Raw genomic sequence first — 41,449 nt, 5'->3', positions numbered from 1 at the left:
GGGGGGTGCCCCCACCCCACCTCGTTGCCCGGCCCCTGCCGCTCCTGCGCCGCCCCCCCCCCCCTTCGTTTTTTCGTGCCCCCCCCGGGGGGGGGCCCCCCCCCCCCCCCCCACCACAAGCTGCCGTTCTCAGCGCCTACGCTGACCTCCATGAAGAAATGGGAGTACCTCACCGCGCCGGTGCTGATCCACAACACCAAGATGATCCTGGACAACTTCGGCGCCGACGGCTGGGAGCTGGTCCAGATCGTGCAGGGTGCCTCGCCGGAGCAGCTCGTCGCCTACTTCAAGAGGGAGAAGCAGTGACCCCGGAGCAGAAGATCGTCGATCTCGGGCTGACGTTGCCCGAGGTGGTGCCGCCGCTGGCCGCGTACGTGCCGGCCGTGCGCACCGGTGACCTCGTCTACACCTCGGGTCAGGTGCCCATGGTCGAGGGCAAGCTGGCGCGCACCGGCAAGCTGGGCGCGGAGCTGACCGTGGACGAGGGCCGGGAGATGGCCCGCATCTGCGCGCTCAACGCGCTGGCCGCGCTGAAGTCCGAGGTGGGCGAGCTGGCGTCGGTCGTCCGCGTCGTGAAGGCGGTCGTGTTCGTGGCCAGCGACCCGGGGTTCACCGAGCAGCCGCAGGTGGCCAACGGCGCGAGCGAGCTGCTGGCCGAGGTGCTCGGCGACGCGGGCAGGCACGCGCGCAGCGCTGTGGGTGTGGCGTCGCTGCCGCTGGACGCGCCGGTCGAGGTGGAGCTGATCGCCGAGGTCTCCTGACACCCGTGGATCGCCACAGGCCTCCCGAATACGGATATGTCACGATGACCGAGTGATGTTCTGAAGGAGGTCATGTGACTGGTCTTCCGCTTCCGAGCGACCTCGCCGCCCGTGCCAGGGACGTCCTGTCGGGTCGCGTCGCCCCCGCGCCGGCGCGCGACTCGGCCACCGTGGTCGTCCTGCGCGAGGGACGGGAGGGCATCGAGGTCTACCTGCTGCGGCGGAAGTCCACGATGGCCTTCGCGGCGGGCGCGCACGTCTTCCCCGGCGGCACCGTCGACCCGCGCGACACCGACCAGGCCGTCGCCTGGGCCGGGCCGTCCACCGCGGAGTGGGGGCGGCTGCTCGGGGCGGACGAGGCGGTCGCGCGGGGGCTGGTGTGCGCGGCCGTACGGGAGACGTTCGAGGAGTGCGGGGTGCTGCTGGCCGGGCCCGACGAGGGCTCCGTGGTCGCCGACACCACCGGCGACGACTGGGAGGCCGACCGGCTCGCGCTCGTGGACCGGAGTCTGGCCTTCGCCGATTTCCTGGCCCGGCGCGGCCTGGTGCTCCGGTCCGACCTGCTCAAGCCGTGGGCGCACTGGATCACCCCGGAGATCGAGCCGCGGCGCTTCGACACCCGGTTCTTCGTCGCCGTGCTCCCCGAGGGGCAGCGCGCCCGCGACGTGGGCGGCGAGGCGGACCACGCCACGTGGCGGCGCCCGGACGAGGCCCTCGACCTGGCCCGCAGCGGGGCGATCTTCCTCATGCCGCCCACGTACCGCACGCTGGGCGAGCTGGCCGCCCACGACGGCGTCGACGCCGTGCTGGCCGCCCCGCGCGAGATCGTCCCGATCATGCCGCGGGTCGTGGACGTCGGCGGCGAGCTGCGGCTGGTGGTCGCGTGAGCGGCCTGCGGCTGGTGATCGCGTGAGCGGCCTGCGCATCCCGATCGGCACGCCCGACGGCTCCCGCACCGAGCACGCCCAGAACCTGCTCGCGCCCAACCCGTCGGCCATGACCCTCGACGGCACCAACACGTGGGTCGTCGGCGGCCCCGACGAGGTGATCGTCGTGGACCCGGGCCCGGACGACGAAGGGCACCTGAGCCGGGTCCGGGAAAGCCTGGGGGAGCGCCGGGTCAGCGAGATCCTGCTCACCCACGGCCACGTCGACCACAGCGGCGGCGCCAGGAGCTTCGCCGCCATGGTGGGCGCCCCCGTACGGGCCCTGGACCCGCGGCACCGGCTGGGCGGCGAGGGGCTGGCCGACGGCGACGTGGTGAGCGCGGGGGGCGTGGAGCTCCACGTGTACGGCACGCCGGGGCACTCGTTCGACTCGCTCTGCTTCTGGCTGCCGGCCGACCGGGCGATGCTGACCGGCGACACCGTGCTCGGAAGGGGCACCACCGTCATCGCCCAGGACGGCGGCCTGGCCGACTACCTGCGCAGCCTCGACCGGCTCAGGGCGGCCGCCGAGAGCCTGGAGGCACAAGCGCTGCTGCCCGGCCACGGCCCGGTGCTGCCCGACCCGATCGCGGCGCTCGACGGCTACCTCGCGCATCGGCGGCAGCGGCTCGACCAGATCAGGGCGGCGATGGCGCAGGGCGCGCGCACGCCGCGCGACATCGTCACGATCGTGTACGCGGACGTGGACCGGTCGCTCTGGCCCGCCGCCGAGATGTCGGTACGGGCCCAGCTCGACTACCTGGAGCGGTTGTAGAGCCGGTCCATGTCGAGGATGACCACGGCCTTGGCCTCGATGCGCAGCCAGCCGCGCTGCGCGAAGTCGGCCAGGGCCTTGTTGACGGTCTCGCGGGAGGCGCCGACGAGCTGGGCCAGCTCCTCCTGGGTGAGGTCGTGGTGGACGCGCAGGCCGTCCTCGGCCTTGGTGCCGAACCGCTCGGCGAGGTCGAGCAGCTGCTTGGCCACCCGGCCGGGCACATCGGTGAACACCAGGTCGGCCAGCACGTCGTTGGTACGGCGCAGCCGCTGGGCCAGGGCGCGCAGCAGGTGCAGCGCCACCTCCGGCCGGCCGGTCAGCCAGGGCCGCAGGTCGTCGTGGCCGAGCCCGGCCAGCCGCACGTCGGTCAGGGCCGTGGCGCTGGCCGTACGCGGTCGGGGGTCGAACAGCGACAGCTCCCCGAACATCTCGCTGGGGCCGAGCACGCTCAGCAGGTTCTCGCGGCCGTCCGGGGACTGACGCGAGAGCTTGATCTTGCCTTCGAGCACGACGTAGAGCCGGTCACCCGTCTCGCCCTCGTGGAAGAGCGTCTGTCCCTTCGACAGCTGGACTTCGGTGATGCTCGTCCGCAGCGCCGCTGCGCTCTCGCGGTCGAGCGCGGCGAACAGGGGGGCCTTGCCCAGCACATCTTCGGTGTTCACTCTGCCTCCTCTGCTGCCATTGTGACGCACCCCACTGAAGGCGCCGCACATAGGCTAGGGGAATGCCCCAAGAGTCAAGGCTCGCCCTTGTCCGTCGCGCCCGCAGGATGAATCGCGTCCTTGCGGAAACCTATCCCGACGCACACTGCGAGCTCGACTTCGGTACCCCGCTCGAGCTGCTGGTAGCGACGATCCTGTCCGCTCAGTGCACGGACAAACGGGTCAACATGGTGACTCCCATCCTCTTTGCGAAGTATCCCACTGTGGAGGACTACGCCGCAGCGGACCCGTCCGAGATGGAGGAGATCATCCGCTCGACCGGGTTCTTCCGGGCCAAGACCAACAGCATCATCGGCATGGCCCGCACCGTGTCCGAGCGTTACGGCGGCGAGGTTCCCGGCAAGCTCAAGGACCTCGTCACGCTGCCCGGCGTCGGCCGCAAGACCGCCAACGTGGTGCTCGGCAACGCGTTCGGGGTCCCCGGCCTGACCGTGGACACCCACTTCCAGCGGCTCGTGCGCCGCTTCGGGTGGACCGACGAGACCGACCCGGTCAAGATCGAGCACTTCGTGGGGGAGCTGATCCCCAAGCGGGAGTGGACGGTGTTCTCCCACCGGCTGATCTGGCACGGGCGCCGCATCTGCCATGCCCGCCGGCCCGCCTGCGGCGTGTGCCCGCTCGCCACGCTCTGCCCGTCGTACGGCACCGGCCCGACCGACGCCGGACAGGCCGCCAAGCTCGTCCGCCCCGGCCCCTTCTCGTGACCGGCTCCTCCGCCGGGAAGCCCCGCGGCGGCCGGCGTGTTGGAGATGGCGTGATCGTGGTCCCCGACTGGCTCGACAGACTGGCCGCGCAGGCCGTACGGATTCCCGTGCCCGAAGGGCTGCGCCCGCCTGAGCGGGGCGGTCGTCGTGCCGCGGTGCTGCTGCTCTTCGGCGAGGGCCCGCTCGGCCCCGACGTGCTGCTCATCCAGCGCAGCACGCGTGGCCGCAGGCACGCGGGCCAGCCCGCCTTCCCCGGCGGCGGCGTCGACCCCGACGACGGCGGGCCGGTCCGGGCGGCCCTGCGCGAGGCCGCCGAGGAGACCGGCCTCGATCCCGCCGGCGTCACCGTGCTGTGCTCCATGCCCGAGCTGTACGTGTGGCGCAGCGACAACCGCGTCACCCCCGTCGTCGGCTGGTGGCACGAGCCCTCGGCCGTCCACGCGGCCTCGCCCGACGAGGTGGACTCCGTGGAGCGGGTGCCGATCGCCGAGCTGGTCGACGCGGACAACCGGTTAACGCTGCGGCATCCGAGCGGGTTCGCCGGGCCGGCGTTCCGGGTGCGCGGGATGCTGGTGTGGGGGTTCACCGCGATGGTGCTGGACGCGGTGCTGCGCGAGGCCGGGCTGGAGCGGCCGTGGGACCGCGACCGAGTGGAGCCCATGCCCCCGGACGTCCTCGCGCGCGGCTGACCCGTCCGGGTTCGTCTGGGTTCGTCCGGGTGGTTACGGCTCGTCGCCGCTCGCGAGGGCCAGGCCCAGCTCGGCCCAGGCCGCCACGTCGGCGTCGCCGTCCGCCGCGAGCATCCGCAGCGCGTCCAGCCCCGCCTGGTCCGGCGGCTCGCCCAGGACGTGCTGGAGCGCGTACGCCGCGCCGTACCGCACCCTGGCGTCGGGGTGAGCGGCGAGGTCGATCACCGACGGCAGCGAGCGCGGGTCGGCGAGGTGGCCGAAGGCGATGAGCACCGAGTAGAGCAGCATCGGGTCGTCCTCGCCGGCCGCCAGGCGGCGCAGCACCGGCAGGGCCCGGTCCACGAACGGCCGCAGCATGCCCATGACGTCGACGCCCAGCAGGCGCTCCTTCAGCGTGCCGGACTCGCACAGCCGCCTGGCCTCGACGAACGACTCCAGATCGCTCCGCTGCCACAGCTCCGAGATCACGTGCCAGCGCAGCGGCCCGTCGGGATCGGCGTCACGGAGAGCCGTCTCGACCAGGCTGCGGACGGTCCCGTCCAGCGGCGGCATAGCGCTCAAGGTAGTCAGGACGGGACGCTGCGCTCCGGCAAGACGTGCACACTTGACCCTGTCGCTGGTTACCTTTGAAGCGTGCGCGGTGATCTGCTCGACCTCATCCTGATCGGCCTTGTGATCGCCTTTGGCGTGTCGGGTTACCGGCAGGGGTTCATCATCGGCGTCATGAGCTTCGTGGGGTTCATCGGCGGGGCCGTGCTCGGGGTGTTCATCGCGCCTCCCGTCTCCAAGGCCGTGGTCGACGGCGACACCCCGCAGGCGCTGCTCGCGATCGTGATCGTGTTCCTGTCCGCGACGATCGGCCAGTTCGCCTCCTCCACGATCGGCGCCGTCGTGCGCAGCCACGTCACCTGGGAGCCCGCCAAGGTGGCCGACGCGGTCGGCGGCACGTTCGCCAGCGCCCTGTCGGTGCTGGTGATCGCCTGGCTGATCGGGTCGCTGGTCGTCTCCACGTCGTTCCCGGTGCTGGTCGAGCAGGTCAAGCAGTCGATGCTGCTGAGCACCGTGGACGAGGCCATCCCGCAGGCCGCGCGCAACTGGCAGCAGCCGTTCAAGAAGTTCATCGACCGCTCGGAGTTCCCGCCCGTCTTCGACGCGATCGGCGCCGGCCAGATCATCGACGTGCCGCCCGCGCCGCGCAGCATCCTCAAGGGCGCCGCGCTCGGCCGGGCGCAGCGGGCCATCGTCAAGGTGCAGGGCAACGCCGAGAGCTGCAACAAGCACATCGAGGGCACCGGCTTCGTCTACGCCAGGGACCGGATCATGACCAACGCGCACGTCGTGGCCGGCGTGACGCGGGACCTGACCGTCATCGACTCCGCCAACCAGCGCCACGACGCGACCGTGGTGCGCTACAACCCGAAGCGCGACATCGCCATCCTGTACGTGCCCGGCCTCGGCCTGCCGCAGCTCACCTTCGAGGGCGAGGCCGACAAGGGCGACAACGCCATCATCGCCGGATTCCCCAAGGGGCAGGGGTTCACCGCCGAGCCGGCCCGCATCCGCAGCCGCCTCGAAGCCGAGGGGCCCGACATCTACCGTGCCAGCAACGTCAACCGGCAGGTCTACGCGATCCGCGGCAAGGTGCTGCCGGGCAACTCCGGCGGGCCGCTGCTCACGGTCGACGGCAAGGTGTACGGCGTGATCTTCGCCGCCGCGGTCAGCCAGGAGGACACCGGCTACGTGCTGACCGCCGGCGAGGTCCGGCCCGACGCCGACCAGGGCCGCAACGACACCTCGCCCGCCGGCACCCAGGAGTGCGACTGAGGCGTCAGTGCGCCGCGGGCAGCTCGCCCAGGATGAGCCTGATCGCCTGCTCGGGGTCGCTGTCCGGGCTCAGGGCGGAGGCGCCGCGGCCCACCGCGTCGTACGGCTCGCCGTACGACTGCACCCGGGCCGCGCCCCGCTCGAACAGGGTCAGGGCGCCGCGGCCGTTGCCGCGCTGGAGGTGCGTCAGGCCCACGCAGATCTGCGCCAGCCCCTGCCACAGCTCCCGCTCCTCCTCGGGGGCGCACTTCCAGCGGCCCTCGAACACCTCGTGGGCGTTGAACGGCAGGCCCTCGCGCAGGAAGCGGCGGCCGTCGGCCAGCGCCTGCTCGGTCGTGGGGGCGTAGTCGTCGGGCACGCGCGGCATGCCGCCGGACGAGCCGTGCGGCAGCGGCCTGCCGTAGGCGTCGCGCGGCCGGGCGTTGCGCGGCCTGCCCTCGGGATCGCGATCTCTCATCGGTCGGGCTCCGGATCCGACAGCCAGCCGGTCAGCTCGGTGTCGAACAGATCGGGGGTTTCCTCGTGCGGGAAGTGGCCGGCGCCTTCGAGCAGCCTCCACCGGTAGGGGGCGGCCACGTAGCGGCTCGATCCCTGGGCGGTGCGCGGGAGGAGGCACGTGTCGAGCGCGCCGTGGATCTGCAGGGTGGGCGCCTCGATCTCGGTGCGCATCACCCGGGCGTAGCGCCGCCCGTCGGGGCGCAGCTGGGAGCGGCCGAACCACCGGTGATACTCCAGCGCGCAGTGGGCGACGGTCGGGATGCCGAACGCCTCGCGGTAGACGCGGGCCGTCTCGGCGTCGGGCCAGCCCGGCCGGGACCACTCGTCGAGCAGCCGCCCGACCATGGCCCCGCCGTTGCGGGTCAGCCGGTGCTCCGGCAGGAACGGCAGCTGGAAGCCGAGGCGCTGGCTGCTCGCCCGGAGCTGGCCGAGCGGGTCGGTGAGCAGGGCGCCGCGCAGCCGTACGGGATGGGGGGCGGAGACGGTCACCAGGCGGCGCACGGACTTGGCGTCGAGCACGGCCATCGTCCACGCGAGCAGCCCGCCCCAGTCGTGGCCGACCACGATCGCGCCCGTCTCGCCCAGCGCCCGGATCAGGCCTGTCGCGTCGGCCGCCAGCGTCGGCAGGTCGTAGCCGCGCGGCGGCTTGTCGCTGCCGCCGTAGCCGCGCAGGTCCACCGCGACCGCCCGGTAGCCGGCCGCCGGCAGCGACCGGAGCTGGTGCCGCCACGTCCACCAGAACTGCGGGAACCCGTGCAGCAACAGCACCAGAGGCCCTTCGCCCGCCTCCACGACGTGGAAGCGCGTGCCGCCCGCGTGGACCTGCCGGTGCTTCCAGGGACCGTCGATGTGGACGGCCGACTCGTCAGGTGCCATCGCGGCTCACCGGCTCCCGGTGCAGCCCCACCTGGCCCGCCGACGGCCCCGTCGCGACCGCCGGTGCGGTCGCCTCCTCCGGCGAGGCGATCTCCTTGAGGCCCTTGATCGAGCGGGCGGTGCGCTTCATCCCGGCCAGCCCCTTGAGCCGGCGGATGCCGATGAAGACCAGCAATGCCGCGACCAGCAGGTAGAAGACGGTCACGATGAGGAAGGACAGCCAGTCGGGCAGCCAGTGGGACAGCGCGTACGCGATCGTGAACGAGGCGAGGATCAGGCACAGGTGCGCCATGAACGCGGCGGCGGCGAACAGCCCACCGGCCGTGCCCACCCGCTTGGCGTCGAACCTGAACTCGGCCTTGGCCAGTTCGATCTCGGATCGGACCAGGGTCGAGATGTGATTGCTCGCCTGGGCGACCAGCGAGCCCAGGGATTCTTCCTCGGGAGTCTGCGGCATGAACGTCTCCTATCGAGGCCTGGTGGCCGTGTCAAACATCATCCAGCGCTTTGCGCCGGTTGCGTACCCATACGTGCCGCATGCCGGTCCGTACGGGAAGCGCCGCTTGCATACCTTTGTCTGCCCGGCGGTGGCGCCGCCCGGCCGGTGCCGCCGGCCGGGTGAACCCGCTGGTGACGGTTCTTACCCAATCGGAGAAGATAACGCCGCGGGCGGGGAGGGGCTTGGGCGGGGCTCTTCCCGGGGGCGGATCGGGCTCGTCCCGGGGGCTGCCGGGCTCGTTCCCGGGGCCGGCCGGGACACGGCGAGGGCCGCCGATCGCACGAAATTTCGGGATCAGCGGCCCTTTGGGGTGTTTGTGGCCGTGTGCGGCCTCTTGGGCTAGTCCTCGGCCTTGGCGCTGGGCAGCTTCTCGGAGATGAGGTTCATCACCGTGCTGTCGGCCAGGGTGGTGACGTCGCCGATGCTGCGGTTCTCGGCCACGTCACGCAGCAGCCGCCGCATGATCTTGCCGGAGCGGGTCTTCGGCAGCTCCGGCACGACCAGGATCTGACGCGGCTTCGCGATCGGGCCGAGCGTCTTCGCCACGTGGGCGCGCAGGTCGGCGGCGATGTCGTCGCCCTCCTCGGCGCCGCCCCGCAGGATCACGAACGACACGATGGCCTGCCCCGTCACCGGGTCGGTCGCGCCCACCACCGCGGCCTCGGCCACCTTCGGGTGACTGACCAGCGCGCTCTCCACCTCGGTGGTGGAGATGTTGTGGCCGGAGACGAGCATGACGTCGTCGACGCGGCCGAGCAGCCACAGGTCGCCGTCCTCGTCCTTCTTCGCGCCGTCGCCGGGGAAGTACATGCCCTCGAACCGACTCCAGTACGTGTCGATGTAGCGCTGGTCGTCGCCCCAGATCGTGCGCAGCATCGCCGGCCACGGCTCACGGACGACGAGGAACCCGCCGCCGCCGTTCGGGACGCTGTTGCCCTGATCGTCGACCACGTCCGCGACGATGCCCGGCAGCGGGCGCATGGCGGCTCCCGGCTTGCCGTGGGTCACGCCGGGCAGCGGGCTGATCATGATGGCGCCGGTCTCGGTCTGCCACCAGGTGTCGACCACGGGGCAACGCTCGTGGCCGATGTGCTCGCGGTACCAGACGTACGCCTCGGGGTTGATCGGCTCACCGACCGAGCCGAGGATGCGCAGGCTGGACATGTCGAACTTGGCGGGGATGTCGTCCCCCCACTTCATGAACGTCCGGATGGCCGTCGGCGCGGTGTAGAGCAGAGTGACCTTGTACTTCTGGACGATCTCCCAGAACCGGCCGCGGTGCGGGGTGTCGGGAGTGCCCTCGTAGATCACGCTCGTGGCGCCGTTGGCCAGCGGGCCGTACACGATGTAGGAGTGGCCGGTCACCCAGCCGATGTCGGCGGTGCACCAGTAGATGTCGCTCTCGGGCTTGAGGTCGAACACCGCGTGGTGCGTCCAGGCCGTCTGCGTCAGGTATCCGCCCGTGGTGTGCAGGATGCCCTTCGGCCGCCCGGTCGTGCCGCTGGTGTAGAGGATGTAGAGCGGGTGCTCGGAGTCGTGCGCCTCCGGCGTGTGCTGCTCGCTCTGCCGCTCCACCACGTCGTGCCACCACACGTCGCGCTCGTTGACGGCGACGTCCTGCCCGGTACGCCGTACCACCAGAACGTGCTCGACCTGCGGGCACGCGGCGACGGCCTCGTCCACGGTCGGCTTCAGCGCGCTCGGCGCGCCACGGCGGTAACCGCCGTCGGAGGTGATGACCAGCTTGGCGTCGGCGTCGTCGATGCGGCTCTTCAGCGCGGTGGCGGAGAAGCCGCCGAACACCACCGAGTGGATCGCCCCGATCCGCGCGCACGCGAGCATCGCGATCGGCAGCTCGGGGATCATCGGCATGTAGATGGCCACCCGGTCGCCCTTGCCCACGCCCAGCTCCAGCAGCGCGTTGGCCGCCTTGGAGACCTCCCGCTGGAGGTCGGCGTAGGTCAGGACCCGGGTGTCGCCCTCGGGCTCGCCCTCCCAGTAGTAGGCGACCTTGTCGCCGCGGCCCTCCTCGACGTGACGGTCCACGCAGTTGTAGGCGACGTTCAGCTCACCGCCGATGAACCACTTGGCGAAAGGCGGGTTCCACTCCAGTGTGGTGTCCCAGCGCTTGGCCCAGGCCAGCCTGCCGGCGGCACCCTCCCAGAAGGCAAGACGGTCGGCGGCGGCCTCGCCGTAGGCCGCCTCGGTCACGTTCGCGGCGGCCGCGAGCTCGGCTGGGGGCGCGAACCGGCGATTCTCCTGCAGGAGGTTCGACAGCGCCTGCGGCTCGGTGCCAGGGGTCTCCGGGGCCACCTCGTGCTCCTTCTATGGCCAGGTTGTTAGGTCGTGTCCCACTTCACCAGCTCATAGGGGGCGCACACAAGAGGTCTAGACAGGTCTGTACCTCATGGCCCGACCGGCCGGCCTTTTATCCAGATTGGCCGGACAAAAGCTATTGAAATGTTGCCGCATTGAAATCGAGCAAAGCTGGAACGGGCCAAATGGCGGTGTCGGGCAGGGCTTTATGGGCCCCGGAGCGGGGTCGTACGGTCCGGCGCCATGCTGTGCGCCGGCCGGGGCGCGCCGGTCCGGCGGTCACTCCGCGCTGACGTTTCCCTGGCTCCTCGAAACAGGTCGGATGGCCGGTCGGACCAGTAGTACTCACGGGTAAGGTCGGGTTCCGTGAGTGACCCACTGGCCGTCATCGCGCGGCTCCCCGGCGTCCCCGAGGCGGTGGAGGAGGCTCGGCGGGCCGTCGACCTGCTGTACCGGCACCGTGTCCTGCGACGCGCCGGCCCGGCGGTCTCCGCGGAGTCGTCGCTGCGCGGCGCGCGGGCGTCGGCGGCCATCGAGGGCGTGGACGTTCCGCTCGACGCGCTCCGGCGCGACGAGGTGCACGACCCGGTCGTCCAGGGGGCGCTGCGCGCGTCGGCCGAGATGGGCCGCCTCGGCCCCACCTGGCGCAAGGCTCCGCGACAGGTCCTGGCCCGGCTCCACACGGCGGCCGCCGCCGGCCTGGCCGACCCTGCGCACCTCGGCCGCCCGCGCACGGACTCCCCGGATCAGGAAGCGGAGGTCCCCGACCCCCTCGGCCTGGGCCCCGCGCCGGGCGCCAAGGAGACCGGCGCGCGGATGGAGGCCCTGTTCGAGCTGCTGGGGACGCCGACGAAGGCGCCCGCGCTCGTGCTGGCCGCCGTGGTGCACGCCGAGCTCGCGGTCCTGCGGCCGTTCGGTGTCGCGGACGGCGTGGTGGCCCGAGCGGCCGAACGCCTCACGCTGGTGGAGTACGGGCTGGACCCGAAGTCGCTGGCGGCCGTCGAGGTGGGGCACCTGGAGCTGCCGTACACGGACGGGCTGCGCGCCTACCTGACGGGCACGGGCGAGGGTGTGGCGGAGTGGGTACGGCAGTCTGCCTCCGCGGTGACCCTCGGGGTGCGGGAAGCGACCGCCATCTGCGAGGCGCTCCAGCGCGGCTGAGCGCGACCGGTGTCACTGCGCACATAGCGGACGGCGTCCCGATATGAGACGCCGTCTGCCGGTGCGTCACACAGGGTTACCAAGCGCGCATCTCTGTTCGCCGGACGGGTCAAGCCCGTCTCGACGCGCCTCCCGCGGCTGGTCGCGCGTGGGTGCCCTGCTGACGCACCCGGACAAGTGGTCCGTGTCACCTTTGTACGTCGGATCCGCCCTGATGGGAACCCCTTGGAACAAGACCTTTGCCGAGTCGGGGAAGACCTCCCCATGGAGGGGCGCACACCGTTCGATTGCCGGCCGGTGACCATCACTTAGGGTGACGTCCTTTATGTGATCGTTATGCTTGGCGGAAAAAACTTGGCGAAAATGCGAGTTTGCTCCTCGACGTAACTCGAGTTGATCGGGCAGCATACGGTGGTATCCCAGAAACTGGAGTGACTGCGCACGGGATTGCTTTGCGACTCCCTTGCCATGCTCCGGTCATGTGATGAAAGCTTTCTTCTGAAACGGGACCGGCTCTACCCCCCCGGAGCCGGACCGATCAGGCGACCCCCGCTCTCCCCCCCGGCGGGGGTCGCCCCTTTTCTCTCGTCTGCCCTCGTCGCCCTCCATCGGCAGCCCGCCTCAACCGTCCGGCTGCCCGCTCACGGAGCGCCCCGGGACACCTGATCACCTTGCTCCGCCTCTGCCGATCGGCGGCTACGGCGAAAGTTGTCCACAGCTACGAGCCGGCAACCCATCCTCATCCACAGAATGCCGTTCGCTCCAACCCGGCACCTGCTCACGTCGGCAAGGTGGACCTCCCGATCCCAGGGAGGCCCAGATGCACCGCCCGCTGGTCATCACCGAGGACCACGACCTCCTCGACGACCTCGTCCGCATAGCAGCCGCTGCCGGCGCACAACTGGACGTCGCTCACACCCCCACCCATGCCAGGCCGTTGTGGAGCCTCGCCTCGCTGGTGGCCGTCGGAGACGACGTGGCCGACTCGGTGGCCGCCGCCGCGCCCCCCGCCAGAGATCGCGTCCTGCTGGTCGTCCGAGAGCCTGACGACCCGGACAACTGGCGCAAGTGCGTCGCGGTGGGAGCTCAGGCTGTCGTGGCGCTGCCGTCGGGGGAGCGCCGGCTGGTGGAGGAGTTCGCCGACGCCATGGAGCCGGAGCCGCGTGCCGGCGTCGTGCTGTGCGTGATCGGCGGCCGGGGAGGCGCCGGTGCGAGTGTCCTGTCCTCCTGCCTGGCGCTCAAGGCCTCCCAGGAGCGGTTGCGCACGCTCCTGATCGACGCCGACCCGCTGGGCGGCGGCATAGACGCCCTGCTCGGCCACGAGGAGTCGGGAGGCGCCCGTTGGGGGGACCTGGTCGCCCGTGAAGGCCGGGTCAGCTCGACGGCACTCCAGACGGCCCTACCGGCGTTCGGAGAGCTCAGTGTGCTCTCGTTCCCGCGTCGCGAGGTGCAGCCCATCCCCGCGCAGGCGATGCGCTCGGTCCTCGAAGCCGGCCATCGAGGCTTCGACCTCGTCGTCGTGGACCTGCCCCGCCACGTCGACCCCGCCGCGGCCGAGGCCCTGGCCAGGGCGAGCACCACGTTCCTGGTGGTCACCGCGGACGTGCGCGGCGTCCTGGCCGCCGCCCAGGTGCTCGCGGAAACCACCCACCACACCGCGGACGTCCGCGCCGTCGTCCGCCCGGGCGTCCTGGACGAGGAGGTCATCACCACCTCACTCCACATCCCCGTGGCCGGCCGACTCCCCGACCACCCCCGCCTGACCACCACCCTCAACCACGGCGAGCTCCCGAAGCTCGGCCCCCGCACTCCCCTGGGCGCCGCGTGCGCCTCCCTCCTCCGCGACCTCCTCCCCACCTGAGCCGGACGGCTGGCACGACGACCGGCACAGCCGGCAAGCCCCTCAAGCCAGGCCAGAACAGGCACGAAGACAGCACCCACGGCGGCGCGGGCGTCCGACGGCGCGCACGCATCCACGACGGCACGCATGTACGTACGACGGCACGCCCGTGCGTATGACGGCACGCCCGTGCGTACGACGGTGCGCACGCATCCACGACGGCAACCCCAGGGAGAGAAGATGACCACCACCAACCCCACCGTGTCCCCCGAACTGGTCGAAGCCGTGCGGGTGCGCCTGGCGCGCACAGGCGTCGAACCCAGCGCCGCGCAGGTCGCCGTGGCTCTCCGGGCGGAGAAGTCCGTGTACGGCGACGCCGAGATCCTGGCGGTGGCCCGCGCCCTCTGCGCGGACCTCATCGGCGCGGGCCCGCTGGAGCCGCTGCTGGCCGAGCCCGATGTCACCGACGTCCTGGTCAACGGCCCACGAGAGGTGTGGGTCGACGCGGGCCAAGGGCTGCGCCGGACCTCGGTCGCCTTCACCGACGACAGCGCGGTGCGACGGCTGGCGCAGCGGCTGGCCGCCGCCGCGGGCAGACGACTCGACGACGCCTCGCCGTACGTGGACGCCCGACTCGCCGGAGGTGTCCGCCTGCACGCCGTCCTGCCCCCGGTGGCTCCGGGCGGCACCTGCCTCTCGCTGCGCCTCCCACCCAAACGCACGTTCACGCTGGTGGACCTCGTGGACGCGCGGACCATACCGCCCGCGGCGGTCCCGGTGCTGACGTCGATGGTGTCGGGCAGGCTGGCGTTCCTGGTGACGGGCGGGACGGGTACGGGCAAGACCACCCTGCTCTCGGCCCTGCTGTCGCTGGCCGACCCCCGTGAGCGCCTGCTCCTCGTGGAGGACTCGGCCGAGCTGCGCCCCCTGCACCCTCATGTCGTCCGCCTGGAGTCGCGTCCCGCCAACCTGGAGGGAGCGGGAGGCGTGGGACTCCGCGATCTCGTACGGCAAGCGCTGCGCATGCGCCCGGACAGGGTCGTCGTGGGCGAGGTACGAGGCGCGGAGATGGTCGACCTGCTGGCAGCGCTCAACACGGGCCACGAGGGCGGCTGCGGCACATTGCACGCCAACACCGCGGCGGACGTGCCCCCACGCCTGGAGGCGCTCGGCTGTGCCGCCGGACTCACCCGGGAGGCCGTTCACAGCCAGCTCGCCGCCGCGCTCGACGTGGTGGTGCATCTGACACGCGGACGCGCGGACGGCCGCCGCCGCGTGGCGGAGATCTGCCTCCTGTCCCGCACTCCGGCGGGCTTGGTGGAAGCGGTCCCGGCTCTGAGCTTCGACGCACACGGCCGCTCCCACTTCGGCCCCGGCTACGACGCCCTCGCGGCGAGAACACCGTCATGACCGAGCGTCGACCTCAAGCAGCGGCAGTGATCACCCCACACAGGACGACAGAAGAGCGGACTGGCTCCGCGGCATGCGACGAGCAGCAGGCAGGAGAAGGCGATGACGGCGTTCACGGCCGCGATGTTCACAACCCTCGCCCTCTGGATGTGGACAGGCCCCGACATCGCGGTGGCGCGACTGCGCCGCATGACCTCGCCCGAGCGGTCGTTCCCGTGGCAGTCCCTACGACGGCTGGCGGCGCGCCCCAGCCCGGCCCGCCGTGCCGACGCCTGGCGCCGGGCCACGATCGAGCTGTGCCAGTCCCTGACGGCTGAACTCACGGCCGGCCGCACCCCGGGCGAGGCGCTGACGAGAGCCCTCGAAGCCGTGGACTTCCCCGACGCGGACGCCATGCGGCCAGTCGCGGCGGCGGCCCGTGACGGCGGGGACGTGTCGAGCGCCCTTGCGGCGGTCGCACCGGCTCACGGAGGTGAGGGCCTGCGCCGCCTGGCCGCCTGCTGGGAGGTCAGCGTGACGGCGGGAGCAGGCCTCGCCGCGCTGGTGGAGCGGGTCGGAGGAACGTTACGCGCAGCCCAGGCCCACCGGCAGGACGTCGCCGCCCAGCTCGCCGGCCCACGCACGACGGCCAGGATGCTCGCCGCCCTCCCGGCCCTCGGCCTCCTCATGGCCGCCACCCTGGACATGCATCCGCTGGACTTCCTGTTCGGCAGCCTCCCCGGCTTCGCGTGCCTCATGGCCGGCATCGCCCTTGACGCCTGCGGCCTGTGGTGGACCCACCGCATGGCTCTACGAGCCCAGGCTTCGTGAAGGCCGGTCCGTACCAGTGTGACGCCCGGCGCCACTCGCCTCCGATCCATGCACGTCTCCCGGATCGTCCCGGCGGCGGCAGCCATCCGCTCCACCGGGCCGCAGAACACGCCCACCACCCACCCACTCCAGGCCGCTATCCCCCGGACCGACAGCGGACCAACGAATCGGATCAGCCAATGCTCGCCCTCCTCTCGGCACTCTGTGCCGGCCTCTCCACGTGGCTGTGCATGTCACCGACCACCCCCGCTGAGCGGCTGGCCAGGCTGCGCCCCGGGCCCGGCACCTCCACGACCGCAGCACCGACACCGCCAGATACAGCCGGAGCACCAAGGCCCCTGAATGCAGACGGTTCACCGACAGGCAGGACGCCCTCGCCCGCGCATACAAACGCGCACCACAAGTCAGGCCACCATGAGGAGGCCCTCCCAGCCTGGCTGGCTCCGGCCCGACCAACAGCTCGCCCTCTCGACCGGCGCATCGTGATCACCTCAGCAGCAGCGGGCGGCCTCGCCATCCTCATGATCGGCGGCGTTCCGGGAGTCATAGCGGGCCTGCTCACCATGCCCATGGTGGCCTTCGCGCTGCAGAGAAGGCAGGACCCGGCGACCCGGCGCGTTCGTGAGCGGATCATCGCCGACCTGCCGTTCACCGCCGACCTGATGGCCGCCTGCCTCAGCGCGGGCCGGCCAGTCGGCGCAGCGACCGAGATCGCCGCGAACGCGGTCGCGGGCCCTCTCGGCCAACGCCTCTCCTGGGTCAGCAGTCAGCTCCGGCTCGGCGCCGATCCAGAGCCGACGTGGGCCCACCTCGCCAGGGACCCGTCCACGGGCCAGCTGGCGCGCGCCATGAGCCGTGCCGCGCAGAGCGGCGCCCCGGTCGCGGACGTCCTCATGCGCGTGGCGGACGACGCCCGCGAGGCCGCGCGGGCGACGTCGGTCGCGGCGGCCCGAAGCGTCGGTGTCAAGGCGGTGGCACCACTCGGCCTGTGCTTCCTGCCCGCGTTCGTCCTGCTCGGCATCATCCCCGTGATAGCCGGCCTGGCATCGACGATCGTGCTGCCCTGAACCACCACACCACCCCGGACTCCCGCCTTTCCACGAGCTTCCCGCAACCAATCGCCTCCTCGGTCCCACGCTTCGTCATGCCGGCAGCGCACCTTGGAGGTCACCCTCAACACCGGGTGGGCGCAACGTCCCCATCGTTACGGCGCGGCGTTACCCAAGGGCGCGGCGTTGCTGCGGCGCGGCGTGACCCAAGAGGGAAGCCAGGCCGTCTCGGGCAGGGTCGCCAGGCTTCCGAAGTAGTCGATGATCGCCCGAAGTCCAGGGTGTGGATTCGTCCTGGGGAAGATGAGCGATTGCGGGTAGGCGATCGTAGGGTTCACGACCGGGATGCGGCGGAGGTCGTAGCTCGTCGGCCAGACGAGGCGGTCGCGGGAGCCGACCAGGGTGGCCACGTCCGCGGATTCCGCGAGGGTGTCGAGGAGTGCTTCGACGCCGAAGTTCGGGCCTGCCCCGTCGATGCGGAGGTCGAAGGCAGCGGCGAGCTGGTCGTAGAACTCCGCCCATTCGCTCCGTGGTGCGATACCGGGCACCCAGATCCGATGCCGGCGCAGCCGGGTTGGTGTCAGCGTTCGCGCGGAGGCAAGCGGATGTCTCGGGCCCACGAGGAGCTCCAGAGGGAAGTCGAGTACATGGATCATTTCGACGTCGCTTGGCAGCGTGGCCGGGTCGGTGACGGTGCGGAACGAGGCGTCGATATCGCCCGCTCTGATGGCGGCAACCGCCACGTGTGGGTCGCCGGCTTTCAAGGTCACCACGTCGAGGTCGGTTTCGGGATGCGACCGCCAGTAGTCGTGCAGGACGATGGCCTGTCCGCTGCGAAACCCGAGGACGTCGATCCGCAGAGCCCGTGAGTTCGGCCTGATCGCGGTGATGGCGCGCTCGACACCCACGACGATGCTCCGTGCATGCGGGAGGAACGCCTGGCCGTCGAGCGTCAGTTCGACCCCTCGGGCGGTACGGGTGAACAGGCGGACCTCCAGCTCGCGCTCAAGAGCGGCGATCCGCTTCGAGACCGCCTGCTGGGTCACGCCCAGCTCGTCGGCCGCGTGTTGAAACTGTCCGAGCTCGGCCGCCCGGACGAAGGATCGCACCGCTTCCGTATCCATCGCATCAGCATATGCACGCCCAACCAACAGTTGTGGCTCGCCGAGGATCGGTTGTTTGATCACGCTGCGGTGCGGCTGGTGTGATTCAGGCAGCCAAACATTCGGTTGTCGCGAAGGAGTCACGTGCGCGTGAGATTGGGGCCCGGCTTCGGGTGGCTGTGGTCCGCCTACGCCGTCAGCACATACGGCACGTGGATCGCTTTCGGGGCGTTCTCGCTCATCGCGGTTCGGGTCCTGCATTCGTCGGCATTCGCCGTCTCGCTCCTCGATGCCGCCGGACTTGCGGTCGCGGCGCTCGTTGCCGTGCCGCTCGGGCCGTGGGTCGAGCATCGGGCCAAGCGCCCGGTGATGATCGCGATGGACCTGGTCCGCTTCCTCGCCATGGCGAGCGTCCCGATCACATACCTCCTCGGCTTACTGTCCTACGGCCAACTGCTTGTCGTGTCGGTCGTCGCCGGAACGGCGAGCATCGCCTTCACCGCCGCCTCCGGCGCCTACCTGAAACACCTTGTTCGCAGCGACCATCTCCTCGTCGCGAACGGCAGATTCGAGGGCACGGCGTGGGTGGCGACCGCGGCAGGACCGCCTCTCGGTGGGGCGCTCATCGGACTGCTCGGCCCGATGATCACGGTCGCGGCGGACGCCCTCAGCTACCTGCTGTCCGCGCTCGGAGTGCTCCGCATCCGTGGAGGCGACGTCGCGGCACCTCGCGACCCGGCCACCAGATTGCGGGGAGCCGACCTTCTCAACGGCTGGCGGTTCATCCTCCACGACCGCGTACTGCGACGTCTGTTCCTCAACTCCGTGACCGTCGGCGGTCTGATCATGGCCACCCTCCCGCTCCTGTCCGTCCTGCTACTGGGCCAGTACCACTTCCTGGCCTGGCAGTACGGTCTCGCCTTCGGGGTCCCCGCGATCGCTGGCTTCGTCGGCGCCCGCCTCTCCGCGCGTCTCGTCGCCCGCCACGGCCGGCACCGAGTCATGACCGTCTCCGGCTGGCTGCGATCTGTCTTCCCGCTCGGCCTCGCCTTCACCCAGCCGGGCATCCCCGGACTCCTCACGGTCATCGTCGTCGAGGGCCTGCTGATCACCTGTATGGGCGTCTTCAACCCCATCTACGCGACAGAACGCCTGCAACGCACTCCCGCTGATCACACCGCGCAAGTTCTCAGCGCATGGAGCATCAGCAGCAAACTCGCTCAGGCCGCCCTCATGGCGATCTGGGGCGTCCTCGCGACACTCACCAGTCCGCTCACCGCGATCACCATCTCCGGCGTTCTCCTGCTTGCGACTCCGCTCTTGCTGCCCAAGGGAGCACACATGCCTGATCCCGCGGTTGCCGCGCCGGCCGAAGACGTCCGGTCGGCATGACGCATCGCAACGCTCATCCCGAAGGACGACGCCGGCCAGTCGAGAGATGTCGCGCCCGTCCCATCGCCCACGTCGCAGCGGAGGTGGGCATCTCCCGCCACCGCGGCGAAGTGTGTGAATCGCTACCGCCGACATGGCGAGCCCGGGCTGCTCGATCGCTTTTCGGCCCCGCACCGGCAACCGATGCAGGCGAGCAGGCTCTTGGCGCCGAGCAGGCTGGTCCAAGGGGACCATGGCGAACGCGGCCCCCTGGGTGACGACGCCTACCACCCCTCGCAAGTCGGGCCATCAGCAGGTCTGAGCCGACAGCAGCACCATCTGCGCCCGCCGCCAGGTCGCCACCGACTCAGCCGGTCGCCGCACAATCCGCGACAGACGACCTGCATCCACGCCCCCCAAGCGTCGTCCCTCCCGACCCCCGGCCAAGCGTCATCCCTCCCGGCCTCCACCTCCGCAGATCGTTCAGATCTCTACGCCCGCGTTCGGCCCGCATCCACAGGGAACCCGCCCACCCCGCGGTATCCACAGAACGCCATTCGGCGGATCGGCCACCCACCCCTTCCCGCAACGCTTGGTCCGCAACGCCGGATCGCCCCGGCACCGAGCCACCTGGAGGCATGATGCGCGACCCCCTTACCTTCCGAGAGACCGCCGTTACGGCGACCGCGGAGCCCTCCACCACTCCTCCGGCGGGCGCGGAAGAGCGCCGCCGTGCCGGGCGGTGGATCGCCACGTGGGCGCGCTACGCGGCGGCCAACCGCGACCGAGGCATGTCCACAGCCGAATACGCCGTTGGCACCATCGCGGCCTGCGCCTTCGCGGCGTTGCTGTTCAAGGTCGTGAGCAGCCCGGAGGTTCAGGAGATGCTGAAGGCACTCATCGACCGCGCTCTCAAGACCACCACATGACCTTGACCCGGAGGTCCGCCGCGTGGCGCGCCGGGCGGTCAGGGTCCAGAGGTTCGGTAACGGCAGAGACGGCCGCCGTCCTCCCCGCTCTGATGGTCGTGCTCGCCGCCGCTCTGTGGACGGTCCAGGCCGTCGGAGCCCAGCTCGAATGCGTGGACGCGGCCCGCGTGGGAGCGCGGGCCGCCGCCCGCGGGGAGCCCTTGGACCAGGTACGCGAACTGGTCAGGTCGGCCACCCGCTCGGACGCCCAGGTGGAGGTGAGCCGAGGCCCGGAACGTACCCATGTGAAGGTCGCTGTGGACGTGCGGCCAGCAGGGGGCGCGGCCTTCCCCGCGATACGTGTGTCGGCCTCCGCCTCGGCTGCCACCGAGAACTGAAACCAATGGGCCGGCCTAAGCCGGCATTGCAGAAGCCGGCAAGGAACCGCACACTTCCCTGCCCGACACCTCTCCGAGACGGGCACATTCCCACCGCCGCGATGAACGGTACGAACGCGACGATGACCACGAACGCGACGAAGGCGAAGGCGACGAACAGGGGAAGGGCAGGAGACACCAGCGAACACACATCGGCTCTCCAGAGGCTGGAGACCGGCAATCCACGAGCGCGAGCCATCGACACAAACACGTCACTGAGAGACCCGCTGTCCGACCTGGCCGACATTGTTGGCGTAGTCGACGCAACAGGGCAGCAGAGCAACAGAGCCGCAGCCGCAACATACGCAACAGACGTAACTAAAGAGACTGGCCGAGAAAGGTCTGAAGTGTCGTCTACCGTTCCTCCAGACCGACGCCCCCATGGACGCGACCGAGGCTCGGCGACCTTGTGGGGCGTCGCGTTCATGGGGATCTTGATGGTGGTCGCCGTGGCGCTGGCCACCGTGGCGTCCGCGCGAGTGGCCCGCCACCGCGTCAACGCCGCAGCGGACCTGAGTGCTCTGACGGCGGCCCGGCTGGCGATCGCGGACCCGGGCGAGGCGTGCCGAGCAGCGGCCGCCGTGGCAGCAGAGAACGGCACGAAGCTGGTCAGATGCCAAGTGAGCGACGAGATCGCCGACGTCTGGACATCCCTTACGGCCCGATTCCCGTTCGTAGGGACCCGATCACTGACGGGTCGCTCCCGTGCGGGCCCGCGACGTGACGGCCAGCCCATTGACCAGGGTTCAGGCGATGACTGGGACGGTTCATCCCCAGCCACGCGAGCGCGACGAAGCCTGATCGGATCTCCGGCCGACTTCCACGCCCCGGGCCCGGCGATCAGGAGGAACAGCGGCACGATCAGTGACTTCCATAAGGCTCACCGCCGGCATCCCGCGCCAACACACCTGCGCAGGCCGCTACCGGTCGCCCGCGTCGAACAACCCCGCGGTCAGTTCGGCGACGTGCCCAGGAGGGTGTCCAGGAGGCGGATGGCGCCGCGCTTGTCCAGGGGTTCGTTGCCGTTGCCGCACTTGGGGGACTGGATGCAGGAAGGGCAGCCGCGTTCGCATTCGCAAGAGGCGATCGCCTCACGGGTCGCCGTCAGCCAGTCGGCTGCCCGGGCGTACCCGCGCTCGGCGAAGCCCGCGCCTCCTTCGTGGCCGTCGTACACGAACACGGTCAGCAGGCCCGTGTCGGCGTGCAGTTCGGTGGAGACGCCGCCGATGTCCCAGCGGTCGCAGGTGGCGAACAGGGGCAGCAGGCCGATGGAGGCGTGCTCAGCGGCATGGGCGGCGCCGCCGAGGTCGATGCCGTCCTCGGCCAGCGGTACCAGCTCCGAGGCGGGGAGCGTCCACCACACCGCCCTGGTGCGGAGGGTGCGCGGCGGAAGGTCGAGGGGCTCGTCGCCGAGCATCTCGCCGGACTGGAGACGTCGTTTGAGGTACGAGACGACCTGCCGGGTCACCTCGACCTCGCCGAAGTGGAGTTCGCCCCGCCCCAGGGCGTGCGAGCGAAGGGAGGACAGTACGGAGATCTCGGTGACATCCCGGGCGAACGTTGTGTAGTCCGGCTCGCTGCTGCTGACCAGAGCCACCCCGGCTTCGAGGTCGAGCAGTTCGACCAGGAACGTCTCGCCCTGGTGCAGGTACACCGCGCCCGTGTGGACGGTGGTGTGCGCCGACGGCTCGTCGACGCTGCCGAGGAGGCGGCCGGTGGACGACTCGACCACCTGGATCGGGGCGCCGCCCGAGCCTCTGATGTCGGCCAGGTCGGTGGCCCTCTCCCGCCGGGTCCAGAACCACCCGGTGGGGCGCCGCCGCAGGAGGCCCTGGGTCACCAGGTCGTCGAGGAGTTCCGGCGCGGTGGGTCCGAAGATGTGCAGGTCATCCTCGCTCAGCGGGATCTCCGCGGCCGCGGCGCAGAGATGCGGACCGAGGACGTACGGGTTGTCGGGGTCGAGCACGATGGCCTCGACGGGCCGGCCGAAGAGCGCGTCCGGATGGTGCACCAGGTACGTGTCGAGCGGGTCGTCCCGGGCGATGAGGACGGCCAGCGCGTCCTGCCCGTCGCGTCCGGCTCGGCCCGCCTGCTGCCAGAGGGAGGCGCGGGTGCCGGGCCAGCCGGCGATCAGTACGGCATCGAGCCCGGAGACGTCGACGCCGAGTTCAAGGGCGTTCGTGGTGGCCAGACCCATGAGGGAGCCCGAGCGGAGCGCCTTCTCCAGCTGGCGGCGGTCCTCGGCGAGGTAGCCGGCCCGGTAGGCGGCCACCTTGTCCGGGAGATCGGCCGAGTCGGACTCGTCGTCGGGGAGCGGCCAGGAATCCGGCGGGAGGGAGGTGGGGGCGTCCGCCGGGTCTTGCCGGTCGGGGAGCTCGTTGTGCAGGTGACGGCGGCTCACGGGGTGGTGGCCGGCCTGGGGCTGCGGCTTGGTGGAGTGCGCGGTGTCGGGGTGGGGGTGTGGCTGGGTGGGGGTGGGCTGCTGGGTGTCGGGGCGGAGGGGTGGCTCGTTGGGGCTGGGCTGCTGGGTGCCGGGGCGGAGATGCGGCTGGGTGGGGGGGGGGTTCTGGCTGTCGGGCTGGAGGTGCGGCGGGTTGGGCGTCGCTTGCTGGACCTCGGGGTGGAGGTGTCGCTGAGCGGGGGGTTGGCGTTGGGAGTCCGGGTGGAGATGTGGCTCGGTGAGAGATGTGAGGTGGGCATCGGTGTGGTGGCTGGGGTGCGGGGTTGAGGGGTGGGGGCGGTGGGCGTGGGTGGAGAGGGAGAAGGCGACGTCGGCGAGCTTGGCGCGGGCCGTCAGCGCGACCGTCTCAGCGCCGCGCCGCGAGCGGACGAAGGCCAGCGTCCGGACGTCGGCCAGGACGAGGTCGGCCAGCAGGTCGGCGGCCTCGGCCGTCGCCGTGCGGCGCACCGGAGCGCCGCCCTCACCGCGCAGCTCCGTCAGGGGCGGTTCCCACAGGGCGAACGTGGTCGCACCCTTGGGGGAGGCGTCCTCGGTCACCTCGTCCATCTCCAGCCCCGTCAGCCGCCTGGCGAACGTCCCCGGCTCGCTGGCCGTCGCCGAGGCCAGCAGGAACACCGGATGCGACCCGTACCGGGCGCAGACCCGCCGCAGGCGGCGCAGGATCTGGGCCACGTGCGAGCCGAACACCCCCCGATAACCGTGGCACTCGTCCACCACCACGAGGCGGAGCCGGCGGAAGAACGAGGACCACTGGGCGTGCCGAGGAAGGATGCCGCGATGCAGCATGTCCGGGTTTGTCAGGACATAGTTGGCGTGCTGGCGCACCCATGTGCGTTCCTCGAACGGCGTGTCACCGTCGAACGTCGCCGCCCGCACCTGCGCGATGCGCAGCTCCCGCAGCCCGCGGAGCTGGTCGGCGGCCAACGCCTTGGTCGGCGTCAGATACAGGACCGTGCCTCCGTCGAGGCAGGAGGAGACCGCGGGGGTCAGGTACGCCAGCGACTTGCCCGAGGCCGTGCCCGTGGAAATGATCACGTTTCGGCCACGATGGGCCAGGTCGGCGGCTTCGTACTGATGGGGCCACATGCCGGTGATGCCACGGTTCGCCAAGCGCGTAACCAGGAGTTCCGGCGCCCATTTCGGCCATCTGGCTTGACCGGCCTGACGTGCTGGAACATGCTCCACATGGGTGACACGCTCGTGACGTGCGGGAACGCCGAGCAGGTGCCGCAGGAGTGGACCTGGCCGGTGTGGGGAGGAAGCGGTGGAAGTCACTGTTTCCAGTCTGCATCCGTGGGCAAAGTCGTCGGGAATCGTGATTTCGTGTAGACACAAGCGAGACGCATGGTTGAATGCCGCGCGTCAGGGTCGGTCGGCCGGGCGGCTAAGCTCCGGACGACCAGGCTCATAAGGGTACTTTCGCAGGCGAGGCGCTGGAGGATCTGTGGATCTGAAGTTGGATCACCGCACCGAAGACGGACTCACCATCGTTGAGGTCGAGGGTGAGATCGATGTCTACACCGCGCCGAGATTGCGTGAGCTCCTCATCGATCTGGTGAACAAGGGTAACTTCCACCTTCTCGTGAACATGGAGAAGGTTGACTTCCTGGACTCGACCGGCCTTGGTGTGCTGGTCGGGGGGCTCAAGCGGGTTCGGGCGCACGACGGCTCATTGGAGCTGGTCTGCACGCAGGAGCGCATCCTCAAGATCTTCCGGATCACCGGTCTGACCAAGGTCTTCGGGATCTACGCTTCTGTCGACGAAGCCAAGGAAGCTCACGGCAAAGACAAGTAGATGGCCACTGTCGAGCTGACGTTCAGTGCCCTCCCCGCACACGTGCGGACCGCCCGGCTGGTGGCCACGGCGATCGCCCGGCGCACCGGCGTGGAGGAGTCGCTGCTGGACGAGGTCAGGCTCGCCGTGGGTGAAGCGTGCTCTCGGGCGGTGGAGGCCCACCGTGCCCACTGCCCGGGCGAGCCCATCCGCATCGAGCTACGTGACGACTCCGGACGTTTCGAGGTAACAGTAAGCGACCAGGCCCCCAGTGACGAGATCAAGCCGGAGCAACCCCTGGATCTGGGGATGCTCTCCGACTCGTTCACGACGGGTTTCGGCATCGCGGTCATCGCGGGCCTGGCCGACGATGTCGAGGTTTTTCCCAGTCCCAAGGGCATGCGCATCCGCATGAGCTGGCCCGCCGCTCCCAACGGCCGCCTTCCCGTGTAGATCCCCTTTCTGTTCTGGCGCTTGCGCGGCTCCCGGCGCGTGCGCGGCGAACCGTTGACGACGGCCGCCAAGCACGTCCGGGGCGCACGCGGCGGGTATTGCGCCGTTGGATCATGCTGCCGTTGGGTGAGGGTGCCGTTGGGTGATGGTGCCGTGCGTGGCGATGCGTGCCTTTCCGCCTGACGTCCGTCCCTTGTTTCCGTCTGACGTCCGTCCTTGACGTCCATCCTTTACGGCAAAGCACGGTGGGCCCCACCCGCCGACCGGGGCCGGGCTCTGTCCAGGGGCACGCTCCTCCAGCGTCGCGGGTCGATCGCCGCCACGCGCGCATCGAACGCGAGGCTTCCGCGTGCCCGTGGTCCCGGGGCTTCCGCGTGCGCATCGCACCCGGGGCTTCCGCGTGCCCGTGGTCCCGGGGCTTCCGCGTGCGCATCGAACCCGAGGCTTCCGGCTGCCGTGGTCCCGAGGCTTCCACACGCGCACCGAATCCGAGGCTCCGCGTGCGGGCATCGAACCGCGAGGCTTTCGCGTGCTGTGGTCCCGAGAGGTGCCGACAGACCCTCATTCCCATGGCTTTCGTACGCCGTGGACCCCGGGCATGCCGGCCATTCATGGCCCCGTGGCTTCCGTACGCCTGTCTCGGCCGTGCCCTGACATCCGCGGTGTGGCCGGAGGGAGATCCGGTGGTCAGGAGGCTGCTGGGGCTGGTGAGGCTTTCGGGCGTGTCGTTATCTGTTGTTGTCAGGGCCGTAAACCGCCGGAAATTTGCCGTGTCAGATCCTAAATCGCCCCGCTGTCAGCGGTTTACTGGACGCACGCACAATTAACCGGCTGCAGAGCCTTCATATCCTGGCAGACGCTGCGTAGACTCCCGGCACCGGCCAAGGTGATCCGGCGGAACTGCGGACTCAACCGGAAGCGGCACCCACAACCCGGATGGTGCCGCACCGCCAGCCGACGTTCGCAGCACCGCCCGGGCAGGACGACCGGTCTTGCCGAGGAGAACCCGATGTTTAGGCACGTGCTGGCCGCCGAGCCAGCGTCCAATCTGGCCCTGAACGGTAACAATCTCACCATCGTGATCGTGGTCGCCGCGATCGCACTGATCGCTCTGGCCGTCGCCGGCGGCCTGGTGCGCGAGGTGTTGCGCGCTGACCAGGGTACCGAGCGCATGCAGGACATCGCCCGAGCCGTGCAGGAAGGCGCCGCCGCCTATCTGACACGGCAGTTCCGCACGCTGGCGATCTTCGTTGTCGTGATTCCCTTCCTGCTGCTTCTGCTGCCGGGCGAGACCGATGTCCGCATCGGCCGCTCCATCTTCTTCGTGGTCGGCGCGGTGTTCTCCGCGTTGACCGGGTTCATGGGCATGTGGTTGGCCGTGCGCGGAAACGTGCGCGTCGCCGCCGCGGCCCGTGACTCGGGCGAGAAGCGCGCCATGCGCATCGCCTTCCGCACCGGTGGCGTGGCGGGCATGTTCACCGTCGGGCTCGGCCTGCTGGGCGCGGCCGTCGTCGTCTTCCTCTACCAGGGGGACGCGCCGGGCGTGCTCGAAGGGTTCGGCTTCGGCGCGGCGCTGCTCGCCATGTTCATGCGTGTCGGCGGCGGCATCTTCACCAAGGCCGCCGACGTCGGCGCCGACCTGGTCGGCAAGGTCGAGCAGGGCATCCCGGAGGACGACCCGCGCAACGCCGCGACCATCGCCGACAACGTGGGCGACAACGTCGGCGACTGCGCCGGCATGGCCGCCGACCTGTTCGAGTCGTACGCGGTCATGCTGGTCGCCAGCCTGATCCTCGGCAAGGTGGCCTTCGGCGAGCAGGGGCTGATCTTCCCGCTCATCGTCCCGATGATCGGGGTGGTCACCGCCATCATCGGCATCTTCGTGACCGGCATGCGCGACCGCGACCGCAGCGGCATGTCCGCCATCAACCGCAGCTTCTTCATCTCCGCCGCCATCTCCGCGGTGCTGGTCGCGGCCGCCGCGTTCTGGTACCTGCCGGACAGCTTCAGCGGCCTGAGCGGCTCGGCCGTGAAGTCCGACGCGGACCCGAGGCTGATCGCCATCGGCGCGGTGCTCATCGGCCTGGTGCTGGCCAGCGCCATCCAGCTCCTGACCGGCTACTTCACCGAGACGAACCGCCGCCCGGTCCGGGAGATCGGCGAGAGCTCGGCCACCGGCCCCGCCACCGTCATCCTGGCCGGCATCAGCGTCGGCCTGGAGTCGGCCGTCTACTCCGCGCTGATCATCGCGGGCGCGGTCTACGGCGCGTTCCTGCTGGGCTTCGGGAACGTGACGATCGCGCTGTTCGCGGTGGCGCTGGCCGGCACCGGCCTGCTCACCACGGTCGGCGTCATCGTGTCCATGGACACCTTCGGTCCGGTCTCCGACAACGCGCAGGGCATCGCCGAGATGTCCGGGGACGTCGAGGGCGAGGGCGCCCGGGTGCTGACCAGCCTCGACGCCGTCGGCAACACCACCAAGGCCATCACCAAGGGCATCGCGATCGCCACGGCCGTGCTCGCGGCGACCGCGCTGTTCGGCGCGTTCCGCACGGCGGTGGAGTCGCAGCTCGCGCAGGCCACCTCGTTCAGCCTCAGCATCGACCAGCCGAACGTACTGGTCGGGCTCATCATCGGCGCGGCGGTGGTGTTCCTCTTCGCCGGGCTGGCGATCATGGCGGTCGGGCGGGCCGCCATGCGCGTGGTGTTCGAGGTGCGCGACCAGTTCCGCAACAACCCGGGCATCATGGACGGCTCCGTGAAGCCCGAGTACGGGCGCGTGGTCGACATCTGCACCCGTGACTCGCTGCGCGAGCTGGCCACTCCGGGTCTGCTGGCGGTCATGACGCCGATCGCGGTGGGCTTCGCGCTCGGGTACGCGCCGCTGGGCGCGTTCCTGGCCGGCGCGATCGCCTGCGGCACGCTGATGGCGGTGTTCCTGGCCAACTCCGGTGGCGCCTGGGACAACGCGAAGAAGCTGGTCGAGGACGGTCACCACGGCGGCAAGGGCTCCGAGGCCCACGCCGCGACCGTGATCGGCGACACGGTGGGCGACCCGTTCAAGGACACCGCCGGTCCGGCCATCAACCCGCTGATCAAGGTGATGAACCTCGTCGCCCTGCTGGTGGCGCCCGCCGTGGTGCTGTACGCGGGCAACACCGTCCTGCGGGTCGGGGTCACGGTGTTCGCGGTGGCGGTGGTGGTCGTGGCCATCGTCGTCTCCAAGCGACGCTCGGTCACCAGCGAGCCGGCCAACAACAACAACCGGGAGCACACCCCGGTCGCGTCGTAGGCCCGGCACCCTCGCAGTCCGCACGTGCCCGTCCTTCCCGGTGTGGGGAGGGCGGGCGCTCGCGTTCCGGGACGAGAGCTGCTCTTCTTCCACGGCGCCGGGGGAAAGACGTCTGCGGCGGCCCTGGGGGAGAGATGTCTGCGGCGGCCCTGGGGGAGAGATGTCTGCGGCGGCCCCGGGTGGGAAGCGCCTGCGGCGGCCACGGAGGGGGCGGGTCTGGCGGTTCGGGCGGGAGGCAGGTGTGGTGGCCAGACGGTGAGGGCGGGTGTGGTGGTGCACGGTGGTGGCGGTGTGGCGGCGCGCTGATGAGACCGGTGTGGCCGCGGTCCGTGGGGGCGGATGTGCGGGCGGCCAATGGGGAGCCGGTGCTGCGGCGCGCGAGAAGGCAGGCGTGGAGGCGTGGGCGAGCCGAGTGTGGGAGGCCCGCGGGGTGGCGTGGGCGAGCCGGGTGTGGGGAGGCCGGCGGGGTGGTCGTAGGGAGGAGAGGCGGGGGTTGTGGCGGCGGGCCGGGTGATCGGACCCGTACGGGACACCTGACCGCCCCGGTGGGAAACTGTGCGGATGGACGACAAGCGGCCCACCGGTGGAAAGACGCTGGCCCTCATCCTGATCGCGATGCTCGTCATCCTGGCCGTCATCGTGGCCATGGGCGTGTGGGCGTCGAGGGGAGTGTGATCGGATGCCCACGCTGATCGTGCTCCGTCACGCCAAGGCCGCGCAGGTGCCCGGGCTGAGTGACCGCGAGCGGCCGCTGACCGAACGGGGCGAGCGCGACGCCGGGCGCGCCGGTGACGAGGTGCGGGACATGGGGCTCGTCCCCGAACTGGTCCTGTGCTCACCGGCCGAGCGCACCAGGCGCACCGCCGAGCTGGCGTTCCCCGACGTCGAGGTGAGCTACGAGCGCGATATCTACGAGGCGTACCCGGACGAGCTGCTGGAGCTGGTCAGGAGGACCGGCCCGGAGGTGGGCACGCTCGTCCTGTGCGGGCACAACCCGGGGGTGCACGAGTTGGCGCTCGGGCTGGCGGGCGGAGACTACGGGTTCCGGCCGGGGTCGTTCGCGGTGATCCGGACGGGTTCCTCCTGGGTAGACCTGTGCCCAGGGGAGGGACACCTGGTCTCGCGCTGGGATCCCAAGGAACACTGACCGGATCCAAGGGAAGACCGACCAGGACGCGGGGAACTGACCGGATGCCGGGGAAGACCGACCAGGTCCCAGGGAAGACCCACCAGATCTGAAGGAAACATCGACCAGGGGCGACACGCATGCGGGGGGCCGCCAGAGCGTTGCGCGACGGGTTCGCGCTGCCGGCGCGCCCGCCGTGGAAGTACGGCCTGCTGTGCGGGGTGGCCGTGGCGTGGCCGTTGTTCGCCGGCGTGACCGCGGGACTGCCGCACAGCGGCGCGTTCGTGGCGCTCGGCGCCTACCTGACCGCGTTCGGCGACGCGTACGGCAAGCCGTACGCGCAGCGGGCCTGGAACCTGGTCGTCAAGCTGGTCCTGGTGGCGGCCGGGGCGTGGCTGGGGCTGTTCCTGGCGCCGTACCCGTGGTGGGGAGCCGTGGTGATCGGCCTGGTGGCGGCGGCCGGGCGGTGGAAGCTCATCGGGACGCCGCCCGCGATCGCGGCGATCGTCGCCTTCTACCTGCACGGGCCAGTCGGGCTGGCGGGGCCGTTGGAGATGGCGCTGGGCGGGGCGGTGTTCGTGCTGCTGGCGATGGCTCCATGGCCGGTGCGGCGGCTGGACCCGCTGCGCGACGCGCTCGGCGGGGCGCGGGAGGCGCTGGCGTCGCTGCTCGACGGCGTCGACCTGGACGAGGAGGCGTGGGGCCGGCTCCGGGAGCGCGCCTCGAAAAAGCTGGAGGGGGCGGCCACGGCGTCGGCCTCGTTCCACGCGGGTGAGGACACCACGCGCTCCGCCGACGCGTACGTGCGGATGCTGCTGCGCGTCTTCGCCGAGACGGTGGCGCTGCGCCGGCTGCGCGTGGAAGCCGCGGCGGACCGGCGGGAGATCGACGAGGTCGTACGGGCCCTGACCGTGGCACTGCGGACGAAGGCGCCGCAGGACGTGCAGGCGGCGCTGGACGCGGCGGCGCGCTTCGGCGAGCACGCGGGCGAGGTGCGGTCCCGCGCCGGCGCCGATCCGGAGTCGTTGCGGCGGGTCGCGGTGCTGGGTCAGGTGCGGCGCTGCCTCGACCGGCTCGTGGTGGCGGTGCGCGGGATCGGGGTGTTCGCCGCGCGGGGGATCCGGGTGCCGGCCATGCCTCCGAGGGTCTTGTGGAAGCCCGCGGTGTGGCGGCCCGTGGTGTGGAAGCCCGTGCTGTGGCGGCCGGCGAGCCTGGAGAGGGCGTGGCGGCGCGGATGGCGTGGGGCGCGGCGGTGGGTGTCCCGCGTGCTCCGGGCGGCATGGCGGGGCGCTGGGGGCCGGAGGGGTGGCCGAGCACTCGGGGCGGCTGGGCATCGCGGTGACCGTGGCGATGGCGCTCGTGATCGGCACGCACGAGGTGTACGGCAAGTGGTTCGTGATCACCGTGATGCTGGCCCTGCGGTCCACGTACGGCGACACGGTGGAGCGGGTGGTCCTGCGGGTGGCGGGCACCGTGCTGGGGGCGGCGGTCGCCGCGCTGATCCTGGCGGCGGTGCCGGGGCCGTACACGATCGCGGTCACCGTGCTCGTGTTCGCCACGGTCGGGTACGCGCTGCGGGAGGTGAGCTTCGGGTACTGGATGGTGTTCGCGACGCCGCTGGCCATGATGCTGGCCGACTTCTCGACCCGGCTCGACTGGCGGGCGGCCGGGGCCCGGCTGCTGCTGACCGTGGCGGGTGGCCTGCTGGCGCTGGCAGCGGCGCGGCTGCTGTGGCCGCGCGGCGAGGGGGGACGGCTGCGCGGCCGTACCGCCGAGCTGCTGGAGGAGCACGCGTCGCTGGTGGACGCGCTGGCCGAGCGGGACCTCGACGCCGTGCTGGCGCGGGCGGACGCGGCGGGTCAGGCGGCCGACGAGCTGACCGCGTCCCTGGACAAGCTGGGCAAGGAGCCGGGCGGGCGGGTCCCGCCGGAGCTGCGCGAGGCGGTGACGGCGGCCCGGAAGCTGCGGGACGACGCGCTGGTGGTGGCGTCCGTGCTGCGCGGCTCGCAGGTGGGCTCCGACGCCACCGTCGCCGTGCTGGACGCGGTGGCGGACCGGCTGGCGGCCGTGGCGGAGACCGTGCGCACCCGGGAGCCCGCCCCCGAGGCCGACGAGCTGGAGGCGCGGCTGGCCGAGCTGGCCGGGGAGGTCAGCTCCCTCCTGGAGAAGGCCGTGGCGAAGGAGGCAGCCGAGGACGTGGCGGCCGAGGAGACGTCCGCGGTGCGCCGCCAGCTCAGGCTGACCGTGACGGCCCACCCGGCGCTGCGCTCCCTCTGCTCCGACGCCCTCGAACTCGCCCGTAAGACCACAGAAGCCCTCGGACCGGCGCGCGAAAGGCCGGTCACCGCCTGAGAGAAGCCGCCGCCTGGACGGAGAGGTCAGCGGGTGAGCGCGGTGTCCTCGGCGTCGGCCGCCTCGACCTCGTCCCTGGAGATGCCGAGCAGGTACAGGATCGAGTCCAGGTACGGCGTGTTGACCGTCGTGTCGGCCGCCTGCCGCAGCACCGGCTTGGCGTTGAAGGCGATGCCCAGCCCGGCCGCCGCGATCATGTCCAGGTCGTTGGCGCCGTCGCCGATGGCCACGGTCTGGCTGATCGGCAGCCCAGCCTCCCGCGCGAACCGTTCCAGCGCCCTGGCCTTGCCCGGCCGGTCGACGATCTCGCCGGCGACCCGGCCGGTGAGCCGGCCGTCGACGATCTCCAGGAGGTTGGCCGCGGAGTAGTCGATGCCGAGGTCCTCGACGAGCGCGTCGGTGATCTGGGTGAAGCCGCCGCTGACGATGGCGAAGCGGTAGTCGAGCCGCTTGAGCGTGCGGACGAGCGTGCGCGCGCCGGGAGTGAGCACGACCTCCTTGCGCACCAGCTCCAGCACGTCGGCCGGCAGCCCTTCGAGCAGCGCGACCCGGCGGCGCAGCGACTCGGCGAAGTCCAGCTCGCCGCGCATGGCCTCCTCGGTGACCCGGGCCACCTCCTCCAGGCAGCCGGCGTGGGCGGCGAGCAGCTCGATGACCTCGCCCTGGATGAGGGTCGAGTCGACGTCCATGACGATCAGCCGCTTGGCCCGCCGGGACAGGCCCGTGCGCTGCACGGCCACGTCGACCTGCTGGGCGGCGGCCTCGGCGGCCAGCTCGACGCGCAGCGCGTCGGGGTCGGCGCCGGAGACGGACAGCTCGATGCAGGTGACGGGCCACTGGGCGAGGCGCTCGATGCGGTCGATGTTGGCGCCCGCGGCGGCGATGCGGCCCGCGATGCCGGCGATCGCGGCGGGCTGGAGGGTGGCGCCGAGCACGCTGACCGACAGCCGGCCGCGGCGGCGCTTCTCCTTGGCCTGCGAGCCGGTGGAGAGCTCCACCTCCATGCCGAGGTCCTCGCCGATGCGCTCCACGGAGGTCCACAGGGCGCCCAGGGTGCTGCCCGTGCCGGTGGACGGCCCGCCCGCGTAGGCGACGAGAACGCCGAGGGTGAGCCGCCCCCGGATGACGACCTGCTCGATGTCGGAGACGGTGACCGGGAAGTTCGACAGCACGGAGAAGAGCCGGGAGGTGACGCCGGGCCGGTCCGGGCCGTTCAGGGTGATCAGGAGGGTCCGCTGGTCCACATCGAGTCACGCTACTGTGCCCGGCGGGATGGTCGCGGACCAGGGTGGGTGTTCATGACCCGGATCACTCCACGAGCAGTCCCGTCGTTCACTCGTGTTCACTCGGCCAGCAGCAGGTGGGTGTCGCCGAACTCGTGCCACAGGTACCCCTCCCGCAGCGCCGCCTCGTACGCCCGGGCCAGCGGGCCGGTACCCGCGATGGCGGTCAGCATCATGAGGTGGCTGGACCGGGGCTCGTGCAGGCCCGTGAGGAGGCCGGTGACGGCGCGCACCCCGGTCTCGGGCGTGACGACGTGGCCGGTCCAGCCGGCGGAGGCGGCCACCTGCCCGTCCGCGTCCACGGCCGTCTCCAGGGCGCGCACCACGGTGGTGCCGGCCGCCACGACCCGGCCGCCGTTCCGCCGGGTGAGGTTCACCAGCCTCGCGGTGGGCGCCGGCACCTCGTACCTCTCGGCGTAGGGCGGCTCGTCCTTCTCGGGCGAGGCGACGCCGGTGTGCAGCGTGACGGGCGCGATGTGCACGCCGCGGGACACCAGCGCCGTCACCAGCGCGGCGCTGAACGGCCGGCCCGCGCTGGGCATCTCGGCGCTGCCCGGCACGGTGGCGAACACGGTCTGGTAGGCGTCGATCGGCCAGTCCCTGGCCACGTAGGAGTAGCGGATCGGCGTCCCGTGCTCGCGCAGGTACGCCTCCACGTCGCGGTCGAGGCGGGCCCGCCAGAGCCGTGGCGTCTCCCGGCCGAGCAGCCGCAGCGTGGCGCCGCCGGGCAGCGGCAGCCACTCGCCGGGCTCCCCTCCGGCGTACGGCTCGGAGGCGGCGCTCGTACGGCGGCGCAGCTCGACCAGCCAGGTGCCGTCCTCGCGGGCGGTGGAGAAGTGGACGGCGAGCCGGTCGAGCCGGACGGCGGCGGGCAGCGTCGCCGAGTTGTTGACCACGACGAGGTCGCCCGGCGTGAGGAGCGCGGGCAGGTCCGTGAACCGGTGGTGGGCGGGCTGCGCGTCGCCGCGGGAGACGAGCAGGCGTACCCCGTCGCGGGGCAGCCCCCTGGCCTCGGGCGGCTCGTGCGCGGACAGGGCGTCGGGGAGGGCGAAGTCCAGCGCGGCGGTCATTGCAGGCTCACCCGTCCGGCGGCGGGCCGGGCCTTGACGAGGTCGTGGAGGGCGGCGGCGACCTTCGCGGGGTCGGCGGCGCCGGCGGCCTCCTGCTCGCCCACGGCGTCGGCGAGCATCCGGGTGTTCATCTCGCCGGGGTCCACCCACCAGACCGCGACCTCGTCCTCCTCGGCGGCCAGCACGTTCGAGAGCTGCTCCAGCGCGGCCTTGGTGGCGCCGTAGCCGCCCCAGCCGGGGTAGGCGCCCGTGGCGGCGTCGGAGGTGACGTTGACGATCGCGCCGCGCCGCCGGCGCAGCGCGGGGAGCGTGGCCTGGACGAGCGCGAGCGGCGCGGTCACGTTGGTCTCCAGCAGCGCCTTGAACGCCTCCAGCGGGTACGAGGCCAGCGGCGGCAGCGGCGTCACGCCGAGGTCACTGGCGTTGTTGACCAGCAGGTCCAGCTCCGGTACGGCCAGCGACAGCCGCTCGACGTGGGCCGGGTCGGTCACGTCGCCGGGGACGGCCGTGGCGCCCAGCTCGGCGGCGACCCGGTCGAGGTCGTCCCTGCCGCGGGCGGTGAGGACGAGGTCCCAGCCCGACTCCGCCAGCGACCGGGCGAGGGCGAGGCCGAGGCCGCGGGAGGCGCCGGTGATCAGTGCGGTGTTCGTCATGTCTCGACGGTAGGAAAACGGCGTTCCCGGCACATCGGACCTCGGACCTGTCCGCGTCTGGGCACTTCGTCCTAGGACCGTCTCGTCCCAGCAGCGCTGGGCGGGGACCATAGAGTGTGTCCGTGATGTCGGACCGGGAGGAGATCCTGCAGGCGGTGAGCTCCGCCGTGCTCGCGGTCACCCGGCACCTGTCGGTGCGCGAGGTGCTCCAGGTCATCGTCCGCTCGGCGCAGCGGCTGCTCGACGCCCGCTACGCCGCGCTCGGGGTGCCCGACGAGGACGGCTCGTTCGCCGAGTTCGTCGCCGAGGGGCTGACCGACAAGCAGTGGGACGCGATCGGCCCGCTCCCGCGCCAGCACGGCATGCTCGGCGCGATGCTCCGCGAAGGCGACCCGGTGCGGCTGGCCGACCTGCGGGACGACCCGAGGTTCGAGTGGTGGCCGAAGGCGCATCCGGTCATGAAGGACTTCCTCGGCATGCCGATCCGCGACGGCGACGAGGTGCTCGGCATCGTCTTCCTGGCCAACAAGCGCACGCCCGGCGGCTTCACGGAGGCCGACGAGGAGCTGCTGACGATGTTCGCGGCGCACGCGGCGATCGCGCTGACCAACGCCCGGCTGTACGAGCGCGGACGCGAGCTGGCCATGCTGGAGGAGCGCAACCGGATGGCCCGGGAGCTGCACGACGCGGTCACGCAGAAGCTGTTCTCGCTGCGGCTGACGGCGCAGGCCGCGGTGACTCTGCTGGAGAAGGCGCCCGACAAGGCGGCGGCCGAGCTGGATCGGGTGCAGCGGCTGGCCGGCGAGGCGCTGGCCGAGCTGCGCGCGGTGATCGTGGAGCTGCGCCCGGCCGAGCTGGACCGTCACGGCCTGGCCGAGACGCTGCGCAAGCATGTGCGCCTCCTGGACCGGCTGCATCCGGCGCGGGTGGCGTTCGACTGCGACGAGCCGCCGCCGCTCGACTCGGCCGTGGAGGTCGCGCTGCTCAGGGTGGCTCAGGAGGCGCTGCACAACGCGCTGCGCCACTCGGGCGCGTGCGAGGTGTCGGTACGGCTGGGCCACGCGGGCGGCAAGCTGACCCTGTCGGTGACGGACGACGGCGACGGCTTCGAGCAGGGCGTCTCGCGCGGGCTCGGGCTGGTGTCGATGCGGGAGCGGGCGGAGTCCGTGGGCGGGGTGATGACCGTGGACTCGGCGCCGGGCCGGGGCACGACGGTCCGCGTGGAGGTGGGCGTGTGATCCGGGTGCTGATCGTCGACGATCATCCGGTGGTGCGGCAGGGGCTGCGCACCTTCCTCGACCTGCAGGACGACATGACGGTCGTGGGCGAGGCGGGTGACGGGGCGCAGGCGGTCGAGCTGGCCGCGGAGCTGGCCCCGGACGTGATGCTGCTCGACCTGCGGATGCCGGTCCTGGACGGGCTGGGGGCGCTGGAGCGGCTGGCCGGGTCGCCGGTCCGGGTGCTGGTGCTCACGTCGGTGAGCGACCGGTCGGACGTGGCGCCGGCGATGCGGGCGGGCGCCGCCGGGTTCCTCTACAAGGACGTGGACCCGTCGGCGCTGGCACAGGCCGTGCGGGCGGTGCACGGCGGGCAGGTGCTGCTGGCGGCCGAGGCGGCCGAGGCGGTCCTGAGCGCCACCGGGAGCGCGGGCCCGTACGGGAGCCCGGGCGGCGTGCCGGGGCCGGCGCCGCTGACCGAGCGGGAGCGTGAGGTGCTCGAGCTGATCGCGGCGGGCCGGTCCAACCGGGAGATCGCCCGGAGCCTCGCCGTGGCCGAGAAGACGGTCAAGACCCACGTGTCGAACGTGCTGATGAAGCTGGGCGTCCAGGACCGCACCCAGGCCGCACTGTACGCCGTCCGCCACGGCCTGGCCTGATCCCGGTGCGTCAGGAGCGGTCGGGGGAGGGCTCCAGGATGGCGTGGCAGGAGGCCAGGAGCGCCCGCCGTACGGCACGGTCCAGCTCGCGCAGCGCGGCGTCGCGGACGGCGACCTGCCCCGAGGTGAGCCCCCGCTCCCCGGCCAGCCGCAGCACGGTCGCCAGCCGGGCGGCCAGCGCGGAGACGCGGTGCGCCCGCGCCGGGTAGCCGGGGGCCAGGTCGCCGCCCGCGGCGCCCAGCCGCTCCGGACGGCCGGCCATGGGCCCGTCGACGGAGTCCAGCGACTCGGTGGCCGCGCGGATCGCGGCCGACAGCTCCTGCTCGGCCTCCGCCAGCGACGGCAGGTCGTGGCGTACGGGCCCCGCCTCGTACACCGACAGCCGCACGCCCGCGTACGACGACCCGCGCCGGTCGGGTGAGGGCACCAGCCCGAGGCGCCGGTCGGACAGCACGGCGATGGCCGCCTGCCCCGCCTCGACGGCGGCCGCGTTGAACTCCGGCGGCCCGGACAGCCCGAGCGGGTCGCCGGGCGCGGGCAGGGCGAGCCGCAGCTCGCTCAGGCCGTCGCGGCGCAGGACGGCGAGGTGCTCGCGCAGCGGAACCTCACCCACGACGGTGGGTCCGCCGGCGCTCTCCACCCGGTCGGCGGCCTCGTCCAGGCCGACGTGGCCGGCGAGCCAGGCGTTGCCCCACACGACAAGAACCCGGCAGACAGGTGATTCAGGGTGCACCGGTCCACGATATGCGCTCGCCCTGCAATAGGTTTGTCCCGAGCGTTCTCCTAAGGAGGGATCCGAGGATGGGTGGTCAGGTGCTGCGGCTCCAGGACGTCGCCGTCAGGCGCGACGGAGCGGCCCTGCTGCGCGGCATCGACTGGACGGTCAACGAGGACGAGCGTTGGGTCGTCATCGGGCCGAACGGCGCGGGCAAGACCACGTTGCTGCAGGTGGCGGCCACGCTGTTGTTCCCGACCGAGGGTGTGGTCGAGGTGCTGGGCGAGCGGCTGGGTCAGACGGACGTGTTCGACCTCCGGCCGCGCATCGGGCTGGCGAGCTCCGCGCTGGCCGAGCGCATCCCGCCGGAGGAGAAGGTCATCGACCTCGTGCTCACGGCCTCGTACGGGATCATGGGCCGCTGGACGGAGGAGTACGACTCCAACGACGTGACCCGGGCCGTGGAGCTCATCGACATGCTGGGGGCGGCGCACCTGATCCGCCGTCGGTTCGGCACCCTGTCCGAGGGGGAGCGCAAGCGGGTGCAGATCGCCCGCGCGCTGATGCCCGACCCGGAGATGCTGCTGCTCGACGAGCCCGCCGCCGGCCTCGACCTGGGTGGCCGGGAGGACCTGGTGCGCCGGCTGTCGGTGCTGGCCCACGACTACCGCTCGCCCACGCTGGCGCTGGTCACGCACCACGTGGAGGAGGTGCCTCCGGGGTTCACGCACGGGCTGCTGCTGCGCAACGGCTCGGTGGTGGCGCAGGGCTCGCTCGACGACGTGATGACGGCCGACAACCTGTCGCGGACGTTCGGCGTGCCGCTGACGCTCGACCGCAGCGCCGACGGCCGTTGGTACGCGCGGGCGCTCTGACCTGGCACCCCCGGAGGGTCACCTGGAATCGGGCCCTCTAGGCTCGGGCGGGTGATGTTCTGGGAAGGGGTCGCGGTGTGTGCGGCCGGTGTCGCGGCCGGGGCGATCAACGCGGTCGTCGGATCCGGGTCGCTCATCACCTTCCCGACCCTCGTGGCCGTGGGCGTCGATCCCGTGGTCGCGAACGTGTCCAACAACATCGGCCTCGTCCCCGGCTCCTTCACCGGCGCCTACGGCTACCGCCAGGAGCTCAAGGGCCAGCGTGAGCGGCTGCTGCGGCTGGCCCCGGCCTCCTGCCTGGGCTCGCTCATCGGCGGGATCCTGCTGCTGTTCCTCGACCCGGCCGTGTTCCACGTCGTGGTGCCGGTGCTGATCGGCCTGGCTTGCGTGCTGGTCGTGGTGCAGCCCAAGCTCAACGGCTGGCTGGCGGCGCGGCGAGAGGACGCCCATCCGCACGGCGGGGTGGCGCTCTGGCTGGGCGTGTTCGGCGCGGGCCTGTACGGCGGCTATTTCGGCGCGGCGCAGGGCGTGCTGCTGATCGGCCTGCTCGGCAGCTTCCTCGACGACGGCATCCAGCGGGTCAACGCCGCCAAGAACGTGCTCTCGCTGATCGTCAACGCGACCGCGGCCGTCCTGTTCTTCTTCATCGCCGACATCGACTGGTGGGCGGTGCTGGCCGTCGCGCTGGGCGCCACGGCCGGCGGGTTCCTGGGGGCCCGGATCGGGCGGCGCATCCCGGCTCCGGTGCTGCGCGGCATCATCGTGGTGGTGGGGATCGCGGCGATTATCAAACTAGTGTACGGATAAATTCCCGTCTTTCTGGGTATAAATCCGTACATGAAGGGTGATCGGGTGGAGATCGTCATCGACGCGGGCGGCACCCCGCGAACCTACGAAGTGATCGCCACCCGCGCGGGCCGCCGCGTCGAGGTGGCCACGCGCCGGGGCCTGGTCGAGGTCAGCGAGGTGACCCGCGGCGGCACGACCGTACGGACCGCGCGGTTCATGTCCAGCCGCATCCTCGCCCTGGTCGAGCACCCCGCCGACGAGAACTCCCACGGCGGGGGCGCGCGGGACGACGACTGACGACGGGGCGCAGCTCGCGCCCCGGCCGTACGGGCCCTCAGCGGAAGTCGGCGGCGTGGTCGTCCGCCCACTGGCGGAACGCCAGCGCGGGCCGTCCCAGCAGCCTCTCCACCGTGTCCGTGATCGTCTCGGGCGACGTCACGAACGACTCCCAGCCCCGCAGCGCCCCATCCACGAAGCCCGGGTCACCCCACGAGGCCAGCAGCAGCTCGCGCGCCTCCCGCGGCGGCATGTCCTCCCAGCGCACCTCGCGCCCGACCGCCTCGCCGATGACACGCACCTGCTCGGCCTGCGTCAGCCGCTCCGGCCCGGTGATCACGTAGGCCGCCCCGGCGTGGCCCGCGGAGGTGAGCACGTGCGTGCCGACCGCCGCGATGTCCTTCTCGTGGATGAGCGACCTGGAGGCCGCCCCGAACGGCCAGCGCACCACGCCCTGCCGGATCTGGTCGGCCCACCCGAGGGTGTTGACGGCGAACCCGCTCGGCCGCAGGAACGTCCACGCCATCCCGGTCCGGCGGATGAGCCGCTCGACCCGCTGGTGGAAGATCGTCGGCTCGTCGTCGTCGCCGGCCGCCGGCACGTGGGCGGACAGGTAGACCACGCGGCGGGCGTGCTTGGCGACGGCCTCCACCACCGGCTCGGCCGTCTCGGCGGCGAAGCCGGGCCAGATCAGGAAGACGGCGTCCACGCCGCGCAGCGCGGGCTCCAGCGTCTCAGGGGCGGTCAGGTCGCCGCGCACGGCCTGGGCGCCGTCGGGCAGCGTGGCACGGGAGGGGTCGCGGACCAGCGCGCGCACCGGGATGCCCGCCTCCGCGAGCTGGGAGACGACGTGTCTGCCGACGTTGCCGGTCGCACCGGTCACGAGGATGTCGTTCATGCCTCCGACCGTAGAACCTCAACCAAGGTTCACAGCAAGCCCGGCCGTACCTGGAGCGTGCCGTCCTTCCTGACCCGTGTCTCGAACGCGGGGGCCGGCGCCGTGGCGGGGCCGTGCCGCACCGAGCCGTCCTCCAGCCGGAACGTGCTGCCGTGCCAGGGACACACCACGCACGCCTCGCCGTCCTCCGTGACCAGCCGGCCCTGGTGGAGCGGGCCCGCCAGGTGGGGGCAGCGGTCGGCCAGCACGGTGACGCCCTCGCCCTGCCGCAGTACGAAGAGCTGGATGTAGCCGAGCCGCCGGGCCACCGGCCGGCCGTCGGGCAGGTCGCTGAGCCGGCACAGGTCGTGCCAGCCGAGCGGCACCAGGTGGGCCACCTGCGGCGCGTGGTTCGCGCCGGCCGCCTGCCGGTAGGCCATGTGGCCGCCCAGGTACGCGCCGACGCTGCCCACGCCGAGCCCGGCCCAGGACAGCATGCGGCCGACCCGTTCGCGGCCGGACAGGCGGGTCGCCAGCGAGGCGGTGAACAGGCCGAGCGCCGTCACGTTCGACAGCATGTGCACGAAGCCGACGCGCTGCTGCTCCCGGTGGAGCGAGGACCAGTCGGTCAGTCCGGCGGCGGCCGTGGGGAGAGCGTTGCCGATGCCGACGGCCAGCAGCAGCCGCGCGGCGCGGGGATCGATGGTGGTGAGGTCGAGCACACCGGCCGATGCCCAGCAGCCCAGGCTCACCGTCGCCATCGGCGGGTGCAGGGGCTTGCCCGTGGGAACGCCGTGGAGCACGTCCCGCAACAGGCCCGGCCGGATCCGGTCACGTACGGCCTTGGCGAGTCGCTGGATCGGCTTGTCCATGGCCTTGGACTTCTCCAGTCGGTCGG

The 41,449-nt window shown here is 71.7% G+C and carries 40 protein-coding genes and 2 pseudogenes (1 of these 42 only partly in view); 27 read left to right on the top strand and 15 right to left on the bottom strand.

The window, feature by feature from the left end; all coding sequences use genetic code 11:
• Window positions 1-150: 150 nt before the first annotated feature.
• The 4 genes from ACIBG4_RS34340 to ACIBG4_RS34325 all read left to right on the top strand — a co-directional run bounded on the left by ACIBG4_RS34340 (window position 151) and on the right by ACIBG4_RS34325 (window position 2,462).
• On the top strand, window positions 151-306 hold the full coding sequence (locus tag ACIBG4_RS34340; protein ID WP_217708645.1) for a DUF4177 domain-containing protein: 156 nt from the start codon (window positions 151-153) through the stop codon (window positions 304-306).
• Window positions 303-761 carry a RidA family protein gene (locus tag ACIBG4_RS34335; RefSeq protein ID WP_310707339.1) on the top strand — a complete coding sequence of 153 codons (459 nt, stop codon included), beginning with the start codon at window positions 303-305 and terminating at the stop codon, window positions 759-761. Before ACIBG4_RS34340 ends, ACIBG4_RS34335 begins: the two co-directional genes overlap by 4 nt.
• A gap of 74 nt (window positions 762-835) precedes the next feature.
• Window positions 836-1,648: an NUDIX hydrolase gene (locus tag ACIBG4_RS34330; protein WP_397205712.1), complete on the top strand. Its 813-nt coding sequence runs from the start codon at window positions 836-838 to the stop codon at window positions 1,646-1,648.
• A 22-nt stretch (window positions 1,649-1,670) separates the two neighbouring features.
• The gene (locus ACIBG4_RS34325) at window positions 1,671-2,462 is read left to right on the top strand and encodes an MBL fold metallo-hydrolase (protein WP_397205710.1); all 792 of its coding nucleotides are present in this window, start codon (window positions 1,671-1,673) and stop codon (window positions 2,460-2,462) included.
• Here the strand turns inward: ACIBG4_RS34325 and ACIBG4_RS34320 are convergent.
• Window positions 2,444-3,175 (bottom strand): Crp/Fnr family transcriptional regulator, encoded by a 732-nt coding sequence (locus ACIBG4_RS34320; RefSeq protein WP_310707336.1) that lies wholly within the window; start codon window positions 3,173-3,175, stop codon window positions 2,444-2,446. The genes ACIBG4_RS34325 and ACIBG4_RS34320 overlap by 19 nt on opposite strands.
• 11 nt (window positions 3,176-3,186) lie before the next feature.
• Between ACIBG4_RS34320 and nth the strand changes: the two genes are divergently transcribed.
• Together nth and ACIBG4_RS34310 are read left to right on the top strand one after the other, a co-directional pair.
• The gene (nth, locus tag ACIBG4_RS34315) at window positions 3,187-3,888 is read left to right on the top strand and encodes an endonuclease III (protein WP_310707335.1); all 702 of its coding nucleotides are present in this window, start codon (window positions 3,187-3,189) and stop codon (window positions 3,886-3,888) included.
• A 50-nt stretch (window positions 3,889-3,938) separates the two neighbouring features.
• Window positions 3,939-4,577 (top strand): NUDIX hydrolase, encoded by a 639-nt coding sequence (locus ACIBG4_RS34310; RefSeq protein WP_397205708.1) that lies wholly within the window; start codon window positions 3,939-3,941, stop codon window positions 4,575-4,577.
• 33 nt (window positions 4,578-4,610) lie between these two features.
• Here the strand turns inward: ACIBG4_RS34310 and ACIBG4_RS34305 are convergent, their stop codons facing one another.
• Window positions 4,611-5,129: a HEAT repeat domain-containing protein gene (locus ACIBG4_RS34305; RefSeq protein ID WP_397205706.1), complete on the bottom strand. Its 519-nt coding sequence runs from the start codon at window positions 5,127-5,129 to the stop codon at window positions 4,611-4,613.
• Window positions 5,130-5,210: 81 nt separating this feature from the next.
• On the opposite strand from ACIBG4_RS34305, the gene ACIBG4_RS34300 reads away from it, so the two are divergent.
• Entirely contained in the window at window positions 5,211-6,401 is a 1,191-nt protein-coding gene (locus ACIBG4_RS34300; protein ID WP_397205704.1) for a MarP family serine protease, read from the top strand.
• Window positions 6,402-6,405: 4 nt separating this feature from the next.
• Here ACIBG4_RS34300 and ACIBG4_RS34295 read toward each other — a convergent pair whose 3' ends face one another.
• The 4 genes from ACIBG4_RS34295 to acs all read right to left on the bottom strand — a co-directional run bounded on the left by ACIBG4_RS34295 (window position 6,406) and on the right by acs (window position 10,587).
• Complete coding sequence (locus ACIBG4_RS34295; protein ID WP_310707331.1) at window positions 6,406-6,858, bottom strand: DUF309 domain-containing protein; 453 nt, start codon at window positions 6,856-6,858, stop codon at window positions 6,406-6,408.
• Window positions 6,855-7,775, bottom strand: a complete 921-nt coding sequence (locus ACIBG4_RS34290) for an alpha/beta hydrolase (RefSeq protein WP_355434183.1) — start codon at window positions 7,773-7,775, stop codon at window positions 6,855-6,857. Before ACIBG4_RS34290 ends, ACIBG4_RS34295 begins: the two co-directional genes overlap by 4 nt.
• The gene (locus ACIBG4_RS34285) at window positions 7,765-8,232 is read right to left on the bottom strand and encodes a phage holin family protein (protein WP_397205701.1); all 468 of its coding nucleotides are present in this window, start codon (window positions 8,230-8,232) and stop codon (window positions 7,765-7,767) included. The genes ACIBG4_RS34290 and ACIBG4_RS34285 overlap by 11 nt, the downstream gene beginning before the upstream one ends.
• Before the next feature lie 381 nt (window positions 8,233-8,613).
• Window positions 8,614-10,587, bottom strand: coding sequence for an acetate--CoA ligase (gene acs / locus ACIBG4_RS34280; RefSeq protein WP_397205699.1), 1,974 nt, complete (start codon window positions 10,585-10,587; stop codon window positions 8,614-8,616).
• 369 nt (window positions 10,588-10,956) lie between these two features.
• On the opposite strand from acs, the gene ACIBG4_RS34275 reads away from it, so the two are divergent.
• The 5 genes from ACIBG4_RS34275 (at window position 10,957) to ACIBG4_RS34255 (ending at window position 16,878) form a co-directional block, all read left to right on the top strand.
• The gene (locus tag ACIBG4_RS34275; protein WP_397205697.1) at window positions 10,957-11,751 is read left to right on the top strand and encodes an oxidoreductase; all 795 of its coding nucleotides are present in this window, start codon (window positions 10,957-10,959) and stop codon (window positions 11,749-11,751) included.
• An 820-nt stretch (window positions 11,752-12,571) separates the two neighbouring features.
• A complete protein-coding gene (gene ssd, locus ACIBG4_RS34270; RefSeq protein WP_397205695.1) occupies window positions 12,572-13,612 on the top strand; it encodes a septum site-determining protein Ssd in 1,041 nt (346 codons plus the stop codon).
• 219 nt (window positions 13,613-13,831) lie between these two features.
• A complete protein-coding gene (locus tag ACIBG4_RS34265) occupies window positions 13,832-15,001 on the top strand; it encodes a TadA family conjugal transfer-associated ATPase (RefSeq protein WP_397205693.1) in 1,170 nt (389 codons plus the stop codon).
• A 102-nt stretch (window positions 15,002-15,103) separates the two neighbouring features.
• Window positions 15,104-15,811: a type II secretion system F family protein gene (locus ACIBG4_RS34260; protein WP_397205691.1), complete on the top strand. Its 708-nt coding sequence runs from the start codon at window positions 15,104-15,106 to the stop codon at window positions 15,809-15,811.
• A 482-nt stretch (window positions 15,812-16,293) separates the two neighbouring features.
• Complete coding sequence (locus tag ACIBG4_RS34255; protein WP_397205688.1) at window positions 16,294-16,878, top strand: type II secretion system F family protein; 585 nt, start codon at window positions 16,294-16,296, stop codon at window positions 16,876-16,878.
• Between the two features lie 137 nt (window positions 16,879-17,015).
• On the opposite strand, the gene ACIBG4_RS34250 is transcribed toward ACIBG4_RS34255, so the two are convergent.
• Entirely contained in the window at window positions 17,016-17,984 is a 969-nt protein-coding gene (locus tag ACIBG4_RS34250) for a LysR family transcriptional regulator (RefSeq protein ID WP_397205686.1), read from the bottom strand.
• A 129-nt stretch (window positions 17,985-18,113) separates the two neighbouring features.
• Between ACIBG4_RS34250 and ACIBG4_RS34245 the strand changes: the two genes are divergently transcribed.
• The 5 genes and pseudogenes from ACIBG4_RS34245 to ACIBG4_RS34225 form a co-directional block, all read left to right on the top strand.
• Window positions 18,114-19,355 (top strand): MFS transporter, encoded by a 1,242-nt coding sequence (locus ACIBG4_RS34245; protein ID WP_397205684.1) that lies wholly within the window; start codon window positions 18,114-18,116, stop codon window positions 19,353-19,355.
• Window positions 19,352-19,538 (top strand): annotated as a pseudogene (locus ACIBG4_RS34240) (helix-turn-helix domain-containing protein); the annotation flags it as partial. The gene ACIBG4_RS34245 and the pseudogene ACIBG4_RS34240, both read left to right, overlap by 4 nt.
• Before the next feature lie 434 nt (window positions 19,539-19,972).
• Window positions 19,973-20,263, top strand: a complete 291-nt coding sequence (locus ACIBG4_RS34235) for a DUF4244 domain-containing protein (RefSeq protein ID WP_397205682.1) — start codon at window positions 19,973-19,975, stop codon at window positions 20,261-20,263.
• A 92-nt stretch (window positions 20,264-20,355) separates the two neighbouring features.
• Window positions 20,356-20,640, top strand: a complete 285-nt coding sequence (locus tag ACIBG4_RS34230) for a TadE family type IV pilus minor pilin (protein ID WP_397205680.1) — start codon at window positions 20,356-20,358, stop codon at window positions 20,638-20,640.
• 5 nt (window positions 20,641-20,645) lie between these two features.
• A pseudogene (locus ACIBG4_RS34225) lies at window positions 20,646-21,383 on the top strand (Rv3654c family TadE-like protein); the annotation flags it as partial.
• 248 nt (window positions 21,384-21,631) lie between these two features.
• On the opposite strand, the gene ACIBG4_RS34220 reads toward ACIBG4_RS34225, so the two are convergent.
• Entirely contained in the window at window positions 21,632-24,175 is a 2,544-nt protein-coding gene (locus ACIBG4_RS34220; RefSeq protein ID WP_397205678.1) for a DEAD/DEAH box helicase, read from the bottom strand.
• A 409-nt stretch (window positions 24,176-24,584) separates the two neighbouring features.
• Here ACIBG4_RS34220 and ACIBG4_RS34215 point away from each other — a divergent pair, with 409 nt between their 5' ends.
• The 4 genes from ACIBG4_RS34215 (at window position 24,585) to ACIBG4_RS34200 (ending at window position 29,806) form a co-directional block, all read left to right on the top strand.
• A complete protein-coding gene (locus tag ACIBG4_RS34215; protein ID WP_101786510.1) occupies window positions 24,585-24,935 on the top strand; it encodes an STAS domain-containing protein in 351 nt (116 codons plus the stop codon).
• Window positions 24,936-25,367 carry an ATP-binding protein gene (locus tag ACIBG4_RS34210; protein ID WP_310707317.1) on the top strand — a complete coding sequence of 144 codons (432 nt, stop codon included), beginning with the start codon at window positions 24,936-24,938 and terminating at the stop codon, window positions 25,365-25,367.
• Between the two features lie 1,009 nt (window positions 25,368-26,376).
• Window positions 26,377-28,659 carry a sodium-translocating pyrophosphatase gene (locus tag ACIBG4_RS34205; RefSeq protein WP_397205676.1) on the top strand — a complete coding sequence of 761 codons (2,283 nt, stop codon included), beginning with the start codon at window positions 26,377-26,379 and terminating at the stop codon, window positions 28,657-28,659.
• 679 nt (window positions 28,660-29,338) lie between these two features.
• Window positions 29,339-29,806, top strand: coding sequence for a SixA phosphatase family protein (locus tag ACIBG4_RS34200; protein WP_397205674.1), 468 nt, complete (start codon window positions 29,339-29,341; stop codon window positions 29,804-29,806).
• Between the two features lie 277 nt (window positions 29,807-30,083).
• On the opposite strand, the gene ACIBG4_RS34195 is transcribed toward ACIBG4_RS34200, so the two are convergent.
• Complete coding sequence (locus tag ACIBG4_RS34195; protein ID WP_397205672.1) at window positions 30,084-30,263, bottom strand: hypothetical protein; 180 nt, start codon at window positions 30,261-30,263, stop codon at window positions 30,084-30,086.
• An 827-nt stretch (window positions 30,264-31,090) separates the two neighbouring features.
• Here ACIBG4_RS34195 and ACIBG4_RS34190 point away from each other — a divergent pair.
• Window positions 31,091-32,137, top strand: coding sequence for an FUSC family protein (locus tag ACIBG4_RS34190; RefSeq protein ID WP_397205670.1), 1,047 nt, complete (start codon window positions 31,091-31,093; stop codon window positions 32,135-32,137).
• Window positions 32,138-32,163: 26 nt separating this feature from the next.
• On the opposite strand, the gene serB is transcribed toward ACIBG4_RS34190, so the two are convergent.
• The 3 genes from serB to ACIBG4_RS34175 form a co-directional block, all read right to left on the bottom strand.
• Window positions 32,164-33,381, bottom strand: a complete 1,218-nt coding sequence (gene serB / locus ACIBG4_RS34185) for a phosphoserine phosphatase SerB (RefSeq protein WP_397205668.1) — start codon at window positions 33,379-33,381, stop codon at window positions 32,164-32,166.
• Between the two features lie 98 nt (window positions 33,382-33,479).
• Complete coding sequence (locus tag ACIBG4_RS34180) at window positions 33,480-34,490, bottom strand: S-adenosylmethionine:tRNA ribosyltransferase-isomerase (RefSeq protein ID WP_397205666.1); 1,011 nt, start codon at window positions 34,488-34,490, stop codon at window positions 33,480-33,482.
• A complete protein-coding gene (locus ACIBG4_RS34175; protein WP_310707311.1) occupies window positions 34,487-35,143 on the bottom strand; it encodes an SDR family oxidoreductase in 657 nt (218 codons plus the stop codon). The genes ACIBG4_RS34180 and ACIBG4_RS34175 overlap by 4 nt, the downstream gene beginning before the upstream one ends.
• A 125-nt stretch (window positions 35,144-35,268) precedes the next feature.
• Here ACIBG4_RS34175 and ACIBG4_RS34170 point away from each other — a divergent pair, with 125 nt between their 5' ends.
• A complete protein-coding gene (locus ACIBG4_RS34170; RefSeq protein ID WP_397205722.1) occupies window positions 35,269-36,381 on the top strand; it encodes a GAF domain-containing sensor histidine kinase in 1,113 nt (370 codons plus the stop codon).
• Window positions 36,378-37,019, top strand: coding sequence for a response regulator (locus ACIBG4_RS34165; RefSeq protein ID WP_397205664.1), 642 nt, complete (start codon window positions 36,378-36,380; stop codon window positions 37,017-37,019). The genes ACIBG4_RS34170 and ACIBG4_RS34165 overlap by 4 nt, the downstream gene beginning before the upstream one ends.
• Window positions 37,020-37,029: 10 nt before the next feature.
• Here the strand turns inward: ACIBG4_RS34165 and ACIBG4_RS34160 are convergent, their stop codons facing one another.
• Window positions 37,030-37,752: a hypothetical protein gene (locus ACIBG4_RS34160; protein WP_397205662.1), complete on the bottom strand. Its 723-nt coding sequence runs from the start codon at window positions 37,750-37,752 to the stop codon at window positions 37,030-37,032.
• 68 nt (window positions 37,753-37,820) lie between these two features.
• On the opposite strand from ACIBG4_RS34160, the gene ACIBG4_RS34155 reads away from it, so the two are divergent.
• The 3 genes from ACIBG4_RS34155 to ACIBG4_RS34145 are packed head-to-tail and all read left to right on the top strand — an operon-like array spanning window position 37,821 to window position 39,695.
• On the top strand, window positions 37,821-38,609 hold the full coding sequence (locus tag ACIBG4_RS34155) for an ABC transporter ATP-binding protein (RefSeq protein WP_310707308.1): 789 nt from the start codon (window positions 37,821-37,823) through the stop codon (window positions 38,607-38,609).
• Between the two features lie 54 nt (window positions 38,610-38,663).
• Window positions 38,664-39,416, top strand: a complete 753-nt coding sequence (locus ACIBG4_RS34150) for a sulfite exporter TauE/SafE family protein (protein WP_397205720.1) — start codon at window positions 38,664-38,666, stop codon at window positions 39,414-39,416.
• Between the two features lie 30 nt (window positions 39,417-39,446).
• Window positions 39,447-39,695: a hypothetical protein gene (locus tag ACIBG4_RS34145; RefSeq protein ID WP_310707306.1), complete on the top strand. Its 249-nt coding sequence runs from the start codon at window positions 39,447-39,449 to the stop codon at window positions 39,693-39,695.
• A gap of 37 nt (window positions 39,696-39,732) precedes the next feature.
• Here the strand turns inward: ACIBG4_RS34145 and ACIBG4_RS34140 are convergent, their stop codons facing one another.
• Both ACIBG4_RS34140 and ACIBG4_RS34135 read right to left on the bottom strand, forming a co-directional pair.
• Window positions 39,733-40,572: an NAD(P)H-binding protein gene (locus ACIBG4_RS34140; RefSeq protein WP_397205659.1), complete on the bottom strand. Its 840-nt coding sequence runs from the start codon at window positions 40,570-40,572 to the stop codon at window positions 39,733-39,735.
• Between the two features lie 29 nt (window positions 40,573-40,601).
• Window positions 40,602-41,449 carry the 3' portion of a Rieske 2Fe-2S domain-containing protein gene (locus ACIBG4_RS34135; RefSeq protein WP_397205657.1) on the bottom strand. The gene runs 31 nt beyond the window's last position, so only the last 848 of its 879 coding nucleotides appear in the window; its start codon lies off the right edge, out of view; the stop codon is at window positions 40,602-40,604.

Origin of the sequence: Nonomuraea sp. NPDC050383 (genome assembly GCF_044459125.1) — a bacterium.
Classification (GTDB): domain Bacteria; phylum Actinomycetota; class Actinomycetes; order Streptosporangiales; family Streptosporangiaceae; genus Nonomuraea.
Note: the sequence above shows the minus strand (reverse complement) of the source record. Positions and strands in the feature narration are given on the sequence as shown.

What these genes read in the sequence shown, in the direction of transcription:
- ACIBG4_RS34340 (WP_217708645.1), top strand. Translation starts at nt 151, where the DNA reads ATGAAGAAATGGGAGTACCTCACCGCGCCGGTGCTGATCCACAACACC.
- ACIBG4_RS34320 (WP_310707336.1), bottom strand. Translation starts at nt 3,175, where the DNA reads ATGTGCGGCGCCTTCAGTGGGGTGCGTCACAATGGCAGCAGAGGAGGC.
- nth (WP_310707335.1), top strand. Translation starts at nt 3,187, where the DNA reads ATGCCCCAAGAGTCAAGGCTCGCCCTTGTCCGTCGCGCCCGCAGGATG.
- ACIBG4_RS34305 (WP_397205706.1), bottom strand. Translation starts at nt 5,129, where the DNA reads ATGCCGCCGCTGGACGGGACCGTCCGCAGCCTGGTCGAGACGGCTCTC.
- ACIBG4_RS34295 (WP_310707331.1), bottom strand. Translation starts at nt 6,858, where the DNA reads ATGAGAGATCGCGATCCCGAGGGCAGGCCGCGCAACGCCCGGCCGCGC.
- ACIBG4_RS34290 (WP_355434183.1), bottom strand. Translation starts at nt 7,775, where the DNA reads ATGGCACCTGACGAGTCGGCCGTCCACATCGACGGTCCCTGGAAGCAC.
- ACIBG4_RS34285 (WP_397205701.1), bottom strand. Translation starts at nt 8,232, where the DNA reads ATGCCGCAGACTCCCGAGGAAGAATCCCTGGGCTCGCTGGTCGCCCAG.
- ssd (WP_397205695.1), top strand. Translation starts at nt 12,572, where the DNA reads ATGCACCGCCCGCTGGTCATCACCGAGGACCACGACCTCCTCGACGAC.
- ACIBG4_RS34265 (WP_397205693.1), top strand. Translation starts at nt 13,832, where the DNA reads ATGACCACCACCAACCCCACCGTGTCCCCCGAACTGGTCGAAGCCGTG.
- ACIBG4_RS34260 (WP_397205691.1), top strand. Translation starts at nt 15,104, where the DNA reads ATGACGGCGTTCACGGCCGCGATGTTCACAACCCTCGCCCTCTGGATG.
- ACIBG4_RS34250 (WP_397205686.1), bottom strand. Translation starts at nt 17,984, where the DNA reads ATGGATACGGAAGCGGTGCGATCCTTCGTCCGGGCGGCCGAGCTCGGA.
- ACIBG4_RS34235 (WP_397205682.1), top strand. Translation starts at nt 19,973, where the DNA reads ATGATGCGCGACCCCCTTACCTTCCGAGAGACCGCCGTTACGGCGACC.
- ACIBG4_RS34230 (WP_397205680.1), top strand. Translation starts at nt 20,356, where the DNA reads ATGGTCGTGCTCGCCGCCGCTCTGTGGACGGTCCAGGCCGTCGGAGCC.
- ACIBG4_RS34210 (WP_310707317.1), top strand. Translation starts at nt 24,936, where the DNA reads ATGGCCACTGTCGAGCTGACGTTCAGTGCCCTCCCCGCACACGTGCGG.
- ACIBG4_RS34205 (WP_397205676.1), top strand. Translation starts at nt 26,377, where the DNA reads ATGTTTAGGCACGTGCTGGCCGCCGAGCCAGCGTCCAATCTGGCCCTG.
- ACIBG4_RS34200 (WP_397205674.1), top strand. Translation starts at nt 29,339, where the DNA reads ATGCCCACGCTGATCGTGCTCCGTCACGCCAAGGCCGCGCAGGTGCCC.
- ACIBG4_RS34195 (WP_397205672.1), bottom strand. Translation starts at nt 30,263, where the DNA reads ATGAGCTTCCACCGCCCGGCCGCCGCCACCAGGCCGATCACCACGGCT.
- ACIBG4_RS34180 (WP_397205666.1), bottom strand. Translation starts at nt 34,490, where the DNA reads ATGACCGCCGCGCTGGACTTCGCCCTCCCCGACGCCCTGTCCGCGCAC.
- ACIBG4_RS34175 (WP_310707311.1), bottom strand. Translation starts at nt 35,143, where the DNA reads ATGACGAACACCGCACTGATCACCGGCGCCTCCCGCGGCCTCGGCCTC.
- ACIBG4_RS34170 (WP_397205722.1), top strand. Translation starts at nt 35,269, where the DNA reads ATGTCGGACCGGGAGGAGATCCTGCAGGCGGTGAGCTCCGCCGTGCTC.
- ACIBG4_RS34155 (WP_310707308.1), top strand. Translation starts at nt 37,821, where the DNA reads ATGGGTGGTCAGGTGCTGCGGCTCCAGGACGTCGCCGTCAGGCGCGAC.
- ACIBG4_RS34150 (WP_397205720.1), top strand. Translation starts at nt 38,664, where the DNA reads ATGTTCTGGGAAGGGGTCGCGGTGTGTGCGGCCGGTGTCGCGGCCGGG.
- ACIBG4_RS34145 (WP_310707306.1), top strand. Translation starts at nt 39,447, where the DNA reads ATGAAGGGTGATCGGGTGGAGATCGTCATCGACGCGGGCGGCACCCCG.
- ACIBG4_RS34140 (WP_397205659.1), bottom strand. Translation starts at nt 40,572, where the DNA reads ATGAACGACATCCTCGTGACCGGTGCGACCGGCAACGTCGGCAGACAC.